The organism is Mesorhizobium sp. WSM4821 (assembly GCF_055901555.1).
In genome coordinates, this window is record NZ_CM148371.1 from 4,541,604 (window position 1) to 4,596,631 (window position 55,028).

A 55,028-nucleotide genomic window follows, 5' to 3' on the forward strand; every position below is an offset into this window, starting at 1 on the left:
GTCATGGCCACCCTTGTTCCTGAGATGTCCGGCCATTGGATAGCCCATGACGCCAAGACCGAGAAATGCCACCGATGCCATGTTTCAAATCCCTTAGAAGCCAGCTTTCCGGCCTTCTTAGCGGATCAGGCAAGGCTATGGGAGTCAGTGTTCAGGGCAATCGGGTGAAGGAAAAGTCCTGTTTACTGCTCGTCGCGCTCGGTGGGAACCATTTCCGCGAAGCGAAAATGGCAAGGCCGACTGGCCGTCGCGCCTTTTGGCGCGTGAAGCCAAGGTCGCGGATGCGACCGCCGGCGTTTGAGACAGCAAGAAAAGAAGGGCAATCGGGCTCAACCGGTTGCCCTGAGTCAGCGTTGCAGATGGATCGTAATGCGCCGTTCGATCCATTCGACTGCGTGGCGCAGTATCTCGACAATGACCAGATAGATGATCGCCGCCCAGACATAGGACTGGAAGTCGAAAGTGCGCGAATAGGTGAGCCGAGTGACGCCCATCAGATCATAGACGGTGATGATGGCGACGATCGCCGAGCCCTTGATCATCAGGATGATCTCGTTGCCGTAGGGTCGCAACGCCACGATCAATGCCTGCGGCAGGATGATCTTCCACATCGTCTGCAATTTGTGCAGGCCGAGCGAGGCGGCGCCCTCCCACTGGCCCCTGGGTACGCTCTGGATCGCGCCGCGCAGGATTTCCGCCTGATAGGCGGCAGTGTTGAGCGAGAAGGCGAAGATTGCGCAGTTGAACGCCTCACGGAAAAAACCCCAGAGGCCGACCATCTCGAGTTGCGGCCGGAAGGAGCCCACTCCGTAATAGACAAGGAAGGTCTGGGCCAGCAGCGGCGTGCCGCGGAAGAAATAGACATAGGCATAGGCCAGACCCGAAAGAACCCGGTTCTTCGACATGCGGGCATAAGCGATCGGCACCGACAGGATCGCGCCGAGTACGATCGAGATGGCGACCAGCAGCAGGGTGATGCCAAGTCCCGATACGTAGCCGGGCGCGTATTTCGCGAAAAGTTCGCCGTTCCAGGCGAGAATGAGATAGGCGGCGATCCCGGCCAGAAAAACGATCCACAGACAGACCAGCGCGTAGCCGAGAACGCGTTGCCGGGGCCAGCCGCGTGGCAAAGCCGGCGGGCGGTCGATCTTGGTGGCATCCGTGGCGGTAGCGCTCATCGCTGCACCTGCTGGCGGCCGACCGCACGTTCGATCGCGTTGATGCCGAAGGACGATATGATAGCGAGGAGCAGATAGATGAGAGCGGCGACACCGAAGAACAAAAAGGCGTGCTTGGTCACACGGGCGGCCACGCCCGCTTGCCGCAATATGTCGGTAAGACCGATGGCTGAAACCAGGGCGGTGTCCTTGAGCAGGATGAGCCACAGATTGGCAAGACCCGGCAGCGCGATACGGATAAGCTGCGGCAGTACCACAAGTCGCATCGTCTGCCAGCCCGACAGGCCGACCGAATAGCCGCCCTCGTACTGCCCCTTCGGGATGGCGCGGAACGCGGAGAGGAAGACTTCGCTGGCATAGGACGAGAAGACGACGCCGAGCGCGATCATGCCGGAAACAAAAGCATTCACTTCGACCGAGGCGGTCGGATCATACAGGTGTATTATTTGCTGGATGCCGACTTGCGCACCGTAAAAGATGATGAACAGGGTCAGCAGCTCGGGCAGTCCACGAAAGATCGTGGTGTAAATATTGCCGGCCAGCCGCAGCGACGGCTCGCCGGATTGCTTGGCCAATGCGACCAGAAAGCCGATCACCAGACCGACGGGCAGAGTCGCGGCTGCAAGCGAGACGGTGATGAAAACGCCGTAGGCGATGTCGTCGAGCCAGCCTTCGGGTCCCCAACTGAGCAGCGTCCAAACGCTTTGCATCCGCCTGCCTGGTCTCCCTTATTGGCTCTTGAGAGCAGCGGTGTCACCCCTCGTGCGCCGCTTGTTGTGCGAACGGCGGGAATTTCCTGCCGTTCGCCGTCAATCCGGAGGGATCAGGACTCGCCGCCGTAGACGTCGTATTTGAAGTAGTTGTCGTTGATTTCCTTGTACTTTCCATTGGCGCGGATGGCATCGATCGCCGCGTTGAACTGATTGACCAGCTCGGTCTCGCCCTTGCGCACGGCAATGCCGGCGCCCGGACCATGGATCTTGATGTCAGGCGTGATCGCACCGATCAGCTTGCAGCAGGCGCCGTCCGGCGTGGCAAGCCAGCCTTCGAGAACGGTGATATCGTCGTTGACCGCATCGACGCGGCCATTGGCCAGATCGAGCTGGTATTCCTGCGCGGTCGGATAGGGCTTGATCGTGCTGTCGGTGTAGGTTGCGGTCGAATAGTTGAAATGCGTCGTCGAACCCTGCACGCCGATCGTCTTGCCGGCCAGGTCCTCCTTGGTCACGCCCTTGATGTCGCTGTCCTTGGGCGCGACGATCGCCGGTGGCGTGTTGTAGTATTTGTTGGTGAAGTCGACCTTCTCGGCACGCTCCGGCGTGATCGACATCGAGGCGATGATGGCGTCGAACTTGCCGGCCTGAAGCGCCGGGATGATGCCATCCCAATCCTGCGCGACGAACGTGCACGTCACCTTCATCTCGTCGCAAAGCGCCTTGGCGATGTCGACGTCGAAGCCTTCGAGCTTGCCATCGGCGGTCAGGTTGTTGAACGGGGGGTAGGCGCCTTCCGTGCCAATCCTCAGGGTCTTCTCCTGAGCTTGGGCAACGCCAAGCGTCAGCAGCGCGGCCGATGCGGCGAGCGCTATACGCAGTGCAATACGCATGATGGTCCTCTCTGTGTGTCCCGGCCGTCGTTCCAAACGGCTCTGTGGGCGGTGCTTTTGACCGCCCGCTGGCTCGATACTCCCACTGTTTTCCGAGAAAAAGCAACTGCAAAACCGTTGCCTTCGGGATTTTGCATTCGCGGATAATGCTGACGTTGGGGCAAGCACGGTAACGGAAAGAGAGGGCGGCCGAATGCTCCCTAGGCAACCCTCAGCGTGTCAAACCTGTCGTGCGCTCGATGAAGTCGACTATCGATTTCGCGTCGTCGAGATCGAAGACTGGCAAGTTCTCGCCCGCAACGGCGAAGTCGGCTGCGATGGCGACTATGTGCGGATCGTTTGCCGAAAGCGGTGCCCGGTCCTTGGCCTCCAGCCGCCGCGTTTCGATCTTGCTGTGCGCCTCGCGCTTGTAACCCTCGACCAGCACGATATCGCAGGCGCCGAGCCGTGACAGGATCGCGTCCAGCGTCGGCTCGTTCTCGTCGCGCAATTCGTGCATCAGCGCCCAGCGCCTGTCCGATACGATCGCGACTTCCGTGGCCCCGGCCTGCCTGTGGCGAAAGCTGTCCGCCCCTGGTTTGTCGATGTCGAATTCATGATGGGCGTGTTTCACCGTCGAGACTTTCCAGCCGCGCCGGGCACATTCGGCGACCAGCTTTTCGGTCAGTGTCGTCTTGCCGGAATTCTTCCAGCCGGTGATGCCGAAAACGCGTCTCATCATGGCTCCATGCTCTGCAGCAGACGTTCGGCTTCGGCAAGGTCGTTTGGCGTATTGATGTTGAAGAAAGGATCGATCTCGTGCCCACCGGAGCTCCATATCGGAAATTCGACATCGACAAAGCCGTACCGCTCGATGAAGGCGGAGACCCGCCTATTGTCTTCATCGACCAGGAAACGGCGCAAGGCGTCGTGCAGACCAAGCGGCCAGAGCGCGAATGTCGGATGCCGCTTGCCACCCGAACTGGCGACAGCGATCGCGCCGGGACGGTCCTTGACCACCGCGGCCAGCCGCCCGACCACATCCTCGGGAAAGAACGGCGTGTCGCCGGCGACTGTGACGACCTCGCTGCAAGCCATGGACGCCCACTCGAGGCCGGTCAGAATGCCCGCAAGCGGTCCCGCGTAACCCTCAACCGTATCGGCAAGCACCGGCAGTCCGAAGCCGGCAAAGCGTGTCGGATCGCCGTTGGCGCTCAGCGCCAGCGGTCCGACCTGCGGGGCAAGGCGCGCGACGACACGGTCGAGTACGCTGCGACCTCCCAGAGTAAGCAGGCTTTTGTCGCCGCCGCCCATTCGCCGCGATTGGCCGCCGGCCAGAATGATCCCTGCAATGTCTCGGTTCATCGTCCGCCTCGCCGGCCCCAATCGTCAGGTTTCAGCGACCCTCGGGGCTCGTCTATATGCCGTCCGGCGCCATATCAGGTCCAGCGCTTTCGGCGGCAGTCTTTTGCCGGCCGACGACGCGTTCGCGGTAAAGCGCGTAGAGACCGGAGCCGACGATGACGGTGGCGCCGAGTATCATCGGCAGGTCGGGGACGTCACCGAAGATGAACAGGCCAAGCAGGATCGAGCAGAGCAGGGCTGTGTAGCGGAACGGCGCGATGAACGAGACGTCGCCGACCCGCATCGCCATGATGATGAACTGGTAACCGGTGACCACGAGCACCGCCGCCAGTGCCAGCAGCGCCGTGCTCTTTCCCGCCATCGGTGTCCATCCACCCATTGGCGAAAGCAGCGCCGCGCCCAGCACCGTCATGGCGAGTGCCGTGGCGGTCGATACCAGCAATGTCGGAATGGCTTGCGGTATCCGCTTGGTGGCAAGGTCACGCACCGCACAACAGACCACGCAGGCGAGCGCCAGCAGCGAATAGACGCTGAATCCCTCGAAGCCGGGCCGCACGATGATCAGCACGCCGGCGAAACCGATGGCGATGGCCAGCCAGCGCCGCCAGCCGACGCCTTCATTGAACACAAGTGCTGCGCCCATGGTCACCGCCAGCGGCAGCGCCTGCAGCACGGCTGAGACATTGGCGATCGGCAGATGCGCCAATGCAACCAGGAACGACACGGTAGCACCGGCTTCGCCGGCGACGCGCACCGCAACCATGGGTTGCAGCATCGAGCCCGGCCGGGCAAGCGCACCGCGTTGCCACGCAAGCAGGCCTACGAAAAGCGAAGCAAAGGCGCCGCGGATCAGCATGACCTGCGCCATGTTCATGGATTCCGACGCGAATTTGGTGATCGCGTCGTTTAGGGTGAAACCAATCATGGCCACCACCATGAACAGCGCGCCGCGCAGATTTGGCGAAAGAAGCAAAGGACGTTACCAGTTGTGCTTTGCATCAAGCCTGTAACAGCCGATCACAAAACTGCAACGTCAAAGGGGTGGGCCACAGCCTTTTCGCCGCTCCGGAGCGGAATGCTAGGCTGGAACGTTTCGCCGGTAAATCCGGCAACCGCTTGCGGACAGGACTTTTTCTGGGCGTGACCGAAATCTTCACGGACCCCTGAGGCTGTCAGCTATCACTCCAACCAACGGGTCGTATTTCGATTTCAGAGCCGGCGGGTAATTGATCCAGACGCTGCGGATGACGCCGTCCATTCCGAACAGACGACGCTCGTAAAAGATGGTCTCGTCCTTGAGTCCCGACAGCACCGCCCAGTCCTTGCCGGTCCTGCTGTAGGTGATCTTGTAGCTCGGCCCCTCGCGGGCTTTCTCAGCGGCGACAAAACCTTTCGGGGTGTCGTCATCGATGTTGAAGATGCCGGAGCAGATCAGGCTGGCGCCGTCCGCGCTGAGCCATTGCTGCCCGTCGCCATTCTCCGGCTCGGGCAGACGATCGGTGAAAATCTCATCGGGAAAGGTGCAGACGGTGCCAAAGCGCGCATTGGTATAAGTGAATGGCGCAGCAATTGCTCCGGTCGTCGCAATCGCCGCCAAAGACGCCAAGATCGAGAAGAAATGCTTCATGCCATCACCCCGCAGCCAATGACCGGAGGCGATCTTGCACGAAATCGACGAAAAAATCAGCCGCCGGTGACGCTCATGTGCCGCGACACCGATGGACGGTTGGTACGGCGGTCGATGATGAAATCATGACCCTTGGGTTTGCGGCCAATGGCTTCGTCGATGGCGTCGGCGACCAGTTCGTTGCCTTCTGACGCGCGCAACGGTGCTCGCAGGTCAGCGGCATCCTCCTGGCCGAGGCACATGTAGAGCGTGCCGGTGCAGGTCAGCCGGACGCGGTTGCAGCTCTCGCAGAAATTATGCGTCATCGGTGTGATTAAACCGAGCCTGCCACCGGTCTCGGCAACGTTGACGTAGCGGGCAGGGCCGCCGGTCTTGTAGGAAATATCGGTCAGGGTGAACTGCCGCTCAAGTGCTGCGCGCAGCAGCGACAGCGGCAGGTACTGGTCGGTACGGTCGGCATCGATCTCGCCCATCGGCATGGTTTCGATGACCGTCAACTCCATGCCACGACCGTGCGCCCAGCGCAGCATCTCCGGCAGCTCGGCGTCATTGAAACCCTTCAACGCCACAGCATTGAGCTTCACCTTCAACCCCGCTGCCTGCGCGGCGTCGATGCCGTCCATGACCTTGTCGAGATTGCCCCAGCGGGTGATCTGGCGGAATTTTTCCGGGTCCAGCGTGTCCAATGAGACGTTGATGCGCTTGACCCCGCAATCGGCAAGCTCGGCGGCAAAGCGCGAAAGCTGCGAGCCGTTGGTGGTCAGCGTCAGTTCTTCCAGAGCGCCACTTTCGAGATGACGCGCAATCCGGCGCACCAGATGCATGATGTTCTTGCGCACAAGCGGCTCGCCGCCGGTCAGACGCAGTTTCCTGACGCCCTTTTCGATGAAGACCGTGCACAGCCGGTCGAGCTCTTCCAGCGACAGCAGATCCTTCTTGGGAAGGAACGCCATGTCTTCGGCCATGCAATAGGTGCAGCGGAAATCGCAACGGTCGGTGACCGACACGCGCAAATAGCTGATCGTGCGACCAAAAGGATCGATCATGTCCATGCTATGCGTTTTCCCGTGGCTGCGGACAGCATCGTTATATATGGCTATGTGATACGATCCAACCTGTCATTCAAGATAACAGGTTTCGATCCGTGCTAACATCGCGTCGCCGACAGATTGCGTCGGAAGTTTCGACGCAGCCTTTCACCGTTGCGCGAAGCGGCGTAGGGAAGGGCAGACGAAGCGGAACTTATCACCATGACGGCGCCGAAGGAACTCAGGGTCTCCAAAGATCGCAGGCTGCTTACCGTGACGTTCCCCGACCATCAGCCGTTCGAACTGCCGGCGGAGTTTCTGCGCGTTGCTTCGCCATCGGCCGAAGTACAGGGCCATTCGCCCGAACAGCGCGTCACCGTTCCCGGCAAGCGCAACGTCGCGATCCTGAAGATCGAACCGATCGGCAACTATGCCGTCCGCATCACCTTCGACGATTTCCACGATACCGGCATCTTCACCTGGAACTACCTGCATACGCTGGGCCATGAGAAGGACGCGCGCTGGGCCGCCTATCTCGCCGAGTTGGAAGAGAAGGGGTTAAGCCGCGATCGTTGAATGGTTCCTTCGGGACGCTCCGGTCAACGCAGGATCGCCAGTATCTCGCTGGTGTCATGATAGAACGGCGTGCCTTCGATCAGCCGGTCATCCTTGAAGTGCAAGACTTCGGCAAAGGGCTGTTTAACGGTTGCACCCTTGGCCCGCGATGTCAGCGACAGCGTACAGCTCATGAACACCATGTCATCGCTTTGGGCGGCCTGAAGGCCTTCCACCGCCACGTCGCTCCAGATTTCCCGCATCTTGCGGAAAAGGGCGCCAACGCCGTCGAGGCCATTCCAGTCACCGGCATAGGGCAGGGACCGCGGCTCATGCACAACAACATCAGCGTGAAATGCACCCGCAAGCATATCGAGGCTCTCCGACCCCGATTGCAGGAAGCGCATTTCGACCTCGAACATGTTTTCAAGAAGTTCCATGGCGGTGCGTCGCCGATCGAGTGGTCTATCCATTTTCGGTTCTCCGTGTTCAGTATCGTGGTCGACGCGGCTTGCCCTTAATATCGTTGGTTCGACACCCGTTTCCTGACGACCGAAAAGGCGGCGCCACGTGTCGTCAAAACGTCACGTACATGGAGAAGCGGCGGCGGATATTCGGAGACGAAAACATGTCCATCATCACCACGGTCGAGCAGCTCGAAGCGCTCTATGGCCTGCCCGGCGAGACTTCACTGGTCAAGGAACTCGACCATGTGATTCCCGAATACGCCGCCTTCATCGAGGCCTCGCCCTTTGCCGCGCTCGCGACCAGCGGCCCGGAAGGGCTGGATTGCTCACCGCGCGGCGATCTCGCCGGCTTCGTGCGCATCCATGATCCGAAAACCCTGATGATGCCGGACCGGCGCGGCAACAACCGTGCCGATTCGCTCCGAAACATCCTTCGCGATCCGCGCGTCGGCCTTTTGTTTCTGGTACCCGGTTCCGGCACGACACTGCGGGTCAACGGCCGCGCCCACATCACCACGGATGCCGCGCTCTGCGCCTCGTTCAGCGTCGACGGCAAGCGGGCGCGTTCAGTCACAGTCATCGATGTCGATTCGGTCTATTTCCAGTGCGCTCGCGCCGTCCACCGGTCGGAACTCTGGAACCCGGCAAGGCATGTCGACCCGAAGTCGTTGCCGACGCCTGGAAAAATCCTGGAAATCACCAGCCGGAAAGGCATCGACGGCGAGGTCTCTGACAAGGAATGGCCGGAGCGTGCGAAAAAGTCGATGTGGTGAGCGGATCGCCCTGCGAGCCCTATCTGTTTGTTTGAGCATCGGATTTTCCCAAAACCGGCTTCCACCCCCGGGTCAGGCCCGAGGGCAGGCTGTTTGGGTCCGATGCTCCGTCACGCTTCCTTGAGCACGTCGGCAATCTTGCGCATCTGCTCGCCGATCATGTCGCATTGCTCCGGTGTCGACTGGCTCATCGCCTTCTCGATCAGCGCCATATGGACCTTCAGCGCCTGCATCAGCAGTTCCGTGCCGGCTTCGGTCAAGGTCAGCCGCAGCACCCGCTTGTCCTTCTGGTCGCCTTCGCGGCGCAGCAGGCCGCGTGTTTCGAGCTGCGGCAAAAGCATGGTGATGTTGGAGCGTCCCACCAGCAGCCGGCGGGCGAGATCGTGCTGCGACATGCCGGGATGGCGGTAGAGGTTCATCAGCACATCGAGCTGCGCCGGCTTCAGATCCAGCGGCGCGAGCTTCACCGCCAGCGTGCGCTCCAGCACGTGGCAGGCGCGCGCCACCGCGACCCAGTTGCGAAAACGCGGGTTGTCCCAGGGTAGCTCTTGTTTAATGTTCATGTTTGAACTATTATGTTCATGCTTGAACGAATGGATGGATCGCCACTATGGCATCATTTGGATTGAAGGTCATCCGGGGCATGTTTGCCGCCGCCGAGCACGTGGCCCCCCGCCTTAGCGGGCGCGCTGCGTTCGAACTGTTCTGCCGCACGCCGAACGCCAAGGTTCTCAGCGAGGGCGAGCGACGCGCCGTCGACCGCGCCGCCGGCTTCATGGCCGAGGCCCGCCATCATCGGCTGAAGACCACAAACGGCTGCGTCATGGTGCATGAGTTCAGGCCAGAGCCGGGCCGGATGGCCGCCGGCACGGTGCTCGTCATCCATGGCTGGCGTTCGCGCACTGAATATATGCGCACGCTGATCGAGGGTTACCGCGACGCCGGTTACAAGGTTGTTTCGCTCGACCTGCCGGGCCACGGCCAATCGCAGGGCCGCCGGCTCACGCTGGTCAGTGCTGTCGAAGCCGCATGGCTCGCCGGCGAATGGTTCGGCCCGTTCGCGGCGATCGTCGGCCATTCCTTCGGCGGTGCCGTCGCTGCCAATGCCGTCGTCGGTTCGGTCAAGAACATTCCGCCGCTGGCGGCCGGGCGGCTGGTGCTGATCGCGGCGCCGAGTTCCCTGCCGGCGATCTTCAACGATTTCAGCCTCATGCTCCGTGTCGGCCCGCGCTCGCAGGCCGCCATGGCCGACCGGGTCGAACGCATCGCCGGACGGCCGCTGCACGAATTCACCGGCGACCGCCAGCTCGCCGGCACGCCGGTGCCGACGCTGGTCATCCATGCGCCGGATGACCGCGAGGTGTCCGCCGACCATGCAAGGCTCTATGCCGGCGCCGGCGACCATGTGCGACTTTACTGGGCCGAGGGGCTCGGTCATCGCCGCATTCTCGCCGACAAGGGCGTGGTCGAGCGTGCGGTCGGCTTCGTTGCCGAACACCTGGAATCGTCGCTGCTGCATTGATTTGACCGAGAATCCGGCTGCCATGCGGCCGGTGTCTCACGCCGCGTCCGTGCCGGCCATCGCCTTCCACGCCGCCATCGCCCCGGCCACCGTCGCCAGAAGTGCTGCGCGCGACGCGCCGTCGCGCGCCTGGATCGACATGCCGTGCTGCACGGTCGCGTAGAAGGTCGCAGCCGTGCTGCTGTCGAAGCCGTGCGGCAGTTCGCCTTCCGCCACGCCACGTTCAAGCCGTCTCAGCAGGGCCGCGCGGCTCTCGGCTCGGCGGCGGCGCAGGTCATCGCAGATGGGGCCGCGACTTGAGTCCTGATGCAGTGCGCCGAGCGCGATCAGGCAGCCTTGCGGACGATCGGTCTGCGAATAGGCCTTGGCCGTCTGACGCAAGAAACGCTCGATCGCCTGGCGTGCGGTCGGCGCCTTTTCCAGCGCTGACCAAATATCGGTGCCTTCGACCTGCGTGTAAAGTTCGACCGCCTGAAGGAACAGCGCCTGCTTGCTGCCGAAGGCGGCATAGAGGCTAGGCGAGTTGATGCCCATCGCCGCCCTCAGGTCGCTCACCGAAGCGCCCTCGTAGCCCTTGGTCCAAAACACCTCCATTGCGCGCCGCAAAGCGGCGGTTCGATCGAAAGTGCGGGGGCGTCCTCGTTCCGGCATGGCATTCTTTTCTGTGTTGATTGATACATAAATCGATTGACGTATGCGGGCAAGGCTGACAGATATTTATGTATCGATCCTTACAAAATGGAGAACAAAATGTCATCCAAAGGCTTGAACGGCAAGGTGGCGCTCGTCACCGGCGGCAGCCGCGGCATCGGCGCGGCGATTGCGCGAAGGCTCGCGGCCGACGGCGCCCGTGTCGCGCTCACCTACGTGAACGGCGAGCAGAAGGCCCGCTCGGTCGTTAGGGAAATCGAGGCAGCCGGCGGTCGCGCCATCGCCATCAAGGCCGACAATCGCGACGCCGCCGCAATCCAGCAGGCGGTCAGCGAGGCGGTGAGGGCTTTCGGGCGACTCGACATCCTCGTTAACAGCGCCGGTATCTGGCGCGCCGCGCCGATCGACGCCTTGCCGCTCGCCGACTTCGATGAGACCATGGAGGTCAATGTCAGAGCCCCGTTCGTGGCCGCGAAGGCGGCAGTCGAGCATATGGGCGAGGGGGGCAGGATCATTTCGATCGGCAGCAATCTGGCGGAGCGTGTCACCGACACCAGCCTCAGCGCCTATTCGGCCAGCAAAGCGGCATTGGTTGGCTTGACCAAGGCATTGGCGCGCGACCTCGGTTCGCGCGGCATCACCGCCAACGTCGTTCATCCCGGGTCGACCGATACCGATATGAACCCGGCCAGCGGTCCGCACGCCGAGCACCAGCGACAGAAAATGGCGACGCCTCGCTTCGGCAAGGCTGAAGAGATTGCCGGCATGGTCGCCTGGCTGGCAGGTCCCGAAGGGCGCTTCGTGACAGGCGCCGCACTGACCATCGACGGCGGCGCCAACGCCTGATCCTTGCTCTGTTCCCGGAAACCGGAGCGAACCCAATTCGCTCCGGTTATCACTGTGTTGTGAAACTGTTCTGCAACAGACCCCCCGAAATTTATGGAAGCTTAACGAAATCAGTATGAATCGGTGTAGTCGCGTCTTACATCCGTCATGCGGTGGGCGAGACCGTCAAGCGATGCGCAACGGGAACCGGTTGCAGCCGGAACGGGTGATCCATGAAATTCCTCGGAAACAAAGCAACCGTGATGCCGCTTGCGGTGGTCACGGCAATGCTGGCCTTCGGCGTGCCGCAAGCGGACGCGCAAGGGCTTTTCGAGAGGCTTTTCGGTGGTGGCATCAGGCATACACCGCAAGGTGATTTCCCCCCGCCGCCTTCAAGGCAGCCGAGATACAAGCCAAATGCAAACACGCCGGCCGTTTCTCGCAGCGGCGGTGGTGGCGCCCAAATCAGCAGCCCGTCCTATCGCACCTACAAGAGCGATCCGCTCGTGCGCGTCGACTTCTCGACGCTGGCGGCAACGCCGGAGCCGGCGATGCCGCAGGATGCCGCCTTCCAGCCATCTTCCGCCACGGACGTTGCCTTCCGCGAAGCGATCGACGGGCTCGGTGACTACGAACTGTACGCCGAAAAAGACATCGCCAAGGCGCTCATTGCCTATTACTCGGCCAATTCGGATTTCATCTGGATAACGGAAACCGGCGCCAACAGCCGCGCGCAGGATGCGGTGCGGGTGCTTGGCGAGGCGGCGAGCTATGGCCTCACGCCCAGCGACTACACGGTAGAGGTGCCCGCCGCCGGTGCATCGACGAGCAACACAGATGCGCGGCTGAAAGAGCTCGCCCGCTTCGAGATGGCGCTGTCGGCGCGCGTCCTGCGCTACGTCCATGACGCTCAAAGCGGCCGCGTCGATCCCAATCGCATCACCGGCTATTACGATTTCCCGGCCAAGCCGCTCGATATGGAAGGCGTGCTGAAAACGCTGGCACGCACCCAGCAGGCGCGCACCTATCTCGAATCGCGGCATCCGCAGAACGTGGAGTATCAGGCGCTTCGCGTCGAACTGGAATCGCTTCAAGCCAGCGCCGAAGACGAAATCGTCGTCGACCCCAAGCTGTTGCTGAAGTCAGGGCAGACCAGCCAGGAACTGCCGAAGCTTCTGGCGAAGATCGCGCGCAACCTCGACGACGAGATGGGCGGCGCCTATGGCGAGATACTGTCCAGGCTCGCCACCAGCGAGGTCTACGATCCGGAGTTGGTACCGGTCATCAAGGCAGTGCAGAAGAAGGCGGGCATGAAGGGCGACGGCGTCATCGGCCCGCGCACCGTTGCGGCGCTGGTCGGAACGTCCAAGGTCGACAAGATCCGGAAAGTAAAAGTCGCGCTGGAAGAGTTGCGCTGGCTGCCATCCGATCTCGGCAGTCCGCGTGTTTTCATCAACCAGCCGGCCTTCACGGCGAGCTATATCGAAAATGGCGAGGAGAAGCTGAAGACCCGCGCCGTGATCGGCAAAATCACGAACCAGACTTCATTCTTCTACGATCAGGTGGAGCAGGTCGACTTCCATCCCTATTGGGGCGTGCCGCAGTCGATCCTCGTCAATGAGATGCTGCCCCGGCTGCGCAGGGATCCCGGCTATCTCGACCGCGCCGGTTACGAGGTGGTCAACGCGCGCGGCAAGCGCATTCCCTCTTCCTCGGTCAACTGGGGCGCCTATGGCGCGAAGATACCTTATGGCGTGCGCCAGCTGCCGAGCGAGGCCAACGCGCTGGGCGAACTGAAGATCCTCTTCCCCAACAAGCACGCAATCTACATGCATGACACGCCCCAGAAGTCGTTCTTCGAACGTGACATGCGGGCGCTCAGCCATGGCTGCGTTCGCCTGCAGGATCCGCGCGGCATGGCGGCCGCCGTGCTCGGCACCTCGGTCGACTACATCGCGGAGAAGCTGAAGCACGGACATTCGACCGAAAAGGTCGCGCGCACGATCCCGGTCTATGTCGCTTATTTCACCGCCTGGCCGGACATGTCCGGCAATGTCGAGTACTTCCATGACGTCTACGACCGCGACACGCGTCTGCAACAGGCGCTCGACAGCACGGAAGCAGTTCGCTCGCCGGCAAGCTGAGGACTCGGATTAGCGGCTCCGGTCACCGGCACCTTAGAGAAAAAGCTGCCAAGGATGAAGTCGCTCGCGCGGAACGCCGAGTGGAACGATCTATTTCGGCTCGGCTGTCACCGGATCGTAGGTGATTTCGACTTTCGCCTTGTCGGTCGTGTAGTAGGTGACGGTGTAGGCGCCGCTGTCCCAGTCGACCTCGTCGATGTAACGAAAGTCACTGCGCTGCTCGACCTTGGCGATGATTTCCGACAGTTTTTTGGCATTCTGGGGTGGCAGCGGTCGGTCATCCGCGGCAAATGCCGGTCCACCGAAAAGAAGAACTGCGACAGCTGTCGCCAAAACAAGTCTGGACATGGCTTTCCCTCACACTTCGACAAGTAGAACTCGCGGCTATACAGGTTTGTTCCGGGTTCTGGAACGCACATGGTTTCGGCGCAACCATCTGCAGATCACTCGTCCTCGGGGAAGAGATGGGCCAAGGCCGTGTCGAACATGAGTTCCAGAGCGTCCCCCAGTTCAAATATCTTGTCCTCATCGAAGGCCGCGATGAGCTCGCGATCGTCGCGAAGCATCAGGTCCACGACCGTTTCGCTGCCCAGCCGCTCGGCAAGTGCTACGGTGCCGTGCAGCATGCCCTTTCCGGACGGCGCCTCCCGCAGGTACTGCGGACGGACACCCAGGATGGCCTTGCCGCCTTTCCGGAAGGGGCGGCTTCTGGTCGCTACCCTGATCGGCTCCAGGGATTGGTTGCCGACCGTCGCCGTTTCGCCATCTAGGTCGAGGACGTCGACATTCAGGAAATTCATCGACGGAGCTCCTAGAAAGCCGGCTACGAACCTGTTGGCCGGCTCGTGATAGAGCTCCATCGGGGCTCCGATCTGCATGACTTCACCGTCCTTCAGGACGACGATCCTGTCAGCCAGTGTCATCGCCTCGACCTGGTCGTGGGTGACATAGATCATTGTTGTGCCCAGCTGCCTGCGCAGCCGGCCGATTTCCATGCGCATATCCATGCGCAGGGCTGCGTCGAGATTGGAGAGCGGCTCGTCGAACAGGAATACGGCCGGTTTCCGGGTGATCGCGCGCCCGATAGCGACTCGCTGGCGCTGGCCGCCCGAAAGCTGGCTTGGGCGGCGGTCTAGCAAATGCTCCATTTGCAGGATGCGTGCGGCCTCGGCGACCTTCTGCTCCTTTTCCTGCTTGGAAGCGCCCGCAATGGTAAGACCGAACGCCATATTCTCGCGCACGGTCATGTGCGGAAAGATGGCATAGCTCTGGAACACCATCGCCACACCGCGTTCCTTGGGTTGGAGCTCGTTGACCACCCGGCCTCCGATCTCGAGGATGCCTTCGGTTATGTCCTCGAGCCCGGCGATCATGCGCAGCAAGGTGGACTTCCCGCAGCCTGACGGTCCGATAAAGACGACGAACTCGCCATCGCCGATGTGGATGTCGACTCCTTTGACGACGTCGACGCGACCATAGGATTTCTTGACGCCTTTGAACGAGACCTCAGCCATGAGCGGTGGCTCCCGTTTCCCGGTTCATGTGCCGCAATTCGGGATCACCGATCGATTTACCGGTCTTGAGGACATGGCCGTGCCGGCACTTGCCGTCATGAACATGCCAGCTGTCGCAGATCCGCTCGTCTTTGAGTACGGGAACCATTCGCCTTCCTTGTATTCAGCCCTTCACGCCGGTTGAGGCGATCGACGCGATGAAAGCGCGCTGCAGGAAGAGATAGAAGATCAGCACCGGGACGGTGATAAGGGTGAGATAAGCCATGACCTCGCCCCAAGCGACGTTCAGTTGAAAGAAGTAGCCGAGGCCGACCATGACCGGGCGGTGGTTTTCCTGTTGCACCACGATGAGCGGCCAGAGATATTGGTTGTACATGACGAGGAATTTCAGGATGGCGGCGGTCGCCAGAACCGGCCCCGAGAGCGGCATGACGACACGGTAATAGACCTGCCACCAGCTCGCGCCCTCGACCCGGCTTGCCTCGATCAGCTCGCCCGGCAGCCCTTTGAAATACTGCACGAACAGGAAGATCGTCAGCCCGTCGGCGATCCAGGGAATGATCTGCACCCGGTAGGTGTTGAGCCAGCCCCATTCCAGCCCGTTGAGCCCAATCCAGGGCAGTTTCGAGACCAGGAGCAGGAGCGGGATAGCGATGCTCTCGAAAGGAATGATCAGCGTGGCGATGACGATCGAGAGCATCACGTCGCGCCCCTTCCACCGCAGGAAAGTGAAGGAGAACGCGGCCAGCGAACAGATGAGCAGCGAGAGAACGACGGTCACCCCGGTGACCAGAACCGAGTTGAAGACGAACAGGCCGACCGGCGCCCGCTGGAACGCCCCGAAATAATTGTCGAGGCTGATATCCCCCACTGGCAGGAAGGCACGCAGGCTGGAAGTGTCGGCGAGGAGCTGACTGTCGGGCTTGAAGCTCGAATTGATCATGAACACGAGTGGAAAGATGAAGATCAGCGCGATCAGGCACAGCACCAAATAGCGGACGAAGAGCCTCAGGCCGTAATTGTCGGGATTGATGACCATCTTAACGCTCCCGTGTCAGCCAGCGCTGGATGAGTGAGATAGCCAGCACGATCGCGAACAGGATGACCGAGATGGTCGAGCCGCCCGAGATGTCCTGCTTGCCGTAGCCGCGCTCGACCGCCTGGAAGACGAGCGTCTGGGTGCTGTCGCGCGGACCGCCATTGGTCATCACGTCGATCTGGGCGAAGAGCGCGAAGCCCTGCATGGTGATCACGATGAGGACAAGCACGGCGGTGTTGCGCAGGCCGGGCCAGGTGACATATCGGAAGGTCTGCCATTTCGAAGCCCCTTCGATCGCGGCGGCCTCGTAGAGGGTGGGGCTGATCGTCTGCAATCCGGCCAGCCAGATGACCATGTGGAAGCCGACCGCCTGCCAGATCGACATGGCCATGATCGCAGGCAGCGCGGTCGAGGGATTGCCCAGCCAGTCGACGGGCTGGAAGAGGCCGAAGGTGAGGCCGTGGAGGATGCTGTTCAACAGCCCGTTCTGGCCGTCATAGATGAACCGCCAGAGGAGCGAGACCACGACGATGGAGACCACCACCGGCATGAAGTAGATGGTCCGGAATACGTTGATGCCCCTGAGCTTCTGGTTGATGAGCAAAGCGAGCACCAGCGCGAGGCCGGCCTGCATAGGCGCCACGACCAGGACGAACAGGAAGGTGTTCACCAGCGCCTTCATGAACACAACGTCGCTGGCGATGACGACCCTGACGTTCTCGCCGGACTGCCAGCGGAACCACTCGCGCATGCCGCGATACTGGGGATAGTCGTCGCTGCGGGTGATCTTACGCAGGCGCGGATACTGGATTTCACCGGCCTCGTTTCGAACCACTTCGCCAGCATCGTCGCGCTCTGGCTCGAGGGTCACCACCGCAAGGCCCAGGAGCTGCTGGTAGTTCTCCAACCCGACGAACTGGGTGGGGTTTGGCGATAGCAGCCGCTGATTTGTCAAGGAGAGGCCGATCGCAAAGAAGAACGGCAGGATGACGAATATGACGATCAGTGCGAAGCCCGGCAGGGCGAATGTCCAGCCCGTCCGGTTCGACAGGGTTAGTTTCGACGCCATTTGCGATATCCGCCTACGAAGCCAGAAAGCGTGGAGTCTGCGGTTGGCGCGTACCCCAGTGCGATAGAACTAGCGGTGACCGTAGCCGTCGTTGTTTTCGATATCGGCGTCGATCTCGTCGACCGCCGCGTCGAGCGTATCGGCCACGTCGGCACCGTTGGCGATGTCGGCCACGGCCTTGGTGAAGACCTTGGACTGGACCACGTAGCCCGGGGTGACCGGGCGCACCAGAGCTTGTGCCTTGGAGAGGTCGAAGAACATCGCGAGCGTGCCGCCATCCTTGTAGTTCTTTGTCATCTGTGCCGCCGAGGGCGTGGGCGGGATCAGGCCGATGCCGTCGGAGAAGGCAGCCAGGTATTTGTCCTGCGTGGCGAACTTGATGAACTCGGCAGCACCTTCCGGATGCTTGGACTTGGCCGAGACGCCGAACTGCCAGGAGCCCGCACCGATCTTGCTGCCCGCGCCGAAGTCGGGGGCTGGAAGGAAGACAACATCGTCCACGGCTTCCATCGTCTCCACCGCGCGCCAGTTGCCATTCCACTGGAACGCGAACTTGCCGTCGATGAAGCCGGTCTGCTGATCGGCCGGGTCCTCACTGGTGCCAGGCGCATAGCCTCCGGTGAACAGCGACTGCCACCACTCGCCAAAGGCCTGCGCAGCCTCGCCATTCAGCGCGCCTTCCGCAGTCTTGTAGGTCGAACGGTCGACAATGTCCCCGCCAAAACTCTGCAGGAACGGCGAGAAGGCATAGGAATACCACTCGGCCTGGTCGTTCATACCGAGGTCGAGGGCATATTTATACTTGGCCGAGGCCTTGGCGGCATCGAGCGCGGCCATGAATTCCTCCCTTGACCAGGGCTTGTCGAGGGTCGGAGTGCGCAGACCCAGTTCCTTCAGCGTCGACTGGCGCGCAAAAAGCGCCACCGCCGCGTCCCACAGACCGATCGAATAGAGCTTGCCGTCCCACACACCTTTGGTGCCGGGCAGGAAGTCGGCGAACTCGCTTTCGTCGATCGGCAGCGGTTGCAGATAGCCGGCCCAGGCCCAGTTGGGCATGATGGGCCCATCCACATCCAAGATGTCGGGCAGGTTGCCCGCCAAGGCCGCAGCCGCGATGGAATCGTTGTAGGTCTTCTCGGGAAAGCTCTCGATGCTCACCGTCCAGTCGGACTGGCTGGTGTTGAAGTCGGAGATGATCTGGTTGAGGATTTTCGACTCCACCTCGTTGCCGGCGCCGTGATACCACATGGTCAACTTTGTCTGCGCCATCGCGGGCACGCACAGGCAGGTCGACGCGATCACCACACCGGCGAGGTGGTTTGTCAGTTTCATTGGTTGTTCCTCCCTTTTGACGTAAGGACGCTGACGAATTCAAGTCAGCCCCGAGTGCCGCCATGACACCGGCGTCCTGGTTCCGGGCCGACCACTGCGGCCCTTGATGAGGTCCAGCAATGTTTGCGGAAGCCGGAAGCATTTGCAACCGGGCTGTCTCATCCAGCGTTTCGGAGCAGAAGGTCGGTGGCGATTTCCTCTCGTCAATTCCCGGGTAACACTACGGAGATAGAAGCTCACCTAGGACGATTTCATCGTCCGTCAACTTTCTCCCCAGGGCCAGGCTCGGTGCGGCCTGAGCGGCGCACAGGGGATAGACACGCTTGTGATGTGTACCTGATCGCTTGACGCATCGCATGAACGATCGGTCGGTCAACCTGGCGATGAGGCGGCAGAAGTTCGAGGCCCAGGCGACCGGGAAGCGGATTTGTGGATCTGTTCCGGGAGCGGATAATGGTGGGCGATGCAGGGATTGAACCTGCGACCCCACCCGTGTGAAGGGTGTGCTCTCCCGCTGAGCTAATCGCCCGCTCGTTGCCCGAAGGCCAAGCGCGCCGCGATATAAGGGAGGCCGGCCGGGTAAGTCAAGGCGATGTCCTGGCGTTCCGACGAAGACCGGATTTAAGTCCGCCGGGGCGGGTCGCCGTCGCTCAGGGCCCCGCAGCGGCAATCAGACGTTCGGCCAGACCAAGCGTCAGCGCATCGAAATGCGAGATCACCGCCGACGGTTCGAATTCGCGCACATGGCGGTCGGTGTAGCCGAAATCGACCGCCACCACGGGAATGCCGGCAGCCTTGGCCGTATCGATGTCGGTCTGCGAATCACCCACCATCAGCGCGCGGCGCGGATCGCCGCCGGCCAGCGCGATGGTTTCGGTCAGGTGGCGCGGGTCGGGCTTGCGGAACGCAAACGTGTCCTGACCGCAAATCGCAGCGAAATGTTTCGCCAGGCCGAGCGCCTCGATCAGCGCCAGCGAGTTGGCTTCGTATTTGTTCGTGCAGACAGCCAAGAGATAACCGGCTGCCTCGAATCGGGCGATGGTCTCGACGACCCCGGGGTAGGGGCGCGATTTGCCCGGGATGTTGTCGGTGTAATGATCGAGAAACAGTTTCAGCAACCGGTCGTGTTCCTCGACGGCCAGCGATCTCTGCTGCGCGGCATGCGCGCGCTCGATCATCACCCGCCCGCCATGGCCGACGAAGCGCCTGAAGCCGACCTCGTCGACGGCTGCGAGTTCGCTGGCGGCAAGGCTGTGGTTGAGGCTGTCGAGCAGGTCCGGCGCCGTGTCGATCAGCGTCCCGTCGAGGTCGAACACGATGATCGGTCGGGTCATGGCCTATCCTGTGGCGATTGCGTCGTTGGCAGGCGATAGACGCTGCGATCCATTCAGGCAAGCAGTGGTTGGTCGGTCCACAGGCAAGGTCCTTGACCGGACTGGCAAAAATGCTAGGAGCGCCAAAACAGATTTGGGGGGCGCGATACAAAGCATGGATGCGAGGCAACTGAAGGTCGAGGCGGCACGGGCAGCGCTTGCCCATGTGAGTGACGGCATGCGGCTTGGCATCGGCACCGGCTCGACGGCCGAGGAATTCGTGCGGCTGCTCGCCGAAAAGGTCGCCGCCGGCCTCACCATTGTCGGCGTGCCGACCTCGGAGCGCACCGCTGTCCTTTGCGACGAACTCGGCGTGCCGCTGTCGACGCTGGAGGAAACGCCCGAACTCGATCTTACCATCGACGGCGCCGACGAGATCGATAAGGCGCTGACATTGATCAAGGGCGGCGGCGGCGCGCTGCTGCGCGAAAAGATCGTGGCGGCAGCTTCCGCCCGCATGATCGTCATTGCCGACCACTCGAAGATGGTCGAGACGCTCGGCCGTTTTCCGCTGCCCATAGAGGTCAACCGGTTCGGCTTGCGTGCCACGGAAATCGCGGTCGCCGCGGCGGCCGGAAGGCTCGGTCTTGCCGGTCCCGTCACATTGAGGATGACGGGGAGCCAGCCTTTTGTTACAGACGGCGGCCATTTTATCCTCGATGCATCTTTTGGCCGCATTCCGGATACAAGAGCGCTTTCGAATGCTCTCCATGCCATTCCAGGCGTGGTCGAGCATGGTCTTTTCATCGGGCTGGCATCAGTGGCCATCATCGCCGGCAGCGACGGCATCCAAACCGTCCATGCCGCCCGAAAACCAGGGAGTTCTATCGATCATGACGTTGCATAACCGGGTTCGCCGTCTTTCTGCCATTCTGGCAGCTTCAGCCGTCTTTGCGTTTTCATCGCCGGCGTTCTCGCAGGACGTCACCGACGGGCATCTGAAGGCGGCTCGCGCCGCGGTTGCGGCGATCCACGCGACGGACCCGTTCGACAACATCCTGCCGCAGGCCGCCGCCGCGCTTCAGCAGCAGCTTATCCAGAAGAACCCGGACATGCAGGAACTGATCGGCAGGACCATCAGCGAAAAGGCGCTGGCGCTGGCCTCGCGCCGTGCCGATCTCGAGAAGGAAGCAGCCATGGCCTATGCCAAGGTGTTTTCCGAAAAAGAGCTTACCGACATCGCCGCTTTCTACAATTCCGATTCCGGCAAGAAGCTGCTCGACAGCGGCCCGGCCGTGACGCGTGAATTGGTCAAGGCCGCCGACATCTGGCAGAACGGCGTCGCCCGCGATCTCGCACAGCAGGTCGGCGAAACGCTGGCCGCGGCAGCGAAGGCCGCGGCACCGGCGGCACCGGCGAATGCCACTGGCACGCAGCCGGAAGCACCGAAGAACTGAGCATATTTTCCAGGCGGCGTTGTCGCTGCTGGATCGGAAAGCCCGGCCTCCGTTGCGCGTCTGACAGCATGCGCGGCGTTGTCGCCCGGGCTTTTCTTTTGGTGGTTTGCAGCCTACCTGTCTCGGACGCTTGAAGGGCAAGGAGCCGCACCATGGCCGGTTACGACTACGATCTTTTCGTCATCGGCGGCGGCTCCGGCGGGGTGAGGGCGGCGCGCGTGGCGGCGGCGCTCGGCAAGCGCGTCGGCATTGCCGAGGAATACCGCTATGGCGGCACCTGCGTCATTCGCGGGTGCGTGCCGAAGAAACTCTATGTCTATGCCTCGCAGTTCCCCGAACACTTTGCCGACGCCGCCGGCTATGGCTGGACCGTGCCGCAGGCGAGCTTCGACTGGCAGACATTGGTTGCCAACAAGGATCGCGAGATCAGCCGGCTGGAAGCCATCTACAAGAAGAATGTCCAAGGCGCCGGCGGCGAGACGTTTCAGTCACGCGCCATGCTGGTCGATCCGCATGTGGTGCATCTTCTCGGCGAGGACCGCACCGTCACGGCCGACCAGATTCTCATCGCTACCGGTGGCCGCCCAGCGCCGCACCCGGCTCTGCCCGGTCACGAATATTGCATCTTTTCAAATGAAGCCTTCGACCTCCAGGAATTGCCGAAGGCGATCATGATCGAGGGCGGCGGCTATATCGCCGTCGAATTCGCCAACATCTTTCACGGCCTCGGCGTCGACACCACGCTGGTCTATCGCGGCAAGGAGATACTTTCCCGCTTCGATATGGATCTGCGGCGCATGCTGCACGAGACGATGGAGAAGAAGGGGATAAGAATTCTCTGTCATGCCGTGTCCGAATGGATCAGGAAGCGGCCGGACGGACGGCTCGACGCGCTCCTCACCGGCGGCAAGGTGCTGACGGTCGACCAGGTCATGCTTGCGATCGGCCGCCTTCCCAATACCGAAAACATGGGTCTTGAGGGCGTTGGCATCGAGATGACCCAGACCGGCGCCATCAATGTTGATCATTATTCGCGCACCAACATCGACAATATCTGGGCGATCGGCGACGTCACCAACCGTGTGCAGTTGACGCCGGTGGCGATCCACGAGGCGATGTGTTTCGTCGAGACCGCCTTCAAGGGCAACCCGACCGCGCCCGACCATGATACGATCGCCACCGCCGTCTTTTCACAACCCGAAATCGGTACGGTTGGCTTGTCGGAGGACGAGGCCGTCAAGCGTTTTTCCGATCTCGAGATCTACCGCGCCACCTTCCGGCCGATGCGGCACACGCTGTCCGGCCGCGACGAAAGGATGCTGATCAAGCTGGTGGTCGACGGTGCCTCGAAAAAGGTGCTCGGCGCCCATATCCTCGGGCCGGATGCCGGCGAGATGGCGCAGCTTCTCGGCATTCCGCTGAAGGCCGAGCTGACCAAGGATGATTTCGACCGTACGATGGCCGTGCACCCGACCGCCGCGGAAGAACTCGTCACCATGTACAAGCCGACCTACCGGGTGAAGGACGGCGAGCGCGTCTGAGGTTCCGCCCGTATCGTCACCAACGGAACATTCCTTGCATGCGACCAATGGTGCGCGCTGCTCGACCGCACTTTTGCTGGCGCCTCGATCAGGTCGTCGACCGGGTTGTCGAGGAGGGCGCAACGTTGGCGCCTTTGTCCTGGTTGCCCGGCGCGAACGGCCTCGACGTTGCGCGACGCGATCTATGGCCCGGCTGGGCTGACCTGTACCCTCCTGCCGGTCGCCTCTCGCGCAGGATCACCAGCGACACTGCAAAACAGATCACCGGTCCGGGCGAGACGCGACGGTGGACTGCGATTGTTGTGTCGCCGCTATTTCTGCCTCATGCGGCGGGGGAAACGCAGCCATCTTTCCTCGACCGGCCTGGGATGCGCGAGGATGGTGGTGAGCTCGACCGGCAGGCTCGGCGCCAGCGGCTTTTTGGTCGCGACGCCGTCCGCGATCGTAACGATGCTGTGGTAGAATTCTGCGCCTGAAAGCGATCTTGGCGGCACGGCCTCGTGCATGATCGAGATCACCGTGACGTCTGGACAATTGTCCTTGATCGCCTGATGGAAGGCTATCTTCCCTTCGGGATCGAGCGCGCCGGTCGCTTCGTCGAGGAACAGCAGCCCCGGCTGCTGCAGCACGATGCGGGCGACAACCAGCTTCTGTTTCTGGCCACCCGAAAGCACCTGGTCCCAGCTCATTCCCTCGCGACTTTCATCGGCCATGTGTTCGATGAAATCGCCAAGGCCGGCTCTGTGCAGAGCCGATGCCACCTGCGTGTCGGTGTGATCGCGCTCCGAGCCGGGAAGGCAGACCAGTTGCTTGAGCGAAACCTGCTGCAGCTTGACCTCCTGGGCTGCATAGAAACTTTCGACCCCTTCCGGGAAGACGATGGTTCCGCGGCCATAGGGCCATAAGCCGTTGATCGCCTTGATCAGCGATGTCTTGCCGCAGCCCGATTCGCCCTTGAGGAACGTCCATTCGCCGCGCCGGAAGCGCAAGTTCGCGGCGCTCAGGAAGGGCGCTGCATCCTCGCCCTGATGCGTCAGCTCCAGCTTCTGTATGGTCAAGCCGAAAACCGGGTTCTGGCGATCGTATCGGAAATCGGAGCAGCCGGTGAGGCTGTAGAATTCCTGCGGGCGCTGGACGTTTTCGATCGCGTTGGCGAGTTCGGTCACGCGCTGGCTGTTGGCCCGCAGCGCCGCGATGGAGGGCATGACATGGATGAACCACGAACATTGATTGATCAGCGAGTTGACCATCTCGGAGCCGGTTATGTAGCCCTTGAGATCGAATCCATTGTGGATGTAGGGCACAAGCCCCGGCCCGTAGGCGACAATGCGGGCACCGATGAAATTGTAGACCAGTTCGAAAGAACGGTAGCCGGTGTTGACGATGTTCAGCCGCGCCCAGGTGTGGTCGATATCGACATACAGCCGGCCGTGCATCGTCTTTTGCACATTCTCGCCCTGCGAGGCGGCGACGTGGAAACTGCGGCGCAGGAACGTGGTCAGCTCGCCGCGATAACTGCCTTCGGACTGCTGCATCTTGATGTTAAGCCGCTCCAGCAATCCGCCGAGCTTCACCGCGATCCAGGTGTTCAGCGGAACGTATGTGGCGACCGCCAGGAACGCCAGGACCGCGCTGCCATAACTGCCGAGGAACTCCAGCCCTTTCACTTCCGCCGAGCTTTCAAGCAGTTTCTGGCCGACGAAGTAGATCGACGTGGCGACAGCCATGACTCCCATGGCGAGGCCGATGGCTCCGCCAGTCATGTCCTTGATCGATTCCTGGACGCGCTGGTCGATGTTGTCGGGAGCGGCGGTGCCGGACGAACCATGCTGGGCATGGAAATGCGTATGATTGGTGTCGAGCAGCGCTTCGTTGAAACGGCTATCCAGCCAGCCGCGCCATTTGCGATGCAGCGTCGCGGAAACAAAGGTGCGGATGCCGGTAAAGCCTGCGTCCTTGAGCACGACCAGAAGAACGAGCATGCCGGCGTTGGTGAGCAGTGATGCGAGCGGCGTGGTGTTCGCGGCATCGTGGTAAAAGGCGATCGAGTTGACCAGCTCTCCGGATGCTTCGGCGAACCAGACGCCGGCTTTGCTGGAGAGCGCGGTAAACAGTGCGATGACCAGCGTCAGCGCCCAGGCCTCGACCCAGCGGTCCGAGAACCAGTAGGCCCGCATCAGTCCCCAGAAGTTGCGCATCGGGGAAACCGGTGTCAGGAGCGGAGGCCTTGCGGCACCGCGGAGCCATTTTTCCGATATTGAATGTCGCCCTGGTCTGCCGACCCGAATCACTATCCCGCCCAAACCTCGTTTTGTTTTGTTACAGAGAGTAACACCAATTGATCATTTTCCATTATCTTTTCTTGGGCCGCGAGGGATTGGCTCGCTCGCCGTTGCCGTCAAGCAACAGAACTTGGTGGCCGCAATGTCATGCGGCGTCATTCCGGAAGGGACATTATCTAATAATTTCAGGTAATTGCCAGTTTACCCTATGTGAGAGCCGGCACCTTCCCCAAGGGAAGCTCTTCACACAGTTTTGTGAAGGCAGGAGCGTGATCGATCGGCCAACTCTGTACTGCGAAAGATGTATGCGCGCAAAAACGTGCGGTCTTCCGCGCATCCTTGTTGCCATATTGACCTGGTGGCGGTGGGAAAAGTGATCGAAAACGGCGTTGGCCGAGGCGCTATTCAGTTCGCCTTCTCCAACTCGCCCCGCGCCTTGGCCGCGGCAACCTGGCGAATGGCGTCGGTCAGCGTACCGGCGTCCTGCGCGCCCATCACCGCATACTTGCCTTCAAGCAGGAAGCACGGCACGCCTGTGATACCCATGCGCGAAGCGGTGGCGATTTCGGTGCGCACCGCCTCGACGTCGGCGTCTGTCGGCAAAAGCGTCTCGACCACGGATGCATCCATGCCGGCCTCACGGGCGGCTTTGATCAACACGACGTGATCGCCAAGATTGGCGCCTTCCTCGAAATTCAACTGGAACAGACGCCGCACCAGCCGATTCTGCACGACCTCGCCAGCAGCACCGGCCCAGCGGATGACGCGGTGCGCGTCCAGCGTGTTGGGCGCGACCTTGATGGCGGCAAACGCGAAGTTGATCCCCTCGGCTTCACCCAGGGGCTCGATGCGGGCGTGGATTTCGCGGATGCGTTCATCGCTGCCGAACTTGGCCACCATGTATTCGCGGCGATCCTTGCCTTCGGGCGGGATGGTCGGGTCAAGCTGGAACGGCCGCCAGCGTACGTGCACGTCGACACCGCCTGCCGCGGCAATCGCCTTGTCGAGCCGCTTCTGGCCGATGAAGCACCACGGGCAGACGACATCGGACACGACATCGACGGTGATGGAGTTCAACGCGCTCATCTTCGTCTCCAATGCTGACGCGGACCTTCGGTTCGGGTCTTAGTCCGCCTTGCGCCACCATGTCGGCAGTCGATAGCCTGATATGGGCGTCTTTTTCGGATGTTCCAGAAAGTTCCAGTAGGCAAGCCATTGCTGCGTGTTGTGCTGCATCGGGACCATGTAGTTGCCGGAGATCAGCAACCTGTCTAGAACCCGGACGGCGGCAACATAGTCCTCGCGGCTGCGGGCCTCGAGCATCGCCTCGAGTGCGGCATCCACCGCCGGATCGGCGACGCCGGCGAGATTGAATGACCCTTCGGCATTGGCGGCAGCGGATCCCCAACGCCCGAGTTGCTCGATGCCGGGCGACAGCGAGTTCTCGAAACCGCTGGCGCCGATCAGCACCTCGAAATCGAAACGTTGCTTGCGCGACTGGATCTGGTCGCCGTCAAGGCTGCGGATGGTGACTTCGATGCCGATCTTTCCCAGCGTGCGCTGGTAGATGGCGGCAAGGCGCTCCTCGTTCTGCGAGGCGATCAGGATCTCGAAGCCGAAGGGTTTCCCCCCGGGATCGAGCATCGCTCCGTCTTGCAAGGTATAGCCGGCGCCCTTCAATATATCGAAGGCGGCCTTCAGCACCTTGCGGTCCTGGCCCGAACCGTCGGCAACGGGTGGCCGCCAGGTGCCGTTCATGACATCGACCGGCACACGGCCGGGGTAGGGGGCCAGAAGCGCCTTTTCCCTGTCGTCGGCCGGATGGCCGAGCGCGGAAAGCTCGGAATTCTGCCAATAGCTCATGGTGCGCACGTACTTGCCGCCAAACAGGTTCTTGTTGGCCCATTCGAAGTCGTAGAGCATGCCGAGCGCGCGTCGAACGACCGGATTGGAGAACTTCTGCAGCCGTGTGTTGAACAGGAATCCCGTCACCACCGGCGGAATGCCGGTCTCGAAAGTTTCGGCGATCACATCGCCCTTGTGGAAGGCCGGGAAGTCGAGATCGCGCTCGCGCTTGACCGGATCGCCGCCGTCATCGATGGCGCAGATGCCTTTCTTGAAAGCTTCCAGCTTGGCGTTGGCATTGAGGAAATATTCGATGGTGATCTGGTCGTAATTGTCGAAACCGCGCTTGGCGGGAACGTCCTTGCCCCAATAATTTGGGTTGCGCTTGAACACGATGCGCTGGCCGGGCGCCACTTGCGCCACGGTGTAAGGCCCACTGCCGATCACGGGTTTCAGCGTGGTCCTGTCGAAGGTCTCCTTGTCGAAAGCGTGCTTCGGCACGATCGGCGTCAGCGCGATAATCAACGGAGTCTCGCGGTTGGCGTTCTCATTGAATGTGAAGCGCACGCTGCGGTCGCCGGTTTTTTCGAGTTTGGCGACCATGCGCATTCGATCGCTGTAGGGCGGCCGGCCTTTGTCGGTAAAGACGTCGTAAGTGAACAGCACGTCTTCCACAGTCACCGGTTGGCCATCCGACCATCTGGCCCTCGGATCGAGATGGAACTCGATGCTCTTGCGCTCCGGGTCCATGTCGGCAGTGTCTGCAAGCAGGCCGTAAAGACTGAAGGCCTCATCGTCGTTGCGCTGCATCAACGGCTCGAAGACGAGATTGCCGAAGATCTTGTCAATCACGCCGCGCGCGGTCGTGCGCAGGCTTTTCAGGATGAACGGATTGAGATTGTCGAAGCTGCCGACGACGCAGTAGGTGATGCGGCCGCCCTTGGGCGCATCGGGATTGACGTAGTTGAAATGCGTATAGTCGGCCGGCAGCGCCGGCTCGCCCTGCATGGCGATCGCGTGTTTCGGCTCCGACAGAGCTGGCTGGGGCAGAAGGGTGACGAACGAGATCGCGGTGATCAGCCAAACAAGAACGCGGCTCATGACCGTCTCCTTACTGGGTCGGCTTTGATGATTCGGAGCGAACCCTAACACGAGCCAGCTGCCTGCCGGCCAATCGTGAATTCAAGAATTGCGAGTATCGGGCTGGATTCGGCACCGCTTGCAGTGTAACACGCCGTCCGAGTCATTCTGTTGCCTCATTTTGGCAACAGGTAGCAGGACCACACGGCGCGAAGAAGCCGGGTCCGGGATCATTTGAGAGGAAGTGCACGACATGACGAGCCTGAACAGCAACGCGTACCGCCTTTCGGTCATGGCCGCTGGCGTGGTCGGCTTTCTGGGTGCACAACTTCCCGCTGCTCTTGCGCAGCAGCAACAGCAGATTCCGCAGGGCTGGTTCAAGGCCTGCACCAAGCAGGAAGACGTCGACATCTGCAACGTCCAGAACATCACGACTGCCGGCAACGGCCAGCTCGTCACCGGCGTCAGCCTGATCGAATTGAAGGGCAAGGTGAACCGCAAGGTGTTCCAGGTGACGGTTCCGACCGGCCGTCTGGTCCCTCCCGGCATCGGCCTTCAGATCGACGGCGGCAAGGCGCAGAAGCTCGATTATGTTATCTGCTTTCCCGACCGGTGCGTGGCGGAAGTGCCGCTGACCGACCAACTCGTCAATTCCTTCAAGAAGGGCTCGAACCTGACGCTGACCTCGGTCAATTTCCAGAACCAGCCGAACCCGATCAAGATCGCGCTGACCGGCTTCAGCGGCGCCTTCGACGGTCCTCCGCTGCAGCAGTCCGACATCGAGGATCGGCAGAAGAAGCTTCAGGATTTCGTTGCCAAGAACAATCAGGACTTCGCCAAGAAGCTCAAGGAAGAGCAGGACAAGGCGAAGGTCGCCAACTGATCGCCCCATGGGGCCAAACGAGACATTTCAAGCCTAGGAAAAAGCGGGGTCATGCCCCGCTTTTTCGTTTCGGCGGCCATCCCGCAAGGTCAGTGTCTTGATTGGCGTTTCGGCTCGTAGCGTCCGTCCGGTCTTTTGTCGAACATCTCGCCGATCTGCGGATGCCGCACCGGTTCGCCAGACTGATCCTCGAGCAGGTTCTGCTCCGACACGTAAGCGATGTATTCGGTTTCCGAATTCTCGGCGAGCAGATGGTAGAAAGGCTGGTCCTTGCGCGGGCGCGCCTCCGAGGGGATCGCCTCGTACCATTCGTCCGAGTTGGCGAATTGCGGGTCGACGTCAAAAATGATGCCGCGGAATGGAAACAGCCGGTGGCGAACAACCTGTCCGATCGAGAATTTCGCTGTTTTCATCGTACTCACCACTTAAGTCCAAGAGTGCCGCGCGTCCTTGGAATGCGCAAAAGACGCTCTAAGACGTTGAATCTACACATTGCGCTACAAAAAATCGAGCCCGACTTTAGGGCTGATGCATAAGCTCTATTGGGGCAGACGCCGCATCAATCCAATGCCGAAGCGCTTGACGCCCCATCACGCTACGGGCTAGCCCGCGCCCGAGAGTTCCGCGCTAGCATAAAATGTCAGACATCATCGGTCTTGTTCTTCCGTTCTTCGGATTGATTTTCATGGGTTTCCTGGTGGCGCGCATCACCAGGCAGCCGCTGGAAGCGCTCGGCTGGATGAACACCTTCATCGTCTATGTCGCGCTCCCTGCGTTATTCTTCCAACTGCTCGCAAAGACGCCGTTCGAGCGACTTACGGAATGGAGCTTCATCCTCGGGTCGGTGGTGTCGACCTACACGATCTTTTCGCTGATGTTTGCATGGTCGGTGCTGACCTCGCGCGGCGAGATCGCGCAATCGACCATCAAGGCGCTCGCCTCCGCTTATGGCAATATCGGCTATATGGGACCGGGGCTTGCGCTGCTGGCGTTCGGCGACGACGCGGCGGTGCCCGTGGCTCTGATCTTCTGTTTCGAAAACATCATCCATTTCGCCGTCGCGCCGATGATGATGGCGCTTTCCGGGGACGACAAGACATCGCCGTTGCAGCTCGTTGTGGGCGTTCTCAGGAAGATCGTGCTGCACCCGTTCATCATTGCGACCGCCTTGGGCGTGGCTGCCGCCTATATCAGCTTTCGCCCGCCCGAACCGGTCGAGCGCTTCCTCGAATATCTTTCCGGCGCCGCGGCTCCCTGCGCTCTGTTCGCCATGGGTGTCACCCTGGCGCTCAGGCCACTCAATCGCATCCCGCACGAGTTGGCGGTGATCGCCGCACTGAAGCTGATCCTGCACCCGTTGCTGTGCTATGTCGTGCTGAGTTGGGTCGGCGATTTTTCCGAGACCTGGCTGTTTTCGGCGGTGCTGCTGGCGGCATTGCCGACCGCAACCAATGTCTTCGTCATCGCCCAGCAATATGGCGTCTGGGTGCAACGTGCCTCAGCCAGCGTGCTGATCACCACTTGCCTCTCGGTCATGACGGTGACCGGGCTGCTCTACATGATCCGTCAGGGCGTGCTACCCCCGGACCTGTTTCCTTAAGCCGCCGGCAAGCGCCGCAAAACCACTGCCGGGCCGCATCCCCTCGCGCATGAAAAAGGCGCGAAGCGGCGCGAAGCCGCCGAGCACGCCGAGGCCGACGCTGCGCGCCATCTGTGCCGGCAGCATGTCCGAGAGCAGCGACTTGTTGAGCAGATTGACCGCGCTGCTGCGTGCCAGAATGTCGGGCCGCCGCCTGAAATCATATGCTGCGAGCGCCTTGGCGGCGCCTGGATCTTCCCTGTTTTTGCAAGAAATTCCAATCAGATCGTCGATATCCCTGATACCAAGGTTGAGACCTTGCGCGCCAATCGGCGGAAACACGTGGGCGGCTTCGCCGACAAGCGCCACCCGATTTCGCGCGAAGCAGAGGGGCGTCACGGCCGAAAGCGGATAGATCTGCCGGCCGGCCTCCACGGACACGCGGCCCAGCATCGATTGCATCCGCTGCTCGATCCGCTTCGAAAGCGTGGCATCGTCCAGTGCGGCGAGCTCTCTCGCGGTTTCCGGTTCGACCACCCAGACAAGACTGGACCGGTTGCCGGGCAGGGGGACCTGGGTGAACGGGCCGGTCTCGGTGTGGAATTCGGTCGAGGTGAAGGCATGGTCGCTGCGGTGGCCGAAATTGAGAACCAATGCCGCCTGCGGGTAGGATCGGGCGGATGTCGAGATGCCGGCAGCCTCGCGGGCCGGCGACAGACGCCCGTCGGCAGCGACCGCCAGCGATGCTGCGATCTCACTGCCGTCAGACAGGACGGCATGGGCATGATCGGCGTCGAGGCGCCAGGTCTCTACCATCGACTTCCGCCATTCGACGCCGGGATGCGCTGCAACGACCCCGGCAAGCGCGGGGTTGAGCGCGCCGTTGGGCAAATTCAGCCCGAACTGCTCCTCGCCGATTTCACTGGCGCGAAAAATGACCACCGGGCTGCGGATCAGCCGGCTGGTTGCATCGACGATGCGCATCACCTTCAGCGGTGCTGCCTGGGGTCTCACCGCGTCGAGGACGCCCAAGCGCTCGAGGAGATTCAGGGCAGGGTTCATCAAGGCCGTCGTGCGGCCGTCCTGGCCATTTGCCTCAGGGCCGACGAGCGTCACGGGAAAGCCGGCATCCGCGAAGCCAAGTGCTGCGATCAGTCCCGCCGGGCCGCTGCCGGCAACCAGTATCCGTACTGTCTCACGATGATCCAAAATTCGGCTTCCCGATTGCGAGGCGAGGCGGTCGGTCCGACCTGGTGAGGATATAGGCCCGATCATGCGGCTTGATCAACGCGGCGATTCGGCCCATTCGATTGCCATGACCGGCCAACACCACGATTTCAGCCATCTCGACCGTGCCGGCCGCGCCGCGGCAAGCGTCTCGCGCAATCCTCGACTGACGGTCAACATCGTTTTGGGCGCAGGTGTCCTCCTGGCATGGCTGCTTCTTGGCGCCATGGCGATACGTGGCGCCGGGAGTCGGGGGCCGGGCATCGATGCACCCGGCGACACGATGCTTAGATCCTTGCCGCAGCTCCCCCTGCCGGACCTTCTCGAGCGCTTCTTCACCCTTTGTCTTGCACCCGCGCCGCTCGACGGCGGCGTCGGCGCGCAGGCCGGGGCGCTTATTGTCATGTGGTTCCTGATGGCGGTCGCCACCATGCTCCCCTCGGCGGCGCCGATGATGCGCACCTATTGCGAGATCGCCGATACCGCGCGGATCAAGAGCGAACCCGTCGTCCATCCGCTGGTCCTGGCCGCCGGTTACCTCAGCATGTGGTTGGCTGCGTCGGCGGTGTTTGCGGCGCTGACGCTCCTCGTCCACGCCTTCGCCTCATCTGTGCAGATGCTCGACCCGGTGATCGGAGCGACCGGCGCGGCCGCGCTTTTGAATGCCGGCCTCTACCAGTTCAGCGGCCTGAAGGAAGCCTGTCTGACAAAATGCAAGAACCCGTTCTCGATCCTGTTTTCGAACTGGAGCGCGAGGCCAGCCCGCATTTTCAAGCTCGGCATGGAGCAGGGTATGTGGTGCCTCGGCTGCTGCTGGGCGCTGATGCTGGTGATGTTCGCGGTCGGTGTGATGAACGTGTTCTGGATGGCGCTGATCGGCCTGTTCACCTTGATCGAAAAACAGACGGCGGGCAGGCTGCCAACCCGGATCGCCGGTGTGATACTGCTTGTCTGGGCAACCGCCCTGCTAGTAGTCTCGGCATGAGGGGAGGAATTCCATGGCAGATCAAGGCTGGGCAATGAAGGGAGAGCTGGTACTCTCCTGCAATTGCACGGTTTTTTGCCCTTGCGTGTTGTCTCTCGGCAATCATCCGCCGACCGAGGGCTATTGCCAGACCTGGGCGGGGTTCCGCGTCGATGCCGGCCATTTCGGCGAGGTCGACCTGTCCGGACTCAATCTTGGGCTGGTCATGGAAATCCCTGGCTATATGAGCCGTGGCAACTGGACCGCCGGCCTGTTCATCGACAAGCGCGCCTCAGTCTATGCGGTAAAGGCGCTGACCAGGATTTTCACCGGCAAGGCTGGCGGAACCACCTCGCTGCTCTCCATCCTGGTCGGAAAATTCCTTGGCGTCGAGCAAGCGCCGATCACCTATGAGACGCGTGACCGGACGCGGATTTTCCAGATACCGAAGATCATCGACGGTGCGGTAACGCCGGTTCCCGGCAAGGACCGCGACAAGGACACGATCATCAGCAATTCGGAGTACTGGATCGCACCGGAAATCATCGTCGCCAGGTCCGACAAGAGCAAGATGCGGGCTTTCGGCCGCAACTGGAACTTTGCCGGCCGCTCTGCCGAGATCTGCAAGCTGGACTGGCGGGGCCCGTGAACAAGAAGGGACCCGCGAGCAAGAAGACGACGGCCAGGAAAATCGCCGACCGGATTCCGATGCCGAAGAAGAAAGTCACGTGGCCGCAGGCGCGAGCGTTTTCAGTCCATCTGCTGACAGCGTCGGGCTCGTTCCTCGCATTCCTGTCGCTGGTGGCGGCAAGTGAGGGGCGCTGGACGGCAATGTTCTGGTGGCTGGGACTGGCGCTGTTCGTCGACGGCATCGACGGACCGATCGCCAGAAAGCTCGAGGTCAAGGAAATCCTGCCGACATGGTCGGGCGAACTCCTCGACAACATCATCGACTACGTGACCTACGTGCTGATCCCGGCCTTCGCGCTTTACCAGCGCGGCTTCATGGGCGAGGGCCTGTCGTTCCTGTCAGCGGCGATCATCGTCGTGTCGAGCGCGATCTACTATGCCGACACCGGCATGAAGACCAAGGAGAATTTCTTCAAAGGGTTCCCGGTGGTCTGGAACATGGTGGTGTTCACGCTGTTCGTCATCGATCCGGGACAATGGGTTTCCTTCGCCGTGGTCGTGGTAGCCGGCATCCTGACCTTCGTGCCGATTTATTTCATCCATCCGGTGCGGGTAGTGCGGCTGCGCTCGATCAACCTCGGCATGACGCTGCTTTGGTGCGCTTTCGGCGCGCTGGCCCTGGCGCAGGCAGCTCTTGCCGCTTTCTACGACCAGATCGGCGTCCTGGGCGAGCAGGTGAGTGTGTTCACCAAGATCGGCATCACGGTCACCGGGGTTTACCTCGCTTGCATCGGCGGTATCATGCAGCTCTTTCCAACGCTCGGCGCCAGGAAAGCCTGATCCCAACAGACGCAATCCCGAGAGAACCTGCTCAATGTCCAAAGCAATCCGAATCCACGCCAATGGCGGTCCGGAAGTCATGACCTATGAGGACGCCGATCCGGGCCAACCCGGCTCGGGACAAATTCTGGTCAGACACACGGCGATCGGCCTCAATTTCATTGACGTCTATCATCGCTCCGGCCTTTATCCGCCGCCGGGCGGTTTCCCGCTGATACCCGGCAGCGAGGCAGCCGGGGTGGTGGTGGAAGTGGGCGCGGACGTCGACTGGCTGAAGCCGGGCGATCGCATTGCCTACGCCGTGACGACCGGCGCCTATGCCGAGCAGCGCGTGATCGCCGCCGACCGCGTGGTGAAGGTGCCGGACGGCATCAGCGACGAACAGGCGGCCGCCATGATGCTGAAAGGGATGACGGCGGAATATCTGCTGCGCCGTACCTTCAAGGTGAAAGCGGGCGATACGATTCTGTTTCACGCGGCGGCCGGCGGCGTCGGGCTGATCCTTGGCCAATGGGCGAAGCATCTCGGCGCGACCGTCATCGGCACCGCCAGTTCCACCGACAAGATCGAACTGGCCAAGGCGCACGGCTTCGACCATGTCATCAATTACCGCGAGCAGGATTTCGTCGCCGGCGTCATCGCCATCACCGGCGGCAAGAAGTGCGACGTCGTCTATGATTCAGTCGGCAACGACACCTTTCCGGCCTCGCTCGACTGCCTGAAGCCGCTCGGCATGTTCGCCAGCTTCGGTCAATCGTCAGGTCCGATCCCGCCGTTCAGCATGTCGTTGCTGGCGCAGAAAGGATCGCTGTTCGCAACCCGTCCGACGCTGTTCGTCTACAACGCCAGGCGCGAAGACCTGGAAGTGTCCGCCGCCGCGCTGTTCGAAATTGTGCTCAGTGGCGCGGTCAAGATCAAGATCAACCAGCGCTACGCGCTCAAGGACGCCGGCAAGGCGCATTCCGACCTTGAGGGCCGCAGGACGACCGGGACAACCATTCTCATCCCCTGAGCTTTCCACCACTTGAGCCTTTCCACCAGTTGGGCTTTGCTTTCCCACGCAGCGATATGCGTTCACCCGGACGCAGAAGGTGCCCTCTGATATTTTGACCCCCCGCATCGTGCTTTCCGAAAATCGATTTCGGTTTTCGGGCCGATGCGCTAGGTTTCCGCTGAAATTCTTGAAGCTCTTTCAAGACGTGTGCCGCTTTCCGACGAGAGCCGGCCGCGCATACCATGCTTGCGGGAACACAGAACATATCTGGCAAACCAGATGGGAGGCACTGTGAGTGCAAATCAGGACGGCGCAAACCTGCTCGAGGTCCGTGGCCTCACCAAGGTATTCGGCACGCTGACAGCGTGCGACCATATCGATCTCGACGTCGCAAAAGGCGAAATCCACGCGTTGCTCGGCGAGAACGGCGCCGGCAAGTCGACACTTGTCAAAATGCTGTTCGGAACACTGGAGCCCAATTCGGGCGAGATTTTATGGAACGGTCAGGCGGTGACGATCACCGATCCAGGCTTTGCCAAGAAGCTTGGCATCGGCATGGTGTTCCAGCATTTTTCGTTGTTCGAGGCACTGACGGCGGCCGAGAACATCGCGCTGTCTCTGGATGACGGTTCGCCGATCAGCACGATCGCCGCGAAGGCGAGGGCGCTTTCCTACAGCTACGGCCTGCCGCTCGACCCGCAATCGCTGGTCGGCGACCTGTCGGTCGGCGAGCGCCAGCGTATCGAGATCATTCGCTGCCTTCTGCAAACGCCGCAGCTCATCATCCTCGACGAGCCGACTTCGGTGCTGACGCCGCAGGAAGCCGACAAGCTGTTCGAGACGCTCGAACGGCTGCGTTCGGAAGGAAAGTCCATCCTCTACATTTCGCACCGGCTAGAAGAGGTCAAACGCATCTGCGACCGCGCCACCGTACTGCGCCACGGCAAGGTGGTCGGCCATTGCAACCCGCGCGCGGAAACCGCGGCATCGCTGGCGCGCATGATGGTCGGCAACGATGTGCAGGCCGTGGTGCGCGCGCCGGCCCGGGGTATCGAGACCGCGCAGCCGCTGCTTGAAATCCGCGCACTCAGCCGCAAGCCGGCAACGCCGTTCTCGATCCCGCTCAGGAACATCAACCTGACGGTGCGCGCCGGCGAAGTGATCGGCATCGCAGGCGTCGCGGGCAACGGCCAGGGCGAGTTCTTCGAATCCGTTTCCGGCGAGGTGCCGCAGCAGGATTCCGCCTCGGTTCGCATCCGCGGCAAGGATGCCGGCGGTCTCGGCATCACCGGCAGGCGGCTGATGGGCGCCGCCTTCGTGCCGGAGGAGCGGCTCGGCCACGGTGCGGCGCCGCGCATGAAGCTTTCGGAGAACCTGCTGCTGTCGCGCCATGCCACCGACGGCAAAGTGTTTGTTGGCGCCGGCGGAATGGTCAGAAGCGATGCGATCTATGCCGCTTCCCAGCGCATCATCGAGGCGATGGATGTGCGCAAGAGCGCTCCCGACCCGGAGGCGGCAGCGCTTTCAGGCGGCAATCTGCAGAAATTCATCGTCGGCCGAGAGCTCGACCGCAGGCCTGACGTCATGGTCGTCAATCAGCCGACATGGGGCGTCGATGCCGGTGCGGCCGCCCACATTCGCCAGACTCTGATCGGATTGGCGCGCAGCGGGTCAGCAGTGCTGGTCATCAGCCAGGATCTCGACGAGTTGTTCGAGATATCCGATGCGATCGCCGTGATGCACAATGGCGAATTGTCGAAGCCTTTGCCGATCGCCGAGGCCACCTTCGAAAAGATCGGCCTGTTGATGGGCGGCGCCGAGCCTGGTCACGCCGAACACACTCTGGAGACGGCATGATGCGCCTCGAACTCATCAAACGCCCGCAGCGCTCCATGCTGTTTTCGGCGCTGTCGCCCTTCATTGCATTCATGCTGACGATCGTTGCCGGCGCCATCCTGTTCGCGCTGCTTGGCGTCAACCCTTTGAAGGCGTTCGAGATTTACTTCATCGAGCCGGTCAGCCAGGTCTGGCAGCTGCATGAGCTGGCGATCAAGGCGGCACCGCTCATCCTGATCGGGGTCGGCCTGTCGGTTTGCTACAGGGCCAATATCTGGAACATCGGCGCAGAAGGTCAATTCATCCTGGGCGGTATCGTCGGCTCGATCATTCCGGTGCTGTTTCCGCAATTTGAAGGCCCGCTGATACTGCCGCTGATGCTGCTGTTCGGCATGGTCGGCGGCGCCGCCTATGCAGCCATTCCGGCGCTGCTCAAGGCGCGCTTCAACACCAACGAGATCCTGACCAGCCTGATGCTGGTCTATGTCGCCCAACTCTTCCTCGACTGGCTGGTGCGCGGGCCGTGGCGCGATCCGAAGGGCTTCAATTTCCCGCAGACGATACAGTTCAACGATTCGGCGATATTGCCGGAACTGATGCCGGCCTCCGGCCGCGCCAATTGGGGTTTCGTCTTCGCGCTGGTCGCAGCGGTGCTGGTCTGGATCCTGATGAGCCGCATGCTGAAAGGCTTCGAGGTCCGCGTGCTCGGCTCAAGCCCCAGGGCAGGGCGCTTCGCCGGCTTCGGCATCAACCGGATGGTGTTCTTCGCCTTCATGCTGTCGGGTGCACTGGCCGGACTTGCCGGCATCTCGGAAGTCTCCGGTGCCATCGGGCAGCTGCAGCCGGTCATTTCGCCCGGCTACGGCTTTACCGCCATCATCGTGGCGTTCCTCGGCCGGCTCAATCCGCTGGGCATCGTCGCCGCCGGCCTGGTGCTGGCGCTGACCTATCTCGGCGGCGAGGCGGTGCAAAGCGCACTCGGCATCTCCGACAAGGTGGCGCGCGTGTTCCAGGGCATGCTCCTGTTTTTCGTGCTCGGCTGCGATACCCTCATTCATTACCGCATTCGCCTGATCGGCTTTGCCACGCCGAAGCTTGAAGCCGCGCCGAAGCTGGAGGAAGCCCGCTGATGGACATCACCGTCAACATTCTCTTGACCATTGCAACCGCGGCGACGCCTTTGCTGATCGCGGCGATCGGCGAGCTGGTGGTCGAACGTTCCGGCGTGCTCAATCTCGGTGTCGAAGGGATGATGATCATGGGGGCGGTCGGCGGTTTCGGCGCCGGCTATCTCACCGGATCGCCGTGGATCGGGTTGTTGGCGGCGATCGCCCTGGGCGCGGTGTTTTCGTTGCTGTTCGCCGTCATGACATTGTCGCTTGCCACCAACCAGGTGGCCACCGGCCTGTCGCTGACATTGCTCGGCCTCGGCCTTTCCGGCATGATGGGAACCAGCTTTGTCGGCCAGCCCGGCGCGAGGCTGCCAAACCTCGACATTCCAGGCCTGACAGCGATCCCCGTCGTCGGCAGGCTGTTCTTCGGCCAGGACCCGATCTTCTATATCTCGATCGCATTGACCGCCGCCGTGATGTGGTTCCTGTTCAAGACCCGCACCGGGCTCACGCTGCGCTCGATCGGCGACAGCCACACATCGGCCCATGCGCTTGGCATCCACGTCATACGCTACCGCTATCTGGCGGTGATCTTCGGCGGCGCCTGTGCCGGCCTTGCCGGCGGCCACCTGTCGCTGGTCTATACGCCGCAATGGGTGGAGAACATGACCGCCGGACGCGGCTGGATCGCGCTGGCGCTGGTCGTGTTCGCATCATGGCGGCCATGGCGGGTGCTGGCTGGCGCCTATATCTTCGGCGCGGTATGGATCGGCCAGCTTCATGCACAGGCTTTTGGCATTCCGGTTCCCTCGCAACTGCTTTCTTCGTTGCCCTATCTGGCAACCATCGTGGTTCTCGTTCTAATCTCGCGCAACAAGCGTTTGACGATGATGAACACACCGGCTTCCTTGGGGCAGCCATTCGTTCCGGATCGTTGACAACAAAAGACAGACGGGAAGCTCCAAGGCTTAACTCAGAGAGGTAACACGATGAAAAAACTGCTTATTGCGCTGGTGACGACGGCAGCGGCATTGTCGCTGGCGGCGACCGCCGAAGCTCAGGAAAAGCTGAAAGCCTGTTGGGTCTATACCGGCCCGATCGGCGATTTCGGCTATTCGTACCAGCATGACCAGGGTCGCCTGGATGTAGAGAAGGCGCTCGGCGACAAGGTCGAGACCGCGTATCTGGAGAACGTCTCCGAGGGTCCCGATGCCGATCGTGCATTCGAGCGCCTGGCGCGCGAAGGATGCAAGATCATCTTCGGCACCTCCTTCGGCTTCATGGACCCCGAAGTGAAGGTCGCCAAGAAATTCCCCGACGTGATGTTCGAGCACGCCACCGGCTACAAGACGGCTGAAAACCTCGGCATCTACAATGCGCGTTTCTATGAAGGCCGCTACATTCTCGGCCAGATCGCCGCCAAGCAATCGAAGTCGGGCGTCGCCGGCTACATCGTTTCGTTTCCGATCCCCGAAGTGGTGATGGGCATCAATTCCTTCATGCTCGGCGCCCAGTCGGTCAACCCGGACTTCAAGGCGAAGATCGTCTGGGTCAATTCATGGTTCGATCCGGGCAAGGAAGCCGACGCCGCCAAGGCCCTGTTCGACCAGGGTGCCGACATCATCGTCCAGCACACCGACTCGACCGCCGCCCTGCAAGTCGCCGAAGAACGCGGCCTGCAGGGGTTCGGTCAATCTTCGGACATGATCAAGTTCGCTCCCAAGGCGCAGTTGACCTCGATCGTCGACGATTGGGGTCCGTATTATATCAGCCGGGTGAAGGCAGCACTCGACGGCACATGGAAGCCCGGCAATGTCTGGCTGGGCATCAAGGACGGCGCCGTTAAAATGGCCGCTTACACCAACATGCCCGACGACGTGAAGGCGATGGCGCAAGCCACCGAAAAGAAGATCGTCGAGGGATGGAACCCCTTCACCGGGCCGATTGCCAAGCAGGACGGAACGCCGTGGCTGAAGGAAGGGGAGGTCGCGGACGACGGCACGCTGCTCGGCATGAACTTCTACATCAAGGGCGTCGACGACAAGCTGCCGCAGTAAGCGCAGCGCTTGTGCCGGCCTCGGTCGGCGCCAGAACCGGAGAGGGCGCCTTTGGGCAGCGCCTTTGGGCGCCCTTTCTTCGAATGCCAACCGGCTGCTGTCCCGCACCGGGATCAGCGGGCGACTCTGGTGTGGACGCCAGCAGGCAGCCTGATGCGATCCGATGTGGGAGTGAGCGCGGGGCGCCCTTGCGTGGTGATCCGCCATATCTCGACGGCGCCGCCAAGAGGCGCTGCGTCATTGCGGTAACGGTTCACGCCAACGAAGAGGTTTTGCCCCGTCCGATCAAAAGCGAGGCCTTGCGGCAGCATGCCCGCGAGCGGCCATTCGCCATGCGGTAACAGTCGCCCTGTTTCGGCGTCCAGTTCATAGAGGCTGAGCGAGGCGTCCTTCGTCCACTCGCGCGAGCCGTCCGGCTTGCCGGTACCGCGAAGATTGGACGTGACGAGAAAGCGGCCGTGGGGGCTGAAGGCGATCGTTTCGGCCCCCCAGCTACCAAGCGCGATGGAGGCACGGTATGCCTTGCCGCGTCGCCCGTCGCGCCGACATCAGCAAGCCGGACCGTGGTGAGAATGCCCTCCTGAACCCCATAGAAGCCGACCGTATCGATGCCCCATTGAACATCGGAGGTAATGTAGTAGCGGCCGTCCGGCGAGAAGCGGCCGACAAAGGGAAACTTGTTCGTCTGGACGCGATTGCCCCACGGACGAATGGCCGAAACCGCTCCGCTCTTTCCGCGCAGCACCTCATAGAAAGCGACCTGACCACGATCGACGAGATTGACCGCGATGTACCGGCCGCTTGGATGCCACTGCACCCAGGTCGCCTTCAATGGAATGAAACCCGTTGACGGGTCAAGGCCGAGTCCGAAGCTGAAGACCGGGCCAAACCGCCCCTTCCTGACCGGAACGAAGGTGATTTCGCGGTCGGCAGCGACAGTAATCGCGGCGATAAGATCGCCTGCTGGATTGAGATGGATCGCCTGCGGCTGGATTCCGATCCGTATGCTGTCGACGACCGACGAGCGGTCGCCATCGAGCCGGAGCGATCGGATCGTGTCGCCCTGCTGCAGATGGTCGAGGCGGGTGGCTCCTTCGGGCCGTTGATGGAAAGTCTCGGCGACGAAAGCGAATTGGCCGTCCAGGGAGATGTCGAGCGCTCCGGGCGGCCCATAGGTCGAATTCGAAACCTCCATCATCGCAACAGAGCGAGATCGCTCCGTCGGCGATGTGATGATGGACAGCGTATCCACATGATGAGGGTCTGGAGGCCCGAGTTCGCCCGTCTCGTAGACAGTCGGCACCATATCGACATCCGACAGCACGAAGACGGCCCCGCTGTTATCTTCGGACGGCTGAGCGCTTGAGAGGCTCGGCATCAGGAACAACACAAGTGCAGCGAGAGAACGGCGTCGCATCGATGTCTCCATTTGGATGGTGGGATTTTCCAGCCTCGCTCTCAGTCGTCCAATCGATATTTGACATCCACATATTCTTTTCGGTAATAAAGTTCCGGAGGGCTCGGGTGAATCTGGCTGCTGTCGATCTGAATCTACTCGTCGCCTTCGACTCCCTACTCAGCGAAGGGAGCGTGAGCGGGGCGGCAGCCCGTATCGGGCTCAGCCAGCCGGCGATGAGCAAGCGTCTCGGCCATCTGCGTCGGCTCTTCGCCGACGATCTCTTCGTCCGTCATGCCGATGGCGTGCGGCCGACCGAAAAGGCGCTCGATCTCGCCGATCCGATCCGGGCCGCGCTACGCCAGATCCAGGATGCGCTGGGAGGATTCGGTCAGTTCTCGCCGGAGCGATCGGGCCGCATCTTCAGGATCGCGACTACCGATCACATCGCGGCGACTTTGATGCCCAGACTGATGCCGGTGCTCCGTTCAGCGGCACCAAGAGTTTCGATCGTCTTGCGCAGCTTGCACCGACAGGAGATCGTTGATTATCTCGAGAAGGGCTCGATCGACCTTGCGATCACTATCCTGCCCGATGCGCCGACGACGATCAAACGTGCATCGCTCTTCCACGTGAACTGGATATCGATCGTCTCGGCCGAGCATCCTGAAATTCGCGACGCGCTGACGCTCGAACTTTTTCTGAAGTATCCGCACTTGCTAGTCACTCATGTCGGCGACCTGAAGGGCTACATCGATCGCCTGTTGGACGACCGCGGCCTGAAGCGGACCGTTGCAATGAGCCTGCCTTATGCGCTCGCCGTACCGGCCATCATTGCCGAGACGGACATGATCTGCACCTTGTCGGCAAACGTAATCCGTCTGGCGGAATGGCCGCGCCTGCGCTCTTTTCCGCTACCCTTCGACTACTCCGGTTATCAGGAAACCCTGCTCTGGCATCGGAGGAACGACAGCGATCCCGGTCACGCCTGGCTCAGGCAGACCCTGATCCGTGTAAGCGAAACGATCACGTCCTAGCAGAAGGGGCCTTCGCCCCGCTGGCGATCAGACCGCCGAGCCGTAGAGATCGTAGGCGTCGGCGCGGTCGATCTTGACGGTGACGATGTCGCCGGCGCGCAACGGGCGCCGCGACTGGATATGCACCGAGCCGTCGATTTCGGGCGCGTCGTATTTGGTGCGGCCCTTCGCCGAGGTGCCATGCGCCTCGTCGATCAGGACGGGCAGGCGCTTGCCGACCTTCCTGGCGAGCTGCGTTGCCGAGATCTTCTGCTGGCGCTGCATGAAGCGGTGCCAACGCGCCTCCTTGATCTCCTGCGGTACCTGTTCGAGGCCGAGCTCGTTGGAGCGCGCGCCCCTGACCGGCTCGTATTTGAAACAGCCGGCGCGGTCGATCCTGGCTTCGTCCAGCCAGTCGAGCAGCATCTCGAAATCATCGTCCGTCTCGCCGGGGAAGCCGACGATGAAGGTGGAGCGGATGGCGAGATCCGGACAGATTTCGCGCCAGCCGCGAATACGCTCGAGCGTTTTTTCGCCGTGCGCCGGCCGGCGCATGTTCTTCAGCACCTGCGGCGAGGCATGCTGGAACGGGATATCCAGATAGGGAAGGATCTTTCCTTCGGCCATCAGCGGGATGACGTCGGCGACGTGCGGGTAGGGGTAGACATAATGCATGCGCACCCAGACGCCGAGCTTGCCGAGCTCCTCCGACAGGTCGAGGAACTTTGCCCGCACTTCGCGATCGCCGAACTGGCTTGCCTGGTACTTGATGTCGATGCCGTAGGCACTGGTGTCCTGCGAAATGACCAGGATTTCCTTGACGCCGGCCTTGGCCAGTTTCTCGGCTTCGCGCAGCACGTCGGCCGCCGGCCGCGAGACGAGATCGCCGCGCAGCGCCGGGATGATGCAGAAGGTGCAGCGGTTGTTGCAGCCCTCCGAAATCTTGAGATAGGCGTAGTGGCGCGGCGTGAGCTTGACGCCTTGCGGCGGCAAAAGGTCGACATAGGGATCGTGGCTCGGGGGCGCGGCCTCATGCACCGCCGCCATCACGCTCTCGTAGGCCTGAGGACCGGTGATGGCGAGAACGTTGGGGTGCTTTTCGCGGATCACGTCCGGTTCGGCGCCGAGGCAACCGGTGACGATGACCCTGCCGTTCTCCGAAAGGGCGGAGCCGATGGCGTCTAGCGATTCATCGCGCGCCGAATCGAGGAAGCCGCAGGTGTTGACGACGACGAGGTCGGCGCCGTCATGCTTGCGCGCGATCTCATAGCCCTCGGCGCGCAGGCGCGTGATGATGCGCTCCGAATCCACGAGGGCTTTCGGGCATCCAAGGCTGACGAAGCTGACGCGAGGAGCGGACATGAAGGTTTTCCGGCTTTTTCGGGATTGGCGGCGCAGTACCACACTTATTGCGGCATTGGTATGGCCCGCGGCAGCCGCGACGAAACACGAAGAGTGTAGATGCCAATGGCGAAGCGGCGTGACTGACGGCGTCAGCTCACCGCGTTGTTCACATGCGGCCAGACTTCCAGCGCGCCTCGATAGATCATGTCGAGCGCGACATAGAGGATGATCAGCAGGCCGATATAGGCAATCCAGCGGTGGCGGTGCAGCAGCCTCGCTATGAAGCTTGCGGCCAGACCCATCAGCGCGATCGACAGAACCAGGCCGATGATCAGCACGGAGAAATGATCGCGCGCTGCACCGGCGACCGCCAGAACGTTGTCGAGCGACATCGAGACGTCGGCGACGACGATCTGCAGCGCTGCCTGGCCAAGTGTCTTGCGCGGCGTCTTGCCGGCCACCTTTTGATCCGCGTCGAAATCGGAATCGGACAGCGCCTCGGTCGCTTCCAGCTCGTCGGCATGGGAGGTGCGCAGTTCGCGCCACATCTTCCAGCAAACCCACAGAAGCAGGATGCCGCCGGCCAGCAGCAGGCCGACGATCAAGAGCAGTTGAACGGTTACCGCTGCAAAACATATGCGCAGCACGGTTGCCGCCAGCACGCCGATGAGGATGGCCTTCTTGCGCTGTTCGGCCGGCAGGCCGGCCGCGGCAAGGCCGATGACGATTGCGTTGTCGCCTGCAAGTACGAGGTCGATGGCGATAACCTGGAGCAGGGCCGAGAAGCCTGCGGCGGTAAAAATTTCCATCAACCGGAAGATCCTTGCTTGTTCGCCGAGCGTTGCGCTGAGTACCCGACGCCCTAACGTGTCTGGTTCATACACGTCAAGAGATTGCTTGGAACAGGTTGGGCAGCAAGGCCAGATCGCTTAGGCTCGCGCTGCCCGTCGCCCTGCCGGTCCACAAGCAATAGCTTGACAGGTGACGGCAGGTATGCTAGGAATTTATTCATGGTGCTGATTTGCGCCAACGACCCGCCACGGCTAGGTTTTGACACCTGGCGATTTCTCGGGTGCTTCGCAATCGTCACATCTGCACGGACATTCCGCCATCACCGGTCAGAACATGCCCGTTGGCGTGGAATCGGCGGAAAATGGCGGGCCAGGCGGGTATTGAGAACGACAATAGGGGTTGAAGCAAGCAGCCATCGCAATAGATTTCGGGCCGACGATGCCTGCGACCGTGTCCCTCACAGGAGAGGCTCGTGACCTCTGACGACAACGCACCCGTCCTTTCCGAAGCACCCGTCCTTTCCGGGGCGCCTATCCTTTCCGGAGCGATCGGGGAATACCGCGAGTTCGATCCTCCGGCCGCACTCGAAGGGCATTTCCGATGTGTCTGGTCCAATACGTTGCGACCGGAGGTAGGGCACTTATCGGCCGTGGTCCCCGACGGCTGCGTCGACATCATCTGGATCGACGGCGAGTTGGTCGTGGCAGGCCCCGACATAGCCGTTGCCCTCTCTACGCTGACTCCCGGTACTACCGTGATCGGCACCCGCTTCCGACCAGGTGCGGCAAGCCGGTGGCTCGGCCTGCCGATGTCGGAGATCGTCGGCAGCCGGCTGGCGCTCAGTCATTTCTGGGGCGCGCTGGCGCGCGAAATCGCCCAGAGGATGGGTGACGCATCCTCCACGGCGGAGCGGATGGGGGCGATGCAAGCGGCACTCTCCAGGCGCGCGCCCGATGTCGAGCCGCCGCCTCCGGACATGGGATTTGCCTTCAACGCGCTGAAAACGGAATCCGCCGGGCCGGGCATGGCGGTGATCCTCGACCGGCTGGACGTCAGCCCGCGAACGCTTCGCCGCCGCTGCCAGGAGGCTTTCGGCTATGGTCCGAAGACGCTTGACCGAATCCTCCGTTTCCAGCGGTTTCTGAACCTGGCACGGCAGTCCGTCGAGCCCCGCCTGGCCGATCTTGCATTCGATGCGGGCTATTCCGACCAGGCACATCTCACCCGCGAGGTGCGGCGTCTGTCGGGTTTCTCGCCCGCAACGGTCCTGCGACAGCTCGGCGCCTGAACTGGCCGTTTCGTTCAATACGCCACCGCCAGTTCCGCTTAGTCTGCCTTCATTGGAAAGGAGGCAGATATGACTATCTACAGTTCCCGTATCATCACCGTGTCCATCGACCGGGACTGGCGCGAAGTCTACGACTTCGCCTCCATCCCGGAAAATTTCCAGCGCTGGGCCGCAGGCCTCGGCAGGCGCTTCGAGAGATCGGGCGAGGACTGGACGGCGGAGGATCCCGACGGCCGACTCATCCGCATCCGCTTCTCCCGGCCCAACGAATTCGGTGTCCTCGATCACATCGTCTTTGCCGAGGGCAAGGAAATCCGCAATGCGGTGCGCGTGGTTCCCAACGGCACCGGCGCGGAGGTCATGTTTACGCTTCTGAAGACGCCGGACATGACGGAGGAGACGTTCGCCGCCGACGCCGCCGCGGTGCAGCGCGACCTCAACAACCTGAAGGCAATGCTCGAACGCTGAGCTTCCAAAGCGCACGAAAGGAGAAGATCATGGCCAAATCCAGCAACGACAAGCGCATCGACTATGTCGAGTTTTCCGTGGGCGACATCGCGCGCTCGCGCGACTTCTATGGCAAGGCCTTCGGCTGGTCCTTCAAGGACTACGGGCCGAGCTATTGTGAGTTCAACGACGGCCGCCTGTTCGGCGGCTTTGCTCTCGGCGGCCAGAAAAAGACGGCTGGCGGACCGCTGGTGATCCTCTATGCCGACAGGCTGGACGAGACCCAGCGCCGCGTCGAGGAGGTTGGCGGGAAGATCGTCAAGCCCGCCTATTCCTTCCCGGGCGGCCGGCGCTTCCACTTTTCCGATCCGGACGGCTACGAGCTGGCGGTGTGGTCGAGCAAGTGAGCAAGCCCAAGCAAGTGAGGAGAGCAGAGAGAGGCGCCGAGCCGAGCCCGACGCCTCTCTTTCGAACGGTTTGTGCGGGCATTGGGAACAATGCCGTTCGTGGCGCGAAGCCGAAGATGCTTCGGCCAATATCAGGCGCTCGCCGATACCTGCGTAGCGGTTGGCTTAGCGCTTGCTCGTATCAAAGCGCCTATTCCGACTCTTTCGCCTCGTCCTTTTTGAGGATCGGCGTGTCGGCAGTCGTCGCGGCGTCGGCAGCCGTCGGCGCACTGCTGTTCGCGATGCTTGCCACTTTGGTTTGCTGATCCACGGAAGCTGTCGTTTTGGTGTGGCCAACACATTCCGCTGCGGCGCCGGACACTGAAAGGCCCAGAGCGGCGATAACCAAGAGAGCGGTCTTCATCCTATGGCTCCTAGCTTTGTTGAGGGCGAGGACAGGCTAGTGGCATATCTTCAGGTCGAAAAGTCAACTTTTCGTGCCCACCCACGAGGCGGCCTTTAACGATGAAACCAAACCCCCGCCTAACCTTCTGATTTTGCTATGCCATCGGCGGCCCCCGGAGAGCGACGAGACCACATCTACGTTGATGTAGCCGGCCAACGCTGCGTTTTACGGCACGAGCCGATGGCGCACCGTTCTTTTTCAAGACCTTATGTACGTTCATGCGGCGATCGACGGCTGGCGGAGCCAGAGTGCGTCCCATGAGGAATTCACCGCAGGCGCGCAGGTCGGGAACCGCATCGGTAGTCGGTCATTAAGCATTGGGGGAGCCGGCGGCTCCTCCGTGTACCCCGTTCGGATGGAGAAATCATGCTGCGGACACTCATTGCTTCGTCTTTTCTTGTTGCCTTCAGTGCGCCCACGCTCGCACAGGCCCCTTCCAGGAGCATAGAGAGCGAAACAGGCCGTATTGCAGTCGAGACCTTTGCCGAAGGGCTCGAACACCCCTGGGGCGCGTCCTACCTGCCGGACGGTGCGCTGCTGGTCACCGAGCGTCCGGGGCGCCTGCGGCTCGTCTCGACCGACGGGGCCGTTTCCGATCCGATCGGCGGTGTGCCGGACGTCGTCGCCGGCGGACAAGGCGGCCTTTTGGATGTGGCGCTCGATCCGGACTTTGCCGACAACCGGACGGTCTATCTCTCCTATTCGGAGGAACGCCCCGGCGGCGCGGCCACATCCGTCGGTCGTGCACGTCTGGACGACAACGGGAGCGCGCTTTCGGGCTTCGAAGTGATCTTCCGCCAGGAACCGGCGGTCTCCGGCCAGAACCACTACGGTTCCCGCCTGGTATTCGCGCCGGACGGCAAGCTCTTCGTCACGCTCGGCGAGCGCTTCAAGATGCGGCAGGCGCAGGATGCGAACAATCATCTCGGGACGATCGTGCGCATCAATCCCGATGGTTCCGTGCCTGATGACAATCCCTTCGTCGGCAAGGACGGCGCCGACGAGATATGGTCCTACGGCCATCGCAATGTGCAAAGCGCGGCGATCCATCCCGAAACCGGCGTGCTCTGGGCAGCGGAACTGGGACCGCGCGGCGGCGACGAGCTGAACATTCCGGAAGCAGGCAGGAATTACGGCTGGCCCGCGGTTAGTTGGGGCCGGCACTATTCGGGCGAACGCATCCCCGATCCGTCGACCCGGCCGGAGTTTGCCGGTTCCATCCATAGCTGGACGCCCGTCATCTCGCCTTCCGGCATGACCTTCTACACCGGCGACACGTTTGCCGACTGGCGAGGCGACCTCCTGATTGGCGGGTTGTCGGCGGAAGGCATCGTTCGTGTCAGGGTTGACGGCGAGCAGGTGACGGGTGAGGAAGTCCTCGCTCTCGGCAGGCGTATCCGAGACGTGGTGCAGGCTCCCGACGGGGCGGTCATGGCGCTGACCGACGAGCCAGCGGGACGGATATTACGACTGTCGCCGGCGACCTCACAGTGACTCCATGCGGCACGACTTTCTGGCATGGTCGGAGTGACCGCCACCGCGACATCCGAGCGCGTGGTGAACCATCGCTGAGCCAATGGCAGCCAAGATAGTGTCATCACCATACCACTACCATGAACGAAGAAACCCGGATCTTGTGGTGTCTGCTTATAGGCGGAGCGCGAGCGCCGCGCAGAAGTCTAACGATTAGACACATGGCTTTGATTCAAATCAAAGAACACGAGTGAGACAGACGTCAAAGTGCGGAAGCAAACCTCAAACACGAAAGCAACCAAACCGGCAGTTGCGGTTGTCGAATCAATGCCCAATAACCTTGCCCTCAACTTCTTGACGGCTTGCAAAACACCGCGGTGGCGAGGTGCCCTTTTGGCTGCGGTACTATCCGACGCTCTTGGTATCGCCATAGCGTTTCTTCCGCCTTGGCAGCTGCTGTTGGACGCCGCTACCGCCGCCGTCCTGTTCGCCCTGTTGGGCTTTCGTTGGCCCCTTCTACCCATTCTTGCAGTGGAAGCGGTGCCGGTGGCGCAAGCATTTCCGGCGTGGACATTGGTTGTGATGGCATTGGCAGCAACGGAAAGCCCTGAGCAACGCCGAGTGCCATCGGGTCGGCAGGATAACAGCCAGACTTAAACCGGGCCTGTACTTCGTCGGCTGGCCCGAAGCGGATTTCGTTAATCCGTTGTAGGGGGATGCCGTGGAAGCCAACGAAGACTGAACAGATTGTAATATCTGCCGATCATTCGGCTGGGGAGATTGCCTGGTCAGCCTGGCAATCTCTAAGGGCTGGGCGGCACAATCGCATTCGCCGTCAGGCCTTTGACGGAAGTCAAAGATATGACGCCAAGATTAGACTAGCATATAATATATAAGGATGGGCCTCGGGGGAGCCCTTGGGTCGTCCCTTTTCAGAACGAAGCAGAAAGGGACCGGGGACAATATGTGGAGGACGGCTCGCCGAAGCTTCTTGGCAGCGGTGGCCTTGCTAGGCATGGCGGCGGCTTCTAGTTCAGCCGATCAGTCACAGCGTGTTTTGCTGCTCCAATCGTTCGGTCCTCGCTTTTCGCCCTACAATTCGTTTGCTGCTCAGTTTCGCACTGACCTCATCAGCCGGTCTCCACGGTCATTGGACGTCTATGAGGCATCCTTGGAAACGGCTCGCTTTTCCGACCCTCCGAATGACGATCCATTTGTGAACTATCTCAAAGCGCTCTCTGTTCAGCGTCCGCCGGACCTTGTCGTGACAATCGGGGGAGCCGCGGCCCGGTTTGCGCAGACGCATCGCGATCGGCTGTTCCCCTCCACGCCGTTGCTCGTGACGGCCGTCGAGGAGCGCCGGCTACAGGCAGATGCGCTGACAGCGAACGATGCCGTGCTCCCGTTGCGGCTGGATCTCCGGGCCGTGATCAAGAACATCCTGCACGTGCTGCCCGAGACAACGAAAGTATTCGTCGTGATGGGCAGCTCTCCACTCGAAAAATTCTGGAGGCAGGAACTAGCTGAGGCATTTGAGCAATTTGAGGATCGGCTCGCCTTCGAGTGGTCCGATGGACTGCCGTTCGACGAGATACTGCGTCGGACCGCCGCTCTCCCATCCGGTGCGGTGGTGCTTTATGGGCTTCTCGTTGTCGACGCCGAAGGCGTGCCGCTTGAGGAGGAGCGCGCGCTCGCCAGGCTGCATGCCGCAACCAGCAGGCCGGTTTTTGGCCTGTTCGACAGCCAAGTCGGAGAGGGTATCGTCGGAGGTCCGTTGCTGCCCATCGACGATCTGGCGAGCGAGGCGGCTGACATTGCCTTGCGAATCCTCGACGGCGAATCGCCCGGAGGAATTGTTGCGCCGGCGCGAGGCCCGAGTGCGCCTGTGTTTGACAAGCGCGAGCTGGATCTCTGGGGGATCAGCGAATCCCGGCTGCCTCACAGAAGTATCGTGCTGTTTCGGGAGCCGACGATCTGGCAGAAATATCGCTGGCCAATAATCGGGGTCGTCCTGCTTTGTCTCATCGAGACAGCGTTCATAGTCGCGTTGCTCGAGCATCGCCGGCGCCTAAGACGAGCAGAGGGGGCGGCGCGGGAACTCAGCGGGCGGCTGATCAATGTTCACGAGGAGGAGCGTTCGCGCCTTGCCCGCGAACTGCATGACGATGTCACGCAGCGCTTGGCGGTCCTGGCGATCGATGCCGGCCGCGGCGAACGGAATGCGACGACGAGGGCGGACAGCGCCGCAATGCACGACATTCGCGAAGAACTGGTTCGACTGAGCGCCGACGTCCATTCCCTTTCCTACCAACTTCACCCCTCGATTCTTGAAGACTTAGGCCTTGCCGACGCGCTCCAGGCCGAGTGCGATCGCTTTGCGAGACTGGAGCAAATTCCGGTTGAGGTTGATGCCGAGGAAATTCCCGACAGCCTGTCGCCCGAGGTCGCGCTCGGCCTGTTCCGCGTGACGCAGGAGGCCCTGCGCAATATCGGCCGCCATGCCGGGGCAGCCAGGGTGCGGGTCTCGGTTCGTCAGAAGCACGGCCGCCTACATCTCTCGGTCAAGGATGACGGCAGCGGCTTCGATGCTGGAGCTCTGCGGGTCAGACCCAGCCTCGGACTTGCCAGCATGCGCCAGCGCATAGAGTTGATCGGGGGTAAGCTGGCTATCGAAACAGCGAGGAACCAGGGAACAACTATCCTGGCGTGGGTGCCATTGCAGGAGGAAAACCATGAGCAAACCACGCGTGCTGTTGGCTGACGACCACGTCATGATCGCCGAAGGGCTGAAGCGCCTTTTGGCTGAAGAGTTCGAGTTGGTGGGCGTGGTCGAGGACGGGCGCGCGCTTGTCGCTGCTGCAAAAAAGCTCAGTCCGGATGCCGTGGTGACCGATATCTCCATGCCACACCTCAACGGCATCGAAGCGATCGAGCGGATAAAACGTGACAACCCCAATATCAAAGTGGTCATTTTGACCATGCATCAGAACGCAGCCTATGCGCGTCGGGCGCTCGATGCGGGCGCATCCGCGTTCGTGGTAAAACACTCGGCGGCGGCTGAATTGGTCATGGCCATTCATGCTGCCCTGAAAGGAAAGATCTTCATCGCACCTTCGCTGGCGGGTGACGTGATGGCCGAGATCGGCCGTAGGGCAGGAGGCTCAGACGCCACCACATCGGTGACGGCGCGCCAGCGCGAAATCCTGGAGTTGCTGGCGGAAGGACGTTCAGCCAAGGAGATTGCCGAAGCGCTGTCAATCTCGGCTCGCACGGTCGAGTTCCACAAATATCAGATGATGGAGTCACATGGCCTCCATAACAGTGCGGAGCTTATTCACTTTGCCATCAAGCACGGGATCGTCGCGATCTGACGGCGCCCGGCCGCCCCCGTAATTTTTCAAGCGAGAACCAGTAATTTTGCTGGGTGACATCCCCCCGGGTCAGTGAGACTTGTGTCGTTATTTGTGGGGAGGGCACCATCGACAAAGGTATCCGATGCGCGCTGCTTGCGGACCGCCACTCTGGTCTGAGCGATGGCGTTCGGGGACTTCTAGAGAGTGCCTTCGACGTGGTGGTGATGGTCGCCGACGAGCAATCTCTATTCGAGACGGTCGATCGCATGCCGGTGGACCTAGCCGTGGTGGACCTTTCGCTGACGCGGAAGGACGGGTTGGGGGTGATCAACCGGCTGCGCGTTCGGTTCCCTAAGCTCAAGCTGATCGCCATCAGCGTACATGATGAACCCAGTGTCGGGCATGCGGCCCTGCAAGCGGGCGCAGATGGTTTTGTGCCCAAGCCTGCCCTCGCAACGGATCTGGTCCTCGCTGTCGAGGCCGCCCTTGCCGACAGGTCCTATCTGCGGCCCGCGATCAATGGCGAAGCGTAACAGGACACCCATTCGTGGCAATGCCAATTGACAAGGAACTGTAAAATGACAAGCCAGGGGCCAAATGCGACCAGATATCCAGCATTAGCGATAATGTTGCTCGCCTTGAGTGCAACTGCTCCGCCAAATGCCCGCGCGGACGACGCAGATGCCAAGGGTCTGCTCAAGGCCATGTCCGACTATTTGGCCGCGCAGGAGGCCGTGTCATTCTCATACGACACCAGCCTCGAGATCGTCACCAAGGATCACCAGAAGCTGTTGCTGGCGAGTTCCGGTGCCGTGGAGCTGAGCCGGCCGGACAAGTTACGCGCCAACCGCCACGGTGGGTTTGCCAATGTCGAGATGACGTTCGACGGCAAAACGCTGACCCTGTTTGGCAAGGACGCCAATCTCTACGCCCAGGCCGACATCCCCGGCAGCATCGATCATCTGGTCAATGAGTTGAGGGACACCTATCACCGGCCCGTCCCTGGTGCCGACCTGCTGCTGTCGAACGTCTACGAAGAACTGATGCGTGACGTCGTCGACGTCAAGGATCTCGGCAGCGGCGTGATCGGTGACACCGAATGCGATCACCTGGCGTTCCGCGCCAAGGAGGTCGACTGGCAGATATGGATCGCCCAGGGCGAGCACCCGTATCCGTGCCGGTACGTGATCACCTCGAAGGAAGTCGATCAGGGACCGCAATACAGTGTCCAGATCCGCGACTGGAAGGCCGGCGGCGATGTCGCCGCAGACGATTTCGCTTTCAAGAACGAGACCGGCGCGAAGAAGGTCGATCCGAAAGATCTCATCGACATCGATGAGTTGCCCAACCAGTTTTCTCCAGGAGGTGCCCAATGACCCCGACCAGGAAAATCAAGACGGTTCTGCTTGCCGTGGCCTTTGGCTTGATCGGGCTGGGAGCCTCAGAGCGAATGACGATATCCGGCGCTCACGGCCTTGTCTCGTCCGCCGAGGCAAGGGTGGGGCGTCCGCTCACGCCGGTCAGCGCGGCCGGAGTGGCACGCCGCACCGTTCGCCGCTGTGCTGCTGGCGTCTACTACTGCTAGTCATTCGTGCGTTGACGGTAGTCTTTCTTTTCACCACGACACCATTGACGAAGATCAAAATCATCCATTGGAAAGGCGCTATCGTTACCGGACAGTTCTCTAGAGACGAAGTCTGGCGCGACAGGGTCGTTGCGAACAATCAGGTTAGTCCAGGGGCCGGGACTGGCTTTAAACAACTCGTCACACCGCCGGTCCGGTGAAGCAAAAAGGATTGATGCTATGAAAAAGAAACTATTGGATATGAAGCCGGTGGACGACTACGTCACCCAGCACACCCCTGGCCTCAAGATCTGGGAGGAGAACTGGGGCGGTATGCAGTGCGCCTACCACATCTTTGCCCCGGGTACCGACTTCACACAGCTCCTGAAAGGATTGCCGCACGATATGTGCGGGGTCGAACACTGGGCTTACGTCCTGAAGGGCACTTTGCGGGTCATCTACCATGACGGGACCGAGGACGTTTGCCGCGCTGGGGAATGCTGCTACTGGCCCGCTCCGCACAACTTCATCTCCGAGGAAGGGGCCGAGATCCTCCAGTTCAGCCACGGTGGCGCGTTGGCTGCGCAAGCCAAGATCGTCGAGGACATGATCGCTAAGCATAAGGCGCAGTAACCGTCCATCCGACGTTCCCACACCGAAGAGCACTAGAGCTGTTCGGCATCTCTGGTGCGTGGGCCTGCCCACATTGGCAGGCCCCAAGGCAATGAAACACAGGGAGATCAGGCAATGAAACTCAGGATAGGAATGCACGGTGATCGTCGTGTCACAAAAAACACGCGCGGAAGACCCTTCTGCGGACTTGGCGCTTTTGTCGGTACGGGTCCGACAGCGCGGGCCCACGTCTATACCGCGGCCAATCTGGACGAGATCACGGTGGACAGCCACAAGAAGATGGACCCAGTGCGGTTGGCTAAGCAGTTCGAGGTGGACATGTGCGCCGTCAATGGCGGCCGCTTTTGGCTGATGGACGAAACGGACGTCCAGGGCGGTGATGTCGTGGACTGCGATGGCGTCAGGTTGCTCTATGGCGGCGAGATGACCGGGGCCGAAATGATGGCTCAGATGAAGACGCCGTATTCGCCAAACCTTATCTATCGCAACAGCAACTGGATCTGGCACGCGGGCACGCCGGTGCATCTGCTGCGCGACCCGTCGGGTGCGGTGTGGG

At 61.5% G+C, this 55,028-nt stretch carries 58 protein-coding genes and 1 tRNA gene (2 of these 59 cut by a window edge); 30 read left to right on the forward strand and 29 right to left on the reverse strand.

Annotation, left to right across the window (positions count from 1 at the left end):
• The 9 genes from AC0NID_RS21995 to moaA form a co-directional block, all read right to left on the reverse strand.
• Positions 1–81: the beginning of an NAD(P)-dependent oxidoreductase gene (locus AC0NID_RS21995; protein ID WP_473456317.1), read on the reverse strand. The gene continues 789 nt to the left of window position 1, outside the view; the window shows 81 of its 870 coding nt (coding positions 1–81); the start codon lies at positions 79–81; its stop codon lies beyond the left edge, outside the window.
• Positions 82–347: 266 nt separating this feature from the next.
• Positions 348–1,178 (reverse strand): ABC transporter permease, encoded by an 831-nt coding sequence (locus AC0NID_RS22000; protein ID WP_473456316.1) that lies wholly within the window; start codon positions 1,176–1,178, stop codon positions 348–350.
• Positions 1,175–1,888, reverse strand: a complete 714-nt coding sequence (locus AC0NID_RS22005) for an ABC transporter permease (protein WP_145716257.1) — start codon at positions 1,886–1,888, stop codon at positions 1,175–1,177. The genes AC0NID_RS22000 and AC0NID_RS22005 overlap by 4 nt, the downstream gene beginning before the upstream one ends.
• Positions 1,889–2,001: 113 nt before the next feature.
• On the reverse strand, positions 2,002–2,784 hold the full coding sequence (locus tag AC0NID_RS22010) for an ABC transporter substrate-binding protein (protein ID WP_473456315.1): 783 nt from the start codon (positions 2,782–2,784) through the stop codon (positions 2,002–2,004).
• A gap of 211 nt (positions 2,785–2,995) precedes the next feature.
• Positions 2,996–3,505 carry a molybdopterin-guanine dinucleotide biosynthesis protein B gene (gene mobB / locus AC0NID_RS22015; protein ID WP_473456314.1) on the reverse strand — a complete coding sequence of 170 codons (510 nt, stop codon included), beginning with the start codon at positions 3,503–3,505 and terminating at the stop codon, positions 2,996–2,998.
• Positions 3,502–4,128, reverse strand: coding sequence for a molybdenum cofactor guanylyltransferase MobA (mobA, locus tag AC0NID_RS22020; RefSeq protein ID WP_473456313.1), 627 nt, complete (start codon positions 4,126–4,128; stop codon positions 3,502–3,504). Before mobA ends, mobB begins: the two co-directional genes overlap by 4 nt.
• 52 nt (positions 4,129–4,180) lie before the next feature.
• Entirely contained in the window at positions 4,181–5,101 is a 921-nt protein-coding gene (locus AC0NID_RS22025; protein WP_473456312.1) for a DMT family transporter, read from the reverse strand.
• 180 nt (positions 5,102–5,281) lie between these two features.
• Positions 5,282–5,755 carry a Vmc-like lipoprotein signal peptide domain-containing protein gene (locus tag AC0NID_RS22030; RefSeq protein WP_473456311.1) on the reverse strand — a complete coding sequence of 158 codons (474 nt, stop codon included), beginning with the start codon at positions 5,753–5,755 and terminating at the stop codon, positions 5,282–5,284.
• Positions 5,756–5,811: 56 nt separating this feature from the next.
• A complete protein-coding gene (moaA, locus tag AC0NID_RS22035; protein ID WP_473456310.1) occupies positions 5,812–6,807 on the reverse strand; it encodes a GTP 3',8-cyclase MoaA in 996 nt (331 codons plus the stop codon).
• A 198-nt stretch (positions 6,808–7,005) separates the two neighbouring features.
• Between moaA and AC0NID_RS22040 the strand changes: the two genes are divergently transcribed.
• The gene (locus tag AC0NID_RS22040; RefSeq protein WP_145716272.1) at positions 7,006–7,359 is read left to right on the forward strand and encodes a gamma-butyrobetaine hydroxylase family protein; all 354 of its coding nucleotides are present in this window, start codon (positions 7,006–7,008) and stop codon (positions 7,357–7,359) included.
• 23 nt (positions 7,360–7,382) lie between these two features.
• On the opposite strand, the gene AC0NID_RS22045 is transcribed toward AC0NID_RS22040, so the two are convergent.
• On the reverse strand, positions 7,383–7,811 hold the full coding sequence (locus tag AC0NID_RS22045) for a nuclear transport factor 2 family protein (protein ID WP_473456309.1): 429 nt from the start codon (positions 7,809–7,811) through the stop codon (positions 7,383–7,385).
• 155 nt (positions 7,812–7,966) lie between these two features.
• On the opposite strand from AC0NID_RS22045, the gene AC0NID_RS22050 reads away from it, so the two are divergent.
• On the forward strand, positions 7,967–8,578 hold the full coding sequence (locus AC0NID_RS22050; RefSeq protein ID WP_473456308.1) for a pyridoxamine 5'-phosphate oxidase family protein: 612 nt from the start codon (positions 7,967–7,969) through the stop codon (positions 8,576–8,578).
• 110 nt (positions 8,579–8,688) lie between these two features.
• Here AC0NID_RS22050 and AC0NID_RS22055 read toward each other — a convergent pair whose 3' ends face one another.
• A complete protein-coding gene (locus AC0NID_RS22055) occupies positions 8,689–9,141 on the reverse strand; it encodes a MarR family winged helix-turn-helix transcriptional regulator (protein ID WP_091590958.1) in 453 nt (150 codons plus the stop codon).
• Positions 9,142–9,188: 47 nt separating this feature from the next.
• Here AC0NID_RS22055 and AC0NID_RS22060 point away from each other — a divergent pair, with 47 nt between their 5' ends.
• Positions 9,189–10,100 carry an alpha/beta hydrolase gene (locus AC0NID_RS22060; protein WP_473456307.1) on the forward strand — a complete coding sequence of 304 codons (912 nt, stop codon included), beginning with the start codon at positions 9,189–9,191 and terminating at the stop codon, positions 10,098–10,100.
• Between the two features lie 36 nt (positions 10,101–10,136).
• Here the strand turns inward: AC0NID_RS22060 and AC0NID_RS22065 are convergent, their stop codons facing one another.
• Complete coding sequence (locus tag AC0NID_RS22065; protein ID WP_473456306.1) at positions 10,137–10,751, reverse strand: TetR/AcrR family transcriptional regulator; 615 nt, start codon at positions 10,749–10,751, stop codon at positions 10,137–10,139.
• 99 nt (positions 10,752–10,850) lie between these two features.
• On the opposite strand from AC0NID_RS22065, the gene AC0NID_RS22070 reads away from it, so the two are divergent.
• Positions 10,851–11,597, forward strand: coding sequence for a 3-oxoacyl-ACP reductase family protein (locus tag AC0NID_RS22070; protein ID WP_473456305.1), 747 nt, complete (start codon positions 10,851–10,853; stop codon positions 11,595–11,597).
• A gap of 212 nt (positions 11,598–11,809) precedes the next feature.
• Positions 11,810–13,720: a L,D-transpeptidase family protein gene (locus AC0NID_RS22075; RefSeq protein ID WP_473456304.1), complete on the forward strand. Its 1,911-nt coding sequence runs from the start codon at positions 11,810–11,812 to the stop codon at positions 13,718–13,720.
• A 90-nt stretch (positions 13,721–13,810) separates the two neighbouring features.
• On the opposite strand, the gene AC0NID_RS22080 is transcribed toward AC0NID_RS22075, so the two are convergent.
• From AC0NID_RS22080 to AC0NID_RS22115, 8 genes are all read right to left on the reverse strand, one after another.
• Positions 13,811–14,068 carry a PepSY domain-containing protein gene (locus tag AC0NID_RS22080; protein ID WP_473456303.1) on the reverse strand — a complete coding sequence of 86 codons (258 nt, stop codon included), beginning with the start codon at positions 14,066–14,068 and terminating at the stop codon, positions 13,811–13,813.
• A gap of 95 nt (positions 14,069–14,163) precedes the next feature.
• Complete coding sequence (locus AC0NID_RS22085) at positions 14,164–15,234, reverse strand: ABC transporter ATP-binding protein (RefSeq protein WP_473456302.1); 1,071 nt, start codon at positions 15,232–15,234, stop codon at positions 14,164–14,166.
• Positions 15,227–15,382, reverse strand: a complete 156-nt coding sequence (locus AC0NID_RS22090) for a hypothetical protein (protein ID WP_473456301.1) — start codon at positions 15,380–15,382, stop codon at positions 15,227–15,229. Before AC0NID_RS22090 ends, AC0NID_RS22085 begins: the two co-directional genes overlap by 8 nt.
• A gap of 15 nt (positions 15,383–15,397) precedes the next feature.
• Complete coding sequence (locus AC0NID_RS22095) at positions 15,398–16,273, reverse strand: carbohydrate ABC transporter permease (protein ID WP_473456300.1); 876 nt, start codon at positions 16,271–16,273, stop codon at positions 15,398–15,400.
• A gap of 1 nt (position 16,274) precedes the next feature.
• Positions 16,275–17,342: a carbohydrate ABC transporter permease gene (locus AC0NID_RS22100; RefSeq protein WP_473456299.1), complete on the reverse strand. Its 1,068-nt coding sequence runs from the start codon at positions 17,340–17,342 to the stop codon at positions 16,275–16,277.
• A 69-nt stretch (positions 17,343–17,411) separates the two neighbouring features.
• Positions 17,412–18,674, reverse strand: a complete 1,263-nt coding sequence (locus tag AC0NID_RS22105) for an ABC transporter substrate-binding protein (RefSeq protein WP_473456298.1) — start codon at positions 18,672–18,674, stop codon at positions 17,412–17,414.
• Between the two features lie 454 nt (positions 18,675–19,128).
• Positions 19,129–19,203, reverse strand: a tRNA-Val gene (locus AC0NID_RS22110).
• Positions 19,204–19,324: 121 nt separating this feature from the next.
• Positions 19,325–20,008: a phosphoglycolate phosphatase gene (locus tag AC0NID_RS22115; protein ID WP_473456297.1), complete on the reverse strand. Its 684-nt coding sequence runs from the start codon at positions 20,006–20,008 to the stop codon at positions 19,325–19,327.
• A gap of 154 nt (positions 20,009–20,162) precedes the next feature.
• On the opposite strand from AC0NID_RS22115, the gene rpiA reads away from it, so the two are divergent.
• The 3 genes from rpiA (at position 20,163) to gor (ending at position 22,985) form a co-directional block, all read left to right on the forward strand.
• Positions 20,163–20,894 (forward strand): ribose-5-phosphate isomerase RpiA, encoded by a 732-nt coding sequence (gene rpiA, locus AC0NID_RS22120; protein ID WP_473456296.1) that lies wholly within the window; start codon positions 20,163–20,165, stop codon positions 20,892–20,894.
• On the forward strand, positions 20,881–21,444 hold the full coding sequence (locus tag AC0NID_RS22125) for a DUF2059 domain-containing protein (protein WP_473456295.1): 564 nt from the start codon (positions 20,881–20,883) through the stop codon (positions 21,442–21,444). Before rpiA ends, AC0NID_RS22125 begins: the two co-directional genes overlap by 14 nt.
• 152 nt (positions 21,445–21,596) lie before the next feature.
• Positions 21,597–22,985 (forward strand): glutathione-disulfide reductase, encoded by a 1,389-nt coding sequence (gor, locus tag AC0NID_RS22130; RefSeq protein ID WP_473456294.1) that lies wholly within the window; start codon positions 21,597–21,599, stop codon positions 22,983–22,985.
• 311 nt (positions 22,986–23,296) lie between these two features.
• Here gor and AC0NID_RS22135 read toward each other — a convergent pair whose 3' ends face one another.
• The 3 genes from AC0NID_RS22135 to AC0NID_RS22145 form a co-directional block, all read right to left on the reverse strand.
• On the reverse strand, positions 23,297–25,183 hold the full coding sequence (locus AC0NID_RS22135) for an ABC transporter ATP-binding protein/permease (RefSeq protein ID WP_473456293.1): 1,887 nt from the start codon (positions 25,181–25,183) through the stop codon (positions 23,297–23,299).
• A gap of 489 nt (positions 25,184–25,672) precedes the next feature.
• Positions 25,673–26,353, reverse strand: a complete 681-nt coding sequence (locus AC0NID_RS22140) for a DsbA family oxidoreductase (RefSeq protein ID WP_473456292.1) — start codon at positions 26,351–26,353, stop codon at positions 25,673–25,675.
• A 39-nt stretch (positions 26,354–26,392) separates the two neighbouring features.
• Positions 26,393–28,213 (reverse strand): extracellular solute-binding protein, encoded by a 1,821-nt coding sequence (locus AC0NID_RS22145; protein ID WP_473456291.1) that lies wholly within the window; start codon positions 28,211–28,213, stop codon positions 26,393–26,395.
• Between the two features lie 232 nt (positions 28,214–28,445).
• Between AC0NID_RS22145 and AC0NID_RS22150 the strand changes: the two genes are divergently transcribed.
• Positions 28,446–29,075, forward strand: a complete 630-nt coding sequence (locus tag AC0NID_RS22150; RefSeq protein WP_473456290.1) for an invasion associated locus B family protein — start codon at positions 28,446–28,448, stop codon at positions 29,073–29,075.
• 89 nt (positions 29,076–29,164) lie between these two features.
• Here the strand turns inward: AC0NID_RS22150 and hspQ are convergent, their stop codons facing one another.
• A complete protein-coding gene (gene hspQ, locus AC0NID_RS22155) occupies positions 29,165–29,488 on the reverse strand; it encodes a heat shock protein HspQ (protein ID WP_473456289.1) in 324 nt (107 codons plus the stop codon).
• Between the two features lie 224 nt (positions 29,489–29,712).
• Here hspQ and AC0NID_RS22160 point away from each other — a divergent pair, with 224 nt between their 5' ends.
• Entirely contained in the window at positions 29,713–30,675 is a 963-nt protein-coding gene (locus AC0NID_RS22160) for an AEC family transporter (protein WP_473456288.1), read from the forward strand.
• On the opposite strand, the gene AC0NID_RS22165 is transcribed toward AC0NID_RS22160, so the two are convergent.
• Positions 30,652–31,863, reverse strand: a complete 1,212-nt coding sequence (locus AC0NID_RS22165; protein ID WP_473456287.1) for a UbiH/UbiF family hydroxylase — start codon at positions 31,861–31,863, stop codon at positions 30,652–30,654. The genes AC0NID_RS22160 and AC0NID_RS22165 overlap by 24 nt on opposite strands.
• A 64-nt stretch (positions 31,864–31,927) precedes the next feature.
• Here AC0NID_RS22165 and AC0NID_RS22170 point away from each other — a divergent pair, with 64 nt between their 5' ends.
• The 8 genes from AC0NID_RS22170 to AC0NID_RS22205 all read left to right on the forward strand — a co-directional run bounded on the left by AC0NID_RS22170 (position 31,928) and on the right by AC0NID_RS22205 (position 40,314).
• Positions 31,928–32,866 (forward strand): DUF2182 domain-containing protein, encoded by a 939-nt coding sequence (locus AC0NID_RS22170; RefSeq protein WP_473456286.1) that lies wholly within the window; start codon positions 31,928–31,930, stop codon positions 32,864–32,866.
• A gap of 13 nt (positions 32,867–32,879) precedes the next feature.
• On the forward strand, positions 32,880–33,494 hold the full coding sequence (locus tag AC0NID_RS22175; RefSeq protein WP_473456285.1) for a DUF1326 domain-containing protein: 615 nt from the start codon (positions 32,880–32,882) through the stop codon (positions 33,492–33,494).
• Positions 33,495–33,553: 59 nt separating this feature from the next.
• Positions 33,554–34,315 carry a phosphatidylcholine synthase gene (gene pcsA, locus AC0NID_RS22180; RefSeq protein WP_473456349.1) on the forward strand — a complete coding sequence of 254 codons (762 nt, stop codon included), beginning with the start codon at positions 33,554–33,556 and terminating at the stop codon, positions 34,313–34,315.
• Between the two features lie 34 nt (positions 34,316–34,349).
• On the forward strand, positions 34,350–35,327 hold the full coding sequence (locus tag AC0NID_RS22185) for a quinone oxidoreductase family protein (protein ID WP_473456284.1): 978 nt from the start codon (positions 34,350–34,352) through the stop codon (positions 35,325–35,327).
• Positions 35,328–35,588: 261 nt separating this feature from the next.
• Positions 35,589–37,166 carry an ABC transporter ATP-binding protein gene (locus AC0NID_RS22190; RefSeq protein WP_473456283.1) on the forward strand — a complete coding sequence of 526 codons (1,578 nt, stop codon included), beginning with the start codon at positions 35,589–35,591 and terminating at the stop codon, positions 37,164–37,166.
• The gene (locus tag AC0NID_RS22195) at positions 37,163–38,275 is read left to right on the forward strand and encodes an ABC transporter permease (RefSeq protein ID WP_473456282.1); all 1,113 of its coding nucleotides are present in this window, start codon (positions 37,163–37,165) and stop codon (positions 38,273–38,275) included. The genes AC0NID_RS22190 and AC0NID_RS22195 overlap by 4 nt, the downstream gene beginning before the upstream one ends.
• Positions 38,275–39,195, forward strand: a complete 921-nt coding sequence (locus AC0NID_RS22200; protein WP_473456281.1) for an ABC transporter permease — start codon at positions 38,275–38,277, stop codon at positions 39,193–39,195. The genes AC0NID_RS22195 and AC0NID_RS22200 overlap by 1 nt, the downstream gene beginning before the upstream one ends.
• A 51-nt stretch (positions 39,196–39,246) precedes the next feature.
• Positions 39,247–40,314: a BMP family ABC transporter substrate-binding protein gene (locus AC0NID_RS22205; protein WP_473456280.1), complete on the forward strand. Its 1,068-nt coding sequence runs from the start codon at positions 39,247–39,249 to the stop codon at positions 40,312–40,314.
• A gap of 113 nt (positions 40,315–40,427) precedes the next feature.
• On the opposite strand, the gene AC0NID_RS22210 is transcribed toward AC0NID_RS22205, so the two are convergent.
• A complete protein-coding gene (locus AC0NID_RS22210) occupies positions 40,428–40,820 on the reverse strand; it encodes a beta-propeller fold lactonase family protein (protein WP_473522298.1) in 393 nt (130 codons plus the stop codon).
• A gap of 1,018 nt (positions 40,821–41,838) precedes the next feature.
• Here AC0NID_RS22210 and AC0NID_RS22215 point away from each other — a divergent pair.
• Positions 41,839–42,747, forward strand: coding sequence for a LysR substrate-binding domain-containing protein (locus AC0NID_RS22215; RefSeq protein ID WP_473456279.1), 909 nt, complete (start codon positions 41,839–41,841; stop codon positions 42,745–42,747).
• A 27-nt stretch (positions 42,748–42,774) separates the two neighbouring features.
• Here the strand turns inward: AC0NID_RS22215 and rimO are convergent, their stop codons facing one another.
• Entirely contained in the window at positions 42,775–44,088 is a 1,314-nt protein-coding gene (rimO, locus tag AC0NID_RS22220; protein ID WP_473456278.1) for a 30S ribosomal protein S12 methylthiotransferase RimO, read from the reverse strand.
• 131 nt (positions 44,089–44,219) lie between these two features.
• Entirely contained in the window at positions 44,220–44,879 is a 660-nt protein-coding gene (locus tag AC0NID_RS22225; protein ID WP_473456277.1) for a TerC family protein, read from the reverse strand.
• Between the two features lie 455 nt (positions 44,880–45,334).
• Between AC0NID_RS22225 and AC0NID_RS22230 the strand changes: the two genes are divergently transcribed.
• The 3 genes from AC0NID_RS22230 (at position 45,335) to AC0NID_RS22240 (ending at position 47,004) form a co-directional block, all read left to right on the forward strand.
• Entirely contained in the window at positions 45,335–46,150 is an 816-nt protein-coding gene (locus AC0NID_RS22230; RefSeq protein ID WP_473456276.1) for an AraC family transcriptional regulator, read from the forward strand.
• 69 nt (positions 46,151–46,219) lie between these two features.
• The gene (locus AC0NID_RS22235; protein ID WP_473456275.1) at positions 46,220–46,618 is read left to right on the forward strand and encodes an SRPBCC family protein; all 399 of its coding nucleotides are present in this window, start codon (positions 46,220–46,222) and stop codon (positions 46,616–46,618) included.
• Positions 46,619–46,647: 29 nt separating this feature from the next.
• On the forward strand, positions 46,648–47,004 hold the full coding sequence (locus AC0NID_RS22240) for a VOC family protein (protein ID WP_292167444.1): 357 nt from the start codon (positions 46,648–46,650) through the stop codon (positions 47,002–47,004).
• A 190-nt stretch (positions 47,005–47,194) separates the two neighbouring features.
• Here AC0NID_RS22240 and AC0NID_RS22245 read toward each other — a convergent pair whose 3' ends face one another.
• On the reverse strand, positions 47,195–47,407 hold the full coding sequence (locus AC0NID_RS22245; RefSeq protein ID WP_473456274.1) for a hypothetical protein: 213 nt from the start codon (positions 47,405–47,407) through the stop codon (positions 47,195–47,197).
• Positions 47,408–47,815: 408 nt separating this feature from the next.
• On the opposite strand from AC0NID_RS22245, the gene AC0NID_RS22250 reads away from it, so the two are divergent.
• The 8 genes from AC0NID_RS22250 to AC0NID_RS22285 form a co-directional block, all read left to right on the forward strand.
• Positions 47,816–48,943 (forward strand): PQQ-dependent sugar dehydrogenase, encoded by a 1,128-nt coding sequence (locus AC0NID_RS22250; protein WP_473456273.1) that lies wholly within the window; start codon positions 47,816–47,818, stop codon positions 48,941–48,943.
• A 1,129-nt stretch (positions 48,944–50,072) separates the two neighbouring features.
• A complete protein-coding gene (locus AC0NID_RS22255; RefSeq protein WP_473456272.1) occupies positions 50,073–51,683 on the forward strand; it encodes a sensor histidine kinase in 1,611 nt (536 codons plus the stop codon).
• Positions 51,655–52,293 carry a response regulator gene (locus AC0NID_RS22260; protein ID WP_473456271.1) on the forward strand — a complete coding sequence of 213 codons (639 nt, stop codon included), beginning with the start codon at positions 51,655–51,657 and terminating at the stop codon, positions 52,291–52,293. The genes AC0NID_RS22255 and AC0NID_RS22260 overlap by 29 nt, the downstream gene beginning before the upstream one ends.
• 53 nt (positions 52,294–52,346) lie before the next feature.
• Positions 52,347–52,808, forward strand: a complete 462-nt coding sequence (locus tag AC0NID_RS22265; protein WP_473456270.1) for a response regulator — start codon at positions 52,347–52,349, stop codon at positions 52,806–52,808.
• A 93-nt stretch (positions 52,809–52,901) separates the two neighbouring features.
• On the forward strand, positions 52,902–53,651 hold the full coding sequence (locus tag AC0NID_RS22270) for a DUF2092 domain-containing protein (protein WP_473456269.1): 750 nt from the start codon (positions 52,902–52,904) through the stop codon (positions 53,649–53,651).
• The gene (locus tag AC0NID_RS22275) at positions 53,648–53,860 is read left to right on the forward strand and encodes a hypothetical protein (RefSeq protein WP_473456268.1); all 213 of its coding nucleotides are present in this window, start codon (positions 53,648–53,650) and stop codon (positions 53,858–53,860) included. Before AC0NID_RS22270 ends, AC0NID_RS22275 begins: the two co-directional genes overlap by 4 nt.
• Positions 53,861–54,079: 219 nt before the next feature.
• Positions 54,080–54,472, forward strand: coding sequence for a cupin domain-containing protein (locus AC0NID_RS22280; RefSeq protein WP_473456267.1), 393 nt, complete (start codon positions 54,080–54,082; stop codon positions 54,470–54,472).
• 114 nt (positions 54,473–54,586) lie between these two features.
• Positions 54,587–55,028, forward strand: partial view of a hypothetical protein gene (locus tag AC0NID_RS22285; protein WP_473456266.1) — the 5' portion only. Its footprint extends 242 nt past the window's final position; the window shows 442 of its 684 coding nt (coding positions 1–442); its start codon is at positions 54,587–54,589; the stop codon falls past the right edge of the window.

Coding starts and splice junctions, on each gene's coding strand:
- AC0NID_RS22000 (WP_473456316.1), bottom strand. CDS start 1,178: ATGAGCGCTACCGCCACGGATGCCACCAAGATCGACCGCCCGCCGGCT.
- AC0NID_RS22005 (WP_145716257.1), bottom strand. CDS start 1,888: ATGCAAAGCGTTTGGACGCTGCTCAGTTGGGGACCCGAAGGCTGGCTC.
- AC0NID_RS22010 (WP_473456315.1), bottom strand. CDS start 2,784: ATGCGTATTGCACTGCGTATAGCGCTCGCCGCATCGGCCGCGCTGCTG.
- mobB (WP_473456314.1), bottom strand. CDS start 3,505: ATGATGAGACGCGTTTTCGGCATCACCGGCTGGAAGAATTCCGGCAAG.
- mobA (WP_473456313.1), bottom strand. CDS start 4,128: ATGAACCGAGACATTGCAGGGATCATTCTGGCCGGCGGCCAATCGCGG.
- AC0NID_RS22030 (WP_473456311.1), bottom strand. CDS start 5,755: ATGAAGCATTTCTTCTCGATCTTGGCGTCTTTGGCGGCGATTGCGACG.
- moaA (WP_473456310.1), bottom strand. CDS start 6,807: ATGGACATGATCGATCCTTTTGGTCGCACGATCAGCTATTTGCGCGTG.
- AC0NID_RS22040 (WP_145716272.1), top strand. CDS start 7,006: ATGACGGCGCCGAAGGAACTCAGGGTCTCCAAAGATCGCAGGCTGCTT.
- AC0NID_RS22045 (WP_473456309.1), bottom strand. CDS start 7,811: ATGGATAGACCACTCGATCGGCGACGCACCGCCATGGAACTTCTTGAA.
- AC0NID_RS22050 (WP_473456308.1), top strand. CDS start 7,967: ATGTCCATCATCACCACGGTCGAGCAGCTCGAAGCGCTCTATGGCCTG.
- AC0NID_RS22055 (WP_091590958.1), bottom strand. CDS start 9,141: ATGAACATTAAACAAGAGCTACCCTGGGACAACCCGCGTTTTCGCAAC.
- AC0NID_RS22060 (WP_473456307.1), top strand. CDS start 9,189: ATGGCATCATTTGGATTGAAGGTCATCCGGGGCATGTTTGCCGCCGCC.
- AC0NID_RS22065 (WP_473456306.1), bottom strand. CDS start 10,751: ATGCCGGAACGAGGACGCCCCCGCACTTTCGATCGAACCGCCGCTTTG.
- AC0NID_RS22070 (WP_473456305.1), top strand. CDS start 10,851: ATGTCATCCAAAGGCTTGAACGGCAAGGTGGCGCTCGTCACCGGCGGC.
- AC0NID_RS22075 (WP_473456304.1), top strand. CDS start 11,810: ATGAAATTCCTCGGAAACAAAGCAACCGTGATGCCGCTTGCGGTGGTC.
- AC0NID_RS22080 (WP_473456303.1), bottom strand. CDS start 14,068: ATGTCCAGACTTGTTTTGGCGACAGCTGTCGCAGTTCTTCTTTTCGGT.
- AC0NID_RS22085 (WP_473456302.1), bottom strand. CDS start 15,234: ATGGCTGAGGTCTCGTTCAAAGGCGTCAAGAAATCCTATGGTCGCGTC.
- AC0NID_RS22090 (WP_473456301.1), bottom strand. CDS start 15,382: ATGGTTCCCGTACTCAAAGACGAGCGGATCTGCGACAGCTGGCATGTT.
- AC0NID_RS22095 (WP_473456300.1), bottom strand. CDS start 16,273: ATGGTCATCAATCCCGACAATTACGGCCTGAGGCTCTTCGTCCGCTAT.
- AC0NID_RS22100 (WP_473456299.1), bottom strand. CDS start 17,342: ATGGCGTCGAAACTAACCCTGTCGAACCGGACGGGCTGGACATTCGCC.
- AC0NID_RS22105 (WP_473456298.1), bottom strand. CDS start 18,674: ATGAAACTGACAAACCACCTCGCCGGTGTGGTGATCGCGTCGACCTGC.
- AC0NID_RS22115 (WP_473456297.1), bottom strand. CDS start 20,008: ATGACCCGACCGATCATCGTGTTCGACCTCGACGGGACGCTGATCGAC.
- rpiA (WP_473456296.1), top strand. CDS start 20,163: ATGGATGCGAGGCAACTGAAGGTCGAGGCGGCACGGGCAGCGCTTGCC.
- AC0NID_RS22125 (WP_473456295.1), top strand. CDS start 20,881: ATGACGTTGCATAACCGGGTTCGCCGTCTTTCTGCCATTCTGGCAGCT.
- gor (WP_473456294.1), top strand. CDS start 21,597: ATGGCCGGTTACGACTACGATCTTTTCGTCATCGGCGGCGGCTCCGGC.
- AC0NID_RS22135 (WP_473456293.1), bottom strand. CDS start 25,183: ATGCGCAACTTCTGGGGACTGATGCGGGCCTACTGGTTCTCGGACCGC.
- AC0NID_RS22140 (WP_473456292.1), bottom strand. CDS start 26,353: ATGAGCGCGTTGAACTCCATCACCGTCGATGTCGTGTCCGATGTCGTC.
- AC0NID_RS22145 (WP_473456291.1), bottom strand. CDS start 28,213: ATGAGCCGCGTTCTTGTTTGGCTGATCACCGCGATCTCGTTCGTCACC.
- AC0NID_RS22150 (WP_473456290.1), top strand. CDS start 28,446: ATGACGAGCCTGAACAGCAACGCGTACCGCCTTTCGGTCATGGCCGCT.
- hspQ (WP_473456289.1), bottom strand. CDS start 29,488: ATGAAAACAGCGAAATTCTCGATCGGACAGGTTGTTCGCCACCGGCTG.
- AC0NID_RS22160 (WP_473456288.1), top strand. CDS start 29,713: ATGTCAGACATCATCGGTCTTGTTCTTCCGTTCTTCGGATTGATTTTC.
- AC0NID_RS22170 (WP_473456286.1), top strand. CDS start 31,928: ATGCGGCTTGATCAACGCGGCGATTCGGCCCATTCGATTGCCATGACC.
- AC0NID_RS22175 (WP_473456285.1), top strand. CDS start 32,880: ATGGCAGATCAAGGCTGGGCAATGAAGGGAGAGCTGGTACTCTCCTGC.
- pcsA (WP_473456349.1), top strand. CDS start 33,554: ATGCCGAAGAAGAAAGTCACGTGGCCGCAGGCGCGAGCGTTTTCAGTC.
- AC0NID_RS22185 (WP_473456284.1), top strand. CDS start 34,350: ATGTCCAAAGCAATCCGAATCCACGCCAATGGCGGTCCGGAAGTCATG.
- AC0NID_RS22190 (WP_473456283.1), top strand. CDS start 35,589: ATGGGAGGCACTGTGAGTGCAAATCAGGACGGCGCAAACCTGCTCGAG.
- AC0NID_RS22195 (WP_473456282.1), top strand. CDS start 37,163: ATGATGCGCCTCGAACTCATCAAACGCCCGCAGCGCTCCATGCTGTTT.
- AC0NID_RS22200 (WP_473456281.1), top strand. CDS start 38,275: ATGGACATCACCGTCAACATTCTCTTGACCATTGCAACCGCGGCGACG.
- AC0NID_RS22205 (WP_473456280.1), top strand. CDS start 39,247: ATGAAAAAACTGCTTATTGCGCTGGTGACGACGGCAGCGGCATTGTCG.
- rimO (WP_473456278.1), bottom strand. CDS start 44,088: ATGTCCGCTCCTCGCGTCAGCTTCGTCAGCCTTGGATGCCCGAAAGCC.
- AC0NID_RS22225 (WP_473456277.1), bottom strand. CDS start 44,879: ATGGAAATTTTTACCGCCGCAGGCTTCTCGGCCCTGCTCCAGGTTATC.
- AC0NID_RS22235 (WP_473456275.1), top strand. CDS start 46,220: ATGACTATCTACAGTTCCCGTATCATCACCGTGTCCATCGACCGGGAC.
- AC0NID_RS22240 (WP_292167444.1), top strand. CDS start 46,648: ATGGCCAAATCCAGCAACGACAAGCGCATCGACTATGTCGAGTTTTCC.
- AC0NID_RS22245 (WP_473456274.1), bottom strand. CDS start 47,407: ATGAAGACCGCTCTCTTGGTTATCGCCGCTCTGGGCCTTTCAGTGTCC.
- AC0NID_RS22250 (WP_473456273.1), top strand. CDS start 47,816: ATGCTGCGGACACTCATTGCTTCGTCTTTTCTTGTTGCCTTCAGTGCG.
- AC0NID_RS22260 (WP_473456271.1), top strand. CDS start 51,655: ATGAGCAAACCACGCGTGCTGTTGGCTGACGACCACGTCATGATCGCC.
- AC0NID_RS22270 (WP_473456269.1), top strand. CDS start 52,902: ATGTTGCTCGCCTTGAGTGCAACTGCTCCGCCAAATGCCCGCGCGGAC.
- AC0NID_RS22275 (WP_473456268.1), top strand. CDS start 53,648: ATGACCCCGACCAGGAAAATCAAGACGGTTCTGCTTGCCGTGGCCTTT.
- AC0NID_RS22280 (WP_473456267.1), top strand. CDS start 54,080: ATGAAAAAGAAACTATTGGATATGAAGCCGGTGGACGACTACGTCACC.